Origin of the sequence: uncultured Shewanella sp. (assembly GCF_947491715.1) — a bacterium.
Classification (GTDB): Bacteria; Pseudomonadota; Gammaproteobacteria; order Enterobacterales; family Shewanellaceae; genus Shewanella.
The window spans coordinates 1-51,835 of record NZ_CANLKR010000034.1 but is presented as its reverse complement, the minus strand read 5'-3'; the positions used below and the strand labels follow the sequence as shown (position 1 = coordinate 51,835).

Below are 51,835 nucleotides of genomic sequence, written 5' to 3'. Positions count from 1 at the left end.
ATTGGGTCAGCCTAATTTTAAACACTGATTTTGAAACCCTTATGGCTATTCGAATAGCCGAAATCGCCTTATTTAAAGACTCAACCCCCGCCGAGATCATTGCAGCTACCTGTTGACGTCATTAAAGAGGAAGCTACTGACTATTGAGAAGCCGCATTGGGTCAGCCTAATTTTAAACACTGATTTTGAAACCCTTATGGCTATTCGAATAGCCGAAATCGCCTTATTTAAAAACTCAATGCCCCGCCGAGGTTATTACTGAAACCTAGGCTACTGCTACCTGCTGACGTCATTTATCAACGAGTCATGTCCCTTGTAGGGGTTACTTGCTATTAAGTGCATTAGCCACGTCGACATGAACAAATTGACTCACATCCCCGCCATGAAGCGCCACTTCTTTAACTAAGGTTGATGAAATGAAAGAGTTCTCCTCTGCAGGCGTTAAAAAAACACTTTCGAGTTCTGGGCTCAAACGACGATTCATATTGGCTAATTGAAATTCATACTCAAAATCTGACACCGCCCTTAAACCACGCAGTAGTACACTGGCATTTTGCTGTTTTGCGAAATCCACCAACAAACCACTAAAGCCAACCACCTCGACATTGTCTAAATGAGCGGTCACTAATTTTACTAAGTTAACCCGCTCTTCAAGGGTAAATCGAGGTTGTTTAGAAGGGTTCGACGCAATCGCAACAACAACATGTTGAAATAATTTTGCTGCACGTTCAATCAAATCTGTATGCCCATTAGTAATGGGATCGAAGGTGCCTGGATATATGGCTCGCTTATGCACGAAATGTTCCTTGTCACATTTAATATCGTTGCCGTTATCCTACCCTTGAATATCATTTTTGTGAATCATGGCACGTCGCTAAATACACTTATTTTCGCCTTGGCCAAGCTAATGATTCTGGGTTGCCAATATCCTGCAGCGCAGATTGCGTACTTGAACAAGTAAAGTAATGGCCTTGACTGGGCTCATCCTGAAAAAAATAATCATGGCCAGAATAGGTAAACGAGAGACAATAAGCATGTAAATAAGTGCGATCGGCGCCCTCTCCGCCATAAAGCTCATCACCTAAAATAGGCACACTCAAACTGGATAACGCCACCCTCAATTGATGGGTTTTACCACTATGAGGTTTCAGTAAATACAGCCTTAATCCATTATTCAAAGAATAAGAAAAAAACTGTGTGATAGCGGGGTTAAGCTGAGTCCGTAACAATTTATGCATACTTCTTCTCGCTTTGCCCATATCACCAATCACCCAACCTTGTTTTTTCTTAGGCTTACCTTTCGCAATAGCAAGATAATATTTTTGCACTTGATGAGTACTCAATAAGTGCGTAAATTCTGCGGCTGCTTTGGTGGTTTTAGCAAATAATAATAAGCCTGATGTGGGAGAATCCAAACGATGAACGGCATAAAGTTTAATGTTCAAATCCAATTCTAACTGCGCCATGATACCCGCAGTACCGGATTGACTATGAAAATGAACACCCATTGATTTTGAAACCACTATAAAGTCAATTTCATTTGCAATAACTCGATACATAAACCAAACATTCTCTAAAAAATAACAGTAACAACCAATCCTGGATGGTTGTCACTCAAAGTAATGCTGGCATTATGACGTGATAATATCGCTTTCACCATAGATAACCCCAATCCTGTGCCTTTAAAATGCCGGCTGGGGTCGAGTCTCACTAAACGCTCAAAAACACGCTCTTTTTCTTCATCTGGAATGCCTATTCCATCATCGGTGATGGTTAACGTATTAGCTTTTTGAATAATCTGGATTTTTGCGCCTTTAGGTGAATACTTAATGGCATTATCAACAAGATTAAACAAAGCTTGAAACAATAAGTACTTATCTCCAGTAATCACATGATCCTCTTCCATTTCTATCACAAGACTCTGCTCATTGTATTCAGTGATCGCTTCTGCCATTTCAAATAAATCACGACTAATAGCTTGCAAACTAAGCTCTTGCAGTTCAAGAGTTTGCTGACCTTCTTCAATACGCGTTAGGGATAACATGGCATCAAAAGTCGCCAAACAATGATCTAATTCTTCAGTGATAATCGCACAACTTTCAGGTAATTCCTCAGGAGACTTTTCTGGAAGCTGTTCAAGACCGATGCGTAAATGTGATAAAGGCGTTCTTAAATCATGGGCAATATTATCTGTGACACCACGCACGGCCGCAAGATTACCTTCTAGGGTATCTAAAACACTATTAAATTGCTGCGCTAACATGTCAAATTCATCTTTACGCCAGCTAATGGGAAGTCGTGTCGAATATTCCCCTTGCTCTATTTGTTCACTGAGTCGGTTGTATTGAACGAGGCGCCGCAAGAGAGTCTTAGAAAAAAGATAACCCAAAGCCAAGGTTAATACTATGGTTAGCATGAGAGCAGTAATGGCAGCATTACTGAATTTGTCAATCAAGGTGCCTAATTGATCGGTTCGTGTAGCTATAAGGACTGGACCATAGCGCGTCATCGCCAAACCACCGGTCAATATATGCAATTTATCCGAACCACCAGCAAAAACAGGAAATTCACGCTTTTTAGGCAGCATAGGCATATCATCAGGGATCATGCTGAGCGCCCCAATAAGATCCACTGAATTTCGCCAAACAATCAATGCCACTTTAGGATCGGCGGTTCTCACTTGCGTCGCAAAACTTCGACGGTCTAACGTTAATGCCATCTGTTGATAGCGTGCTTTTTCTGCCGCAAGCTGCTGATCGAGTTGCAGCTCTTGCTCACTCATTAGCTGCCGGTACATACCAAATAATAAAGTACCAATAATTAAAATAACCAATATTGAAAAAATAATGGTTATTCTCCATGCGCTACTTTGGTGAGGCTTAATGCCCTTGACGTAACCGATAACCTGCGCCTCTAACCGTTTCGATGAGTTCGCCATGACCCAAATCCTCGAGCTTTCTACGAAGTTTTGCAATATGTACATCGATTACATTTGTTCGAGGATCAAAATGATAATCCCAAACAGCTTCAAATAATAATGTTCGGCTAATCACTTGATCAGCATGCTCCATTAAGTATTTTAATAGCTGAAACTCTTTCGGTTGTAGCATAAGCTCATTATCATCGATCAATACTTTTCGAGTCAGTAACTCCATCGTCAACGGGCCAACAACCAAATCTGTTTTAGTCGGCTGCAACTCACCTCTTTGCATCAGCTTTTCGGCTCTCACTAGGAGTTCTGAAAAGGCAAAGGGCTTGGTCATATAGTCATCGCCTCCAGCCCGTAACCCTTTTACTCTTTCATCTACATGACTCAAGGCAGACAAAATTAAGACGGGCGTCTGACTGCCAGTTGCTCTTAAAGCGGCAAGAACTTTTAATCCATCCAATTGAGGTAGCATACGATCCAAAATAATCAGATCGTACTTCATACTCGTCGCAAGCAATAAACCTTGGTGCCCATCAGTCGCTGTTTCAATATTATAGCCTTGCTCTGCAAACCCTTTGACGACATAATCAATTGTTGTACTATCATCTTCTACTATCAATATTTTCATATGTTAATCCCATTTCAGCAAAGGTAATAAGCGTTGACTATTAATATTATATGCCAATTGGTGCTGACCTTCTTGCGTTAAAAATTCAAGTTCTAAATAGTTTATGCCCAAAGCATTATCTACGCTCGCTTTAATCAAATACCCTTTATTATTTTTACTCGCTTTTTGAACTAATTCAGAAAATGTCATATGGACACTTTTCAAAGCCAACATAGCGAGTACTTCACTTTTTTCCTTTTGATTAAAAAAAGAAGCCTCTTGTGATAATAGCTCCCCATCACTTGCACGATATGAATAATTCAATACTTCATTCGTCTTTGCATTAATAATTCGAAAAACATAAACCAATTCTCCTGCTTTATGTTCAACATCAAAACTGGATATATCACCTAAATGCGAATTTTCAAGCTTACGCATAACAAACATAGCAGGTTGATTATCTGCTTGATTGAGCAATAGGTATAAGTCTGGCTCTGCAACAACGTTCCCAGAAAAAAGTAATAAACCTATTAGCCATTGAGCCATGACTCCTCCATGATGAAAACCGCTGTGTATCATATAAACAATATCGATTGCTAAATTAGACGAGCACTATCAATTTCAATTTCAATTCCTTGCCAGCGATCTTCTTGTCGGCCAATCAACTTGACTTGACTGTTGCTTGATATTTCCATATCACGCCATAGCGTATCTTTAATTTCAACTTCAATATCACCCGCATTATCACGAAACAAATACGATTCATCATCTAAACTCTTAACCAGATAGCCAGAAAAAGCAACTGGAACGCAAGAAGCCATATTTTTATTGGTTGAGGATAGGCTCATTTCAGTTTGTTTATTTTCAGCATTTGCAGGTAAAGTTAATACACACGTTAATATAATGGAGCTCGCTAATGTTTTTGCCACTTTTTCGCTCCTAAACTAAATATGGCTAGGGTACAGAAGTATTAGTAATATTGAGGTGGCTGACAGATTAAACTTTGATCATCTGTTTATCACTCTTCAACATTTTATTTCAATCACTTGAAGAAAAAATATGAATACAGCTTAAATTTAACATGACCAGACTCTCTTTTCCTTCAGTTAACTCTAATTGCTTAACAATTTGTACTGGCAGCTCCAAATGTAACTTCTGTGCATTAGCATTCAAATTCAGTAATATTCGAGTCATTTCACCTATAGCCAGTAAAGAAACGATAGTTACCACAAAACAATTCGCCTCTTTCAGGAGAGATAAATCATTATGTAATTCAACACCTAAACTCGATATCATCCAGCGAACCTTCTGCCCTTGAACTAGAGAAGCTTGATAAGCAATATCCAGTTTTACCCCTTGCCAATCTAAACGGGAAACATGCTGTGATGACCTATCTTGAGTCACCACAGCATCAAACACATTTTTCTGACCCATCTGTTTGGCTACTATTTCTGATGCAGGTTGACTGAGCAACGTTCGAGGGCTGCCATGCTGCAACATATAACCGTTATCCATTAGCAACATATTGTCAGCCAATAATAATGCTTCTTTTAAATCATGGGTGACCATAATCACTGGAATATTTAAGCTTCTTTTTAAGGTAAATAACGACTCATATAAAAACTCACGAGTTTCCCAATCAACTGCTGAAAAAGGTTCATCCAATAACAAAAGCGTCGGTTCTCGGGCTAAGGCTCTTGCAAGTGCAATCCGTTGCTGCTGCCCACCGGATAAGGCGCTTGGACGTCGCTGAGCAACATGGGTTAAATTCATCTCATCTAGCCACTTCATTGCACGTGGTTTTCTCTCTGCTTTAGAAATATGATCTAAACCCGCAAGAATATTATCGACTGCTGTTAAATGAGGGAATAAACCAAAATGCTGAGGCACGTAGCCAACATGACGCTCTGCAGGTGAAAGATGTACATGCCGTTTAGAATCAAATAAGGTACGTCCATCATACTCAATATGGCCAGTTCGAGGTAAACTGAGTCCTGCAAGCATCCGCAATAATGTTGATTTCCCTCCACCTGATGGCCCCACGATGGCCAACAATTTTCCCACTTCACAGCTAAAATCAACCCATAATGGAATAGGTGTCGATTGCTCTATTTGACAAAACAGTGCGGTATCGCGGTTAATGATCATGCCTATTACCCGAGGTAAAATGACGCGATAAACTCGTCGTGAACGCGAGCACACTTATTGCAAAAACCAATAACACCAGTGACATTAATCCGGCACTCTCAAAATCAAAAGCTTGAACATTGTCATAGATAGCAATAGCAATAGTTTGTGTTTCTCCCACAATATTGCCCCCCATCATTAACACCACACCAAATTCACCTAACACATGAGAAAAACACAAAACTAATGCCATCAATATTCCAGGCCAAATCATAGGTAATTCAATTCTTAGCAATATTTTTACTCTACTCATACCACAACATTCAGCGGCATCACGCACCTCCGTGGGGATCGCTTCAAAAGCACGTTGGATGGGTTGAACAGCAAAAGGAACATTGACTAAAATAGACGCAACAACAAGACCAGAAAAATGAAACACGAGCTGCACGCCAAACCAGTCTTCTAGCTGTTGTCCTAACCAAGACTGCTGGCCCAGTCCCGATAACAAGTAATACCCAACAACCGTTGGTGGCAATACCAAAGGCACCATGACTAAAGCTTCAATCCAAGCTTTACCTTTAAACTGCGTATAAGCCAGTAGCCTGCTAAAAAAAATGGAAAATGGAATGAGAATGAATACTGTCACTGCACTTAATTTTACCGATAAATATAATGCTTGCCAATCCATCATATTGACTCAGCTTGAGCAAAACCATACTGCTGAAAAATAGACTGAGCCTTAGGTGATAATACATACTGATAAAATAACGTCGCCGTCCTATCCGCATTATTCAATAATGCCATGCTCTGCTTTAAGGGGGGATACAAGTTCATGGGAAGAACGACATAGTCCACTTTTTCTTGAAATTGAGGCCTAACAGTCAATGATAAAGCCACAATGCCGCCTTGTACCACTCCTGTTAATACAAACTGTGCGGCTTGAGACACATTCTCTCCAAGCACCAAATGGGGTTGAATACTCTCCCATAGCCCAAGGTGCTTCAGCAATGCTTGGGCCCTTTCTCCATAGGGGGCATGTTTTGGATTGGCAATAGCAAAACGATCTAACTCTCCTGAATTGACAAAAACTGCCAGCGCCTTTAATGAGCTATCTAATGGCAAAGAAGACGTTTTGGGGGCAACTAAAGCCAATTTACCTACCGCATAAATTTGTCCTTCACCTTTTATAAAACCTTTCTGCTTAAGCTCTGAAACATAAAACTCATCGGCAGATAAGAACAATTGAAAAGGTGCGCCATGGCGAATTTGGGACACTAAGTTTCCTGATGATCCATAAGAAACCTTGACGGTTAATCCAGTATCATTTGTAAATTGTTGTATGACGTCATCCAAAGCAAATTTGATACTGGAAGCCGCAGCAATCAATGGAATGTCGGTTTTTGATGCATGATCTGACGCAGCATGAACTGAAAAAACCATAAAACATAAACTGAGGCATAAAAAAAAGACGTTAAACATTCGTTTCACTAACATGACCTCCCCATTCGCCGCATAAACCTTATTTTGACTTCAAAGTTCACTCGCTCTGCCACTGCTTTGCAGCGAGATCATCAGAGATCTTAGCATCAATCCAGCGTTGATTGCTTTCATTGGCTTCGAGTTTCCAAAATGGCGCTTTAATTTTCAAAAAATCAATCAAAAATTCACACGCATCAAAAGCCGCTTTTCTGTGTTGACTGGTCACGCCAATAAAGACAATTTGCTCACCCAATGCCAGTGTACCCACTCTGTGTATGATGTTAACCCTATTAAGCGGCCAACGCTCTCGCGCTTCATCTTCTATTTGAGTTAATACCGTTTCAGTCATACCAGGATAATGCTCAAGCGTCAGCTGACTCACATCACTTCCATCATTAAAATCTCTCACTTTACCAACAAAAGTCACAATAGCTCCATCACAAGCATCTTGATTCAACTGTTGATATTCATCCGCTAAACTGAAATCTTCTGTTTGTACTCGAATCATTATTAATCACTTAACCACCGGTCACAGGAGGAAAAAAGGCGACTTCATCACCATCTTGTACACGAGCATCCCACTGACTGATCGTTTGATTGACGGCGACTAATAAACGCTCAGACTCTAATGCTTTCGCCCACCTATCCCCTTTTTGGGATAAATGCAATCGAAGCTCATCGGCTGTTTGAATCGCCTCATTTTTAGGAACCAACAAATGGCTTAACTGTAATTGCTCTCGTACTTGAGCAAAAAACAATACATTAATCATATTGAAACATTACCTCAATTTCGATGCCATATATCTGGGACCAATGGCTCTCTACCATCTTTGATGCAAGATAAATTGACAAAGCCCACCTCATTATCGCATAAAAGTAGGCATAATAAGCACAATGAAGTATCAACTAGACTCATTACAAGCTCAATTGACAAACATCACACTGAATAAAGTGTTACCCCTTCAAAAAAGACTTATTTTATATGGTAATCACCGGACTTGCCGCCCGTTTTTTCTAATAAGCATATTTGAGAAATAAGCATGTCTTTTTGAACAGCTTTACACATATCATAAATCGTCAATACTGCCACAGAAGCCGCTGTTAACGCCTCCATTTCAACACCCGTTTTTCCCGACAACTTACATAAACTCGTGACCTTCACTCTTTGATTATCAAGCTCAGCTTCAATATCGACTTCCACTTTGGTCAGCATTAAAGGATGACATAAGGGAATAAGATCTGACGTTTTTTTTGCCGCTTGAATACCCGCAATCCTCGCTGTCGCAAACACATCCCCCTTATGGTGCTCCCCTTGAATAATCATCTGCAATGTTTCTGGCGCCATTTCAATGAAAGCTTGCGCTCTCGCTTCTCGTTGAGTGTTACCTTTATCGGTAACATCAACCATATGAGCATGACCTTCGGCATTTATATGGGTAAAATTCTCTGTCATTATTTTGTAACCTAATTCAAGCTGCACATCAATTGGTACATAACTTTAAAACGCTAAAAATCAAGTATATCTGTTTACATCAATTTATCCGCCAATAGACGCTAAATGTTGAGTAACCCCTGTAACACCTTGATGCAAAAAGTGAGTTTGTTTTTTTGTTTCTAACTGTTCATGTAATCGTGTTATTAAGGCTTCTTGTTGAGAGTTCGACGTTAATAAATCTCTTAAATCAATTCCATTTTCAGTAAACAAGCATAAATGTAATTTTCCCTTCGCTGAAACACGCAAGCGATTACAACTCACACAAAAGTTTTTTTCATAAGGCATGATCAAGCCAATTCTGCCTAAATAATCAGGATGACTAAAATTCTGAGCGGGGCCATCGTCGACATGAATAGGATCTAATTGCCAATCCTGTTGCTGTAACCAGCTTTTAATCTCTCGACCCGCCACATGATATTGCTTAAAATAATCACGCCCAAGCCCTGTCTCCATCAATTCAATAAAACGAAGATCAATAGGAAGTTTTTTAATCCAGTTTAAAAACTGAGGTAAAGCGCGATCATTGATCCCTTTAAGCAATACGGCGTTCACTTTAACCCTGTCAAAACCTGCCTCTAATGCTGCATCGATGCCTTTCATCACTTGGTAAAATTTATTCTCACCCGTTATTTGATAAAATAAACGAGGATCAAGGCTATCCACCGACACGTTGATTTTTCTTAATCCCGCTTCATGCCAAGCCTTAGCCCGTTTAGCTAAACGATCACCATTAGTCGTTGTTGCCACAGTTTGTATTTTCTCATTATCAGCAACAAGTCGAATAATATCCGTAAAGTCACGACGTAAGGAAGGCTCACCACCGGTGATACGAATTTTTTTGGTGCCCACTTGGGCGAATGCATCCACCAAATGAGATATTTCATTTAAGGTTAAAAATGAAGGTTTGCCACTCGATTGATACCCATCTGGCAAACAATACCCACATTTAAAGTTACAAACATCAGTCACAGACAAACGTAAGTAATGAAATCTTCGACCAAACCTATCTTCTAATTGAGACATTCCACCCTTCCTACTGAGAGGTAAAAAGCCCCCTCCCAAACGCGACCACCATTATTTAACAATTAAACTTCCCAAAATTTACATTAAATACAAAAAAGAGAGATTTCATTATGCCGATTATAGGCTGAAATACCCTTGCAACCCTAGCGTTAAAAGGAAATTTATTATGCCATAATCAATATGCGTAGCGATTATTTGACACTTATCGCCAAATAGTCCTGTTCACGCTAGCAATCCAAATACAGAGATCACTGTGCCGAAGTTAAAAATTCAGGTAAGGTAAGCAATAAATTAAAACACCCGTTTATATCCAATATCTCTTAAGATATGAGTGATAGCCACCGGGGAAAAGTAAGGATGAGGTGAACTGATGGAACGTGAATCAATGGAATTCGACGTTATCATAGTTGGAGCTGGCCCCGCGGGATTAGCGACAGCATGTCGATTAATGCAAATATCTAAAGATTGCGGTCAAGACATTTCCATTTGTGTTGTCGAAAAAGGCTCGGAAGTAGGGGCACATATAGTATCAGGGGCCATTTTTGAACCCGATGTACTAGAAGAGTTATTTTCTAATTGGCACGAAATGAACGCGCCTTTGACTACAGCTGTTACCAGTGATGAAATTCACTTATTGAAATCAGCAAGCCAATCAACTCTTTTGCCCAATGCTATCGTCCCTAAAACCATGCATAACAAGGGTAACTATATTATCAGTTTGGGTAACTTATGTCGCTGGTTGGCTGAGCAAGCTGAAGCATTGGGTGTCGAGATATTCCCTGGATTTCCAGCAAGCCAATTATTATATAATGATGATGGCAGCGTTAAAGGGATCCTCATCGGTGATATGGGTATGGCGGCCAATGGGCAAGCCAAAGACAGTTTTGAACCGGGTATGGAACTTCACGCTAGATACACAGTATTAAGTGAAGGTTGCCGAGGACACCTAGGTAAAGAAGTCATTAATAAATATCAATTAGATAAAGATAAAACACCACAGCACTATGGGTTAGGTTTTAAAGAAATTTGGAAAATTCCAGCCGAGCAACACCAACAAGGGAAAGTCGTACACACCGCAGGTTGGCCATTAACAGAAGGCGCATCAGGTGGAGGGTTCCTTTATCATATAGAAGATAATCAAGTTGCTGTTGGCCTTATCATCGATCTCAATTATAAAAACCCACACTTGAGTCTATTTGATGAATTTCAGCGTTACAAAACACACCCAGTTATTGCGCAAACACTGAAAAATGCCGAACGTATCACTTATGGAGCACGTGCTATCACTAAAGGAGGGCTAAATTCATTACCTAAAATGAGCTTTCCGGGTGGACTGATCATCGGCTGCAATGCTGGAACCCTGAACTTTGCCAAAATTAAAGGCTCTCATACTGCCATGAAAAGTGGTATTTTGGCAGCAGAAACACTTGCCAGAGCTTTCATGGCAGGAGTTGAAGCCGGAAAAGATTTAAACAGTTACCAAGAGCGGTTTGAAGAAAGCTGGCTTAAGGATGAACTTTACCGTTCTCGTAACTTCGGTCCAGCTATGCATAAACTGGGGACCTTTTTTGGCGGCGCGTTTAACTACATTGATCAAAACTGGTTTGGTGGTCACTTTCCTATTACACTCAAAGATCAAACACCTGATTTTGCCCAAATGGCTCCCTCAAGTGCCTACGCTAAAATCGATTATCCTAAACCTGACGGGAAATTAAGTTTTGATAAGGCTTCTTCTGTCTATTTGTCAAATACCTACCACGAAGAAGACCAACCTTGTCATCTACAATTGGCCGATCCAAGCATTCCTTTAAACATCAATTTAGCAAAGTTTGACGAGCCCGCTCAACGCTACTGTCCAGCTGGTGTTTATGAAGTCGTTCAAGAACAAGGTGAAAACAAGTTTGTGATTAACAGCCAAAACTGTATTCACTGTAAAACCTGTGATATCAAAGATCCGAGTCAAAATATCACTTGGGTGACACCAGAGGGCGGTGGCGGTCCTAACTACCCCAATATGTAATCAATAACCTAGCATCGAAACGGCATGCATCCATGCCGTTCTATCTTTCTGCCTCAACTTCCATATAACCGTGTTTGCCAATCTTCAATCGTACCTGTCGCTAGGCGCTTTTCTAACTTATTTTTCCAATTTACAGCAAGCCCTGGACACTTAGCTAATACTTCATAGCCTTGTTCATTAAACACTTCAGAAAAATACCATTTAATTGCTGTGGCAACACTAATAGTCGATATTCTGTCTTGTAATACTAAGCTATCGGACACTTGTATTACACCAGGGGTTATGACGCGATACAGCCAACCGCAACGCTGAGTTCTTTGCATGATTAGTGAGAGAGTCTTGTCATCAAATTGAAAGTTGACTTTAAAACAGGGCGATCTCGGCTGAGACACTTGTAATACAGCCCCACCGATTTGAATAACATCACCTATGTTAAGATCATTTTCCGTCAGTCCTTGTGTACTCATATTCTCACCCATACGTGGCGCATCGTCAGATCCACTAAAATCATGCATCTGACGAAAATAAGCATAATGTTCAAGGGGATAATGATATACGACCCTATCTATACCACCATGAAAATGTTTATCGGCCTGAGAATCTCCCACAATCTTCTCAACCTCCACATTTAATGAACTAACCGCAATTTTCTGATCAATACTTGTCTCTACATTTAATAAAAACTGTGTATTTTCACCTCGATATAAACCCAAATGACTGACTTCTAATTGCTTTCCTTCCATTGGCGCTCCATTCATTTAGCTTGCAAGTACTCTTTAAGTTCAACACTGGGTATCGAGGTATTAGAGCCCACACTAAAAGCGGACCAAATAGCCGCTTCTTCCATCGCCCTTTCAATACCGTGTCCACCAAGAAATCCATGAATAAGCCCAGCAGCATAGGCATCTCCTGCACCAGTCGTATCCAATACATTGGCCTCTTTTGCATCGAGCCTTATCATGCCATTCGCAGTAAAGAGCGTCGCCCCTAAGTGTCCATTAGTGACGATAAAATAACGTAATTTATGACCCGCTATATCGAGTGCAAATTGCCAAGGCGATCCATGACAACGTCCCTTTAAATCACTTTCTGAAGTGAGTAAAATATGTGCATCACGTTTACGATTATCTTTCGCTAACTGAGTCACCACTAAACAATCCATCATCGCCGCAGCGGTCCAATTATCGAGTCCATCAGCCGATGAGTTCACGTATAAAACATCAATGCTTTCCCAACATGGCATATTAGGTAAACATAAAGGAGGCCGCACTGGACGTAAAATCGTTCGCTCGCCATCGGGAGTCATCATTAACATCATCTCACATGACAAGGCTTCTCTGCGCGCAACGAGTTGACAGTTGATGCCATAAGACATGGCCTTTTGTAACAACCAATCACCACTGCTATCAACACTCACTTGACTCACAAGCTGTACATTATGCTCAGCCCAAACTAAGCCTATTCCAGTATTGGCCCCACCACCACCAAGACGCCGACCTTTTTCACTGTAGTAAAATCGACCACCTGTCTGGAGTGTTGCAGGTAATTGCATTACGCGATCACAATTTAAATTAGCAACAAGCAAAATATTTGCCATGTGGGCACCCTGATTAATGCTTTATATCAATAAATGGTAAGGGATTTACATATAAGAACCAAGAAAAAACATCACAAAATATGGTCATTTCAACTTTAATATTCCACAATGAAATTCTCTTTCAAACATAGAGTGAAAATAACATGACGAGAAAAATCATTCTCGATACCGATCCAGGGATTGACGATGCAATGGCAATTTTGTTTGCACAGGCCAGCCCAATCCTTGAACTTAAAGCACTCACAACAGTATATGGCAATACAGACATTGAACATGGCACAAACAATGCACTTTTTTTAAAAAATAAATATCATCTCTGTGCCGATATTGTAAAAGGTGCCAGCCTTCCTCTTTCTGGTATTCCAAAAGCTCCTGTCGTTAAGGTCCATGGTCAAACAGGCTTCGGTCACATTAAAGTCAGCCCACAATCCCACACAAATTTGGATAAGCGATCCGCCGCGCAATATATCATTGATTCCGTTAACGCTGAGCCCAATGAAATCACCTTAATTGCCGTCGGCCCACTTACAAACTTAGCTCTGGCTTTACAACTTGAGCCCCAAATTTCCACGCTTGTAAAGGAAGTGATCATTATGGGAGGGGCTTTTGGACTGAATGATCATCGTGGCAATGTGACACCTTATGCAGAAGCCAATATTCATGCAGATCCTTTGGCTGCAGACATCGTTTTTGCCGCCAACTGGCCCATAACAGTCATTGGCCTTGATGTCACGAAAGAGACCCTTTTTACTGAAGAATACTTAAAAGATATAAAAAACAATACGGAAGAAGTAGGCCAATTTATTTGGGATATCAGCCAATATTACTTAGAATTTTACCGACAAATTACAGGTTCAAAATCTTGTCATGTACACGACCCATCTGCAATTGCTTATGCAATTTCACCTGAATTATTTTCATTCCGTGAAGGTCCTATTCATGTGATCACTTCAGGTCCCGCAAAGGGACATACATTGCAAAAATTCGACAACATCCCTTATATGAACGACCCTTGGTCAGAAAGACGCTCTCATCAAGTCGGCGCCAGCGTTAACAGTGATACCTTATTAACTCTGTATAAAAATACTCTCCTCGATTACGATAAAACGCTGTCTTCTCAAGACGAAAAATAACGCTGACAATAGACAATCTTTTTGCTAATAGATTGCCTATGCTTATACCAATCTAAGTCAATAAGTGTTCATTCAGCGGGAATGAAAAATACGATAGGCAAGGCTACTGTTTGAAGCTAATAGTTGCTCTATATCGAAAACAGTTAACGTAGCATAGCGTATTCTTAAACCCGCACAAGGTGAGCCACTCAGGCATTCCACTTCTGTGTTGCATTCATTTGAAAGGGATCACCATTACTGCATAAATGCACCTTTAATTGAAACGCCTGAGCGACTCTGAATGGACCATTTATTAACTTGAATTGGTATTAAACCCACGTTCAAGAAAACTCAGTAATAATGAGTTGATGACAACACGAGGAATCATTATGTTAAAAACACTCAGTATTAGCTCACTTCTTCTTTCATTAGCTTTCTTATCTGGCTGCTCTCCCGCTGAAAAAGCACCAGAGCAACAAAAAGAGAATTTAGGACAAAAAAATCCAGCTTCACAATACTGTATCTCACTTGGAGGCACCTTAGAGATCAAAACAGAACAAAATGGACAAGTGGGTTACTGCACCCTTCAAAATGGGGAAGTGATTGAAGAATGGGCTTTATTTAAACGAGATCATCCCGTGGATTAATATTTTAACGATAAAGTGCCATCAAATAAGGCACTTTATCGAAAATCATTTCTTTTAATGGATAAAAGAAATAAAACCTTGCAGTACGATCAAGTTCGCAATATCAATAAAGAAAGCCCCCACAATCGGCACCACTAAAAATGCCTGTGGAGAAGGACCATTTCGAGTAACCAGTGCCCCCATGTTCAATACAGCAGTAGGTGTTGCACCGAGACCAAAACCACAATGCCCCCCCGCCATCACAGCAGCATCATAGGTCCCTCCCATAAGTCTAAAGGTGACAAAGTAAGCAAACAAAGCCAATACCACTGTTTGTACCAAGAGAATAATTAATAAAGGAATAGCGAGATCTAAAATTGCCCATAATTTCAAACTCATCAAGGCCATTGCCAAGAAGAGTGAAAGGGTCACAGTACCAAGTACATCAACACATTCTTTATTTATGCGGTAACCTTTAATAAATTCACTGATATTGGTAATCGCCACCCCTAAAAATAGGGCATAAACAAAATCAGGAATTTGTAACCAACTAATATGAAAACTACTCACTAACTGGTCAACCCAATGAGCACCTGCAACACAAAAAAGAAGGATAAACAATGTTTCAGTGATGCTTTTTGCCGTGACTTTATCCTCTTCTAAGGGATCAAATGTCACCATATCAGGGTTATCAATATGGTGATCTGTCCCCTTTCCAAACGCAGATTTTAAGTTGTTTTTATCAATCAGACGTTGAGCCACAGGGCCACCAATAATCCCTCCCATCACTAAGCCAAATGTCGCTGCAGCCATGGCAAGCTCTAATGTGTTTAACCCATACTGCTCAGCAAACGTCTGTGACCAAGCGGCGCCGGTTCCAGCTCCACCAGATAAAGTTATCGATCCCGCAATGAGCCCTAATAGAGAATCTAGACCTAAGAATTTAGCTAAACTGACGCCAACCAGATTTTGAACCACAAGAAAAACAGAAGCTATGCCTAAAAAAAGCACAACTTTAAGCCCGCCTTTTAATAATAACTTATAGCTTGCTGCTAAACCTACCGTACTGAAAAACATCAACATTAATGTATTTTTCATGGGCAAGGAAAATTCTAAGTCGATATGATTAAAATGTAACAGGGTAATTAAAGCAGCGATAACTAACCCGCCAACAACAGGTTCGGGAATATTATACTTTCTAAAGCAACTGACATTGCGATTCACCGCATGTCCAATGAATAATACTAGAATTGCAATTAAGAATGATTCTAGTTCACCTATAAAATATACCGTATTCATGTTGCTCCTACTCTTAAAAATAGTGATGAATAATGATGCAAATACTTATCTCACTAAGTTAATAATGGTTAGTGTTTTCGATATAAAAATTCGATTAAAAATGAATGCTATGCTAATTATAATAAAGAATTGTAGATTCAATTGAAAATAACCCAATAGCAAAAAACAAAGCGAGCTTATGTAAGGCTGTCATCTACATGTCCAATCACTTTATCTGTTGCCACATCAATGGGCATCCGATCAGCTTTGGCAATGTAAGGTGGTTTACTGCGTCCATTAAGCTTAGCATTGGCTTTTCGAGTTTTACTCATAAATTTCTGAGTAATTTTTTTAGTGCGGTTCATAGTGATGCCCAAACAAAGCGTATTCTGATAAACGAGACATTATACGCAAATATTAATAAACTCTGGAATAGCGCGCAAAAATATCCACTGCCAAAAAACTTAGTCCCCCGATATAAACCAAAAACAAACACTAAAATCACTTTTTTAAAACACAAAGCAGAACAAAAAAAACAAAAATCACTATTGAAAAACACAATGTAAATATTAGTCATGTAAGCTGTCAGAAAAAGAAACACATGCAAGTAACAGCTAAACATAATATCATGTCTAAAAAAAAGACACTTGATACTGAATTAAAAAATAAATTTGCAAATAAATACCGCTTATTTAGATACAAACAATTTGATGGGTTAAAAGTAATAACAATATTCTCAATTCTGATTAAATAACCTCCTTCATAGACTAACCTTTTGTAAAAGAACAAGGTAAAATGTCGATATATCCTCAAATCAGTTAGAATGCCTTGTGCCACTTAAATGTACTGAATACTATTTAATGGGCCAATAATATACCCACTTGCCATTCAGCGTTTACAGAGAATCGAGAGTATTTGAATGAAAAAAATAGCCATTTTTTGCCCCAACTTACTTGCAAATGGCACTGTCAAAGTTGCCCTAAGTCAAGCTGAAGTCATACAAGGAACGGGGCATGAAGTTCATCTCTTTATTTTTAATAAGGGAGGAGACTTTACTCCTCCTGATAACGTCATCATTCATTATGTTTTTGATGATAAAAAGATGTCACTCAAAAACCAGCAAGCTAAATTACAACAAGTCGTAAGGGAACAAGAAAAACTGACAGGGAAATTTTCTTTATATTTAAGTAACTCAACAGACTGCGATATTATCGTCAGTGGCTGTGATTTTGATCCTTGTTACTACTTTTGTCACTGCGCCTTAAAGCAAGAGTTATTGATGGAGCTCAAACGGGGGCCCATACATTTTTTCAGACGCTGGAAAAAAGCCAAAGCACTCATTGGCAAAAATATTATCACCGTTTCTAATGGCATTACTCAAGAGCTTAAAAATACACCTTGGTTAAAGCCTAAAAGCGTTCGTACCATTTATAATCCTTTCAATATCGAAAATATACTTGAAAAAGCTAAACTTGATATAGCTGAAATTCCAACCGAACCTTACATCATCCATATTGGTCGGATCACACGACAAAAACGATTAGATATTTTATTTCAAGCGCTTAAGTTAATGCCAACAGCGCCAAAGCTTGTTCTATTAACCAATCGTCCAAAAAGAGCATTGAAACTCGCAACAAAATATGGCGTTGCCGATCGAATAATCACCCCAGGGTTTCAAGACAACCCCTATGCTTGGATTGCTCGCGCTCAGATGATGCTACTCAGTTCTGATTTTGAAGGATTTGGCATGGTGTTAGTGGAAGCTTTAATCTGTAATACGCCAGTCGTAAGCACAGACTGCCCTCATGGTCCCAATGAAATTCTAACAGGTGATCTGAATCAATATTTGGTTCCACCCAAAGATCCAGTAAAACTCGCTGAAAAAGCCCTCTACTGCTTACAGTCCTTACCCAATGTGGATAAAGCTGACATTATAGACAAAGTAAGAGGTGACTATATTGCTGAACAATATCTATCTCTGTGTGAGAAATAATTGTCGCTATCTGAAGGGCTGATCGTTCAAGATTATTTCTGACGTTGTTTATTTGAGACTCAAAAAAGGCCATGTTCTCTAGAATATGGCCTATTTTCCATCATCAATCTAAAAGCTATAACTTCCAATACCTTAATTTTTTCCTCATTTTAAAATGACGAATTAAATTTAAAGGTTTAGCTTTTAATGTACTAAGCCCTTGTTCAATTAATTCATCAGTCGCATTCAGTACCCTTTGACTCGATAACCCATCTCTTTCAGGGTGAATATGAGCACAATACGTCTCTATTTTACGCATCACTTCTTTCGGCCGTGACAAAGCATACTCAAGTGCTTCTTCGATATCTTCTTCATCCTTGATATGAATGAGATGATCACTCTGCGTACGATTATTAAACGCAACCACGGGTTTACCTTGCAATAAAAACATGATCAGCACAGATGAGGTATCGCACAACATCACGTCTGCCGCTTGCAATAACGGTAAAACATCATCCGTTTCAATAAAACGTAAATTATCACTTTCAATTGACTGATATTGAAGAATAATATCTTTACTCATTTTAGGGTGAAATTGAACTAGCCAACGATAATTCCCCTTCAAAGCAAGCGCCTTAATTTTTTCAAAGATCACTGGCGCGCAAGAGAGCCTTCTTGAAAAAGTGGAACACAATAAAATAGTTGGTCGTGTATCAGCTTTATTTTGATAAGGATTATCTTCTTGAGGCTGGAACATAGGATCTAAAGCAGGCCACCCCGTTTCAGTGACTTTAAACGTACCAAATTGATGTGCCAAATGGATAAAAGGTAACGTCGTAGCAGGCCCTTGAGTACAATATAAATCGAAACAAGAACGAATTTCAAAATGATCCTCGCGGCCATGATGATTCATTTTTCCCGCATTAAACCCGTGAAAAACACCCACTTTAATACCGGGAATAAAACTTGGCACAACATTGCCAGGTACAAAAACCGCATCGGGTTGCCAATGTTTCACATCATCAATGGTCATTAACCTGTGCTCTTGCACAGTTAAAAAAGCAGAGGTAACTTCATTTCCCTCTAAAAACCAACATACCTCATCGCCTCGCTTGAGAATAACATCTTGTAATGGCCTCAAAATAGCATATGAATAATTCTGTGCTATGTAGAACAAATACCGCTTTTTACTTCGTTCCAAAACAACCCCTTCATACTTTTCGAATCTTTTACTTATTCACAAATCAGCCTTTAACACTCCATTGTCTTCAGCACTCCACCTATTCACTCAGTCGTACTTAACTTGATAACTCTAGATATTGCTTTGCAATTCTATTTGCTTTCACCTTAGACAGAATATCAATACGACTCATATCAGGCGGGAAGGCTATCACTTCATCAAATTTTTCAGCCAGCAAACTGGGATCTCTTCGTGGTACTAGAAAATGTGATAACGCCCCAGTTAAAATTTCTTTGGGTCCATGAGGGCAATCTGTACTCACCACAGGAGTACCACAAATCAATGACTCAATTAATACTGTCGGGAGTCCCTCAAAATCTGAACTTAATATCAATGCCTTAGCATTTTTAATCCAGGGAAAAGGATTAATCTCAAATCCTTTAATAATGACCCTAGCTTCAACATTAAATTCACGCGCCAGCGCCTTGGCTTTATCAGGCTTGTGGCAAAACAACACCACTTTAATAGGGTGTTTCATCTTGGCAATCGCTGCAAATAATACATCATGCCTTTTTTGCTTCACAAACCGACCAATGTGAATAAGATAATCTTCTTTGGGTAATTCACTGGGTCGAGCTTGAGCAAGTTCTTGAATGGTGTCAAACTCAAAAGGATTATAAATTGTTTGCAAGGAAGCTGGGTGAAGGCGCTTTTTGGCGGTAATTTCATTCGCAATACCTTCAGATACCGTGACTAATCGTTGACCGTTTAACGCTTTTTTAGCCCTTAACTTCTTGAAATAGGCAAAGGGCCCCATTTTAGCATGACGACGTAACTCTTCTTCAACAGAGGCATGAACCACCACACATAATGAACGCACTTTGGTATTCACCATAAGGTAATTCGTTAAATCTAAATTGGATATAAATAAATCAAAATAACCAACATTTGACTCAATATCATCAATACGCGCTTTCAAATGCTTAACGGCACTTCCCAATCGCAAACGACGTAACAATTTAGCATCATTACCGACAAAGCAAGTATGCACTTTAATCGACTCAGGCACGATAAAATCAGCATTATCTTTCATGACTAAAAAATGCACTTCATGACCAATAGCAACAAACTCTTCTGCTAACGTCAACATCACTTTCTCTGCACCACCACCCACTAAATGATCAATGGCTATCGCAATACGCTTCATATTGTCCCCAACTTTTCACTCAATAAACGGTCTATTTCTTTTAAACCAATGTCGAGCCCGTTCACACATTCACATAAAGACAATGATTGATGTTGTTTGTTCAATCTATCGATTTCAATTAACCTTATCATCCCATCAACGATACTTGGTGCGTGACACTCACTCACAACGGCTAAGTCATGATCTTGACAAACATTTAATCGATAATGTTGATCTTTAGAAACGGCTACTGTCAATACCGGTTTTTTTAACGCAATCGCTTGTAATAACGTATCTCCACCACTTAATACAGCCGCTTTTGCCGCATTTAATAAATTAATAAAGTCGTCGTGACGCATACTCTTAATCGCAATAACCCCCTCGTAACAAGGTAAACTTTTAGGATAATTATCCCCAAAAACCATTAAACAAGGTAACTGCGTTTGCGCATGAATACGTTTGGCGGCCAAAGCAAGTTCATCGGCCGCGTAACCCTTATTAAGTTGATGCCCACCAGAGCCTGCATTAAAAATCAGGTATTCACCTTCTATGAGCTGATATTTTTCTAATAACGCTTTTTGTTTCATTGCATTAGGATTAACAAAAATCGGTCCTGTTACAATAGGTTCCATTCTATTAATCAGCTTCAACTTAAGTTTATCAAACCAATTAATAGGGCTTATCATAAAATTAGGCTGAACAACCCAGTGACTGTCTGTCATGATTGCTCGACGAATTTTCATGCCTCTACTGCGTTTACGCTTATGTTGACTCAAAAAAATGACTTTCGCCCCCAACTGCTGTGCATGCTCTAATTGAGAACGTCTTCCTGATGCATCAAACAGCACGACATCAGGTAGAAAATCTGACATCAACAAATTAACATCTTTTACACGCTTCGTCGGTGTTTCATCAATCAATTTAACCGGGTGATGGCAAGTGCTGGCATAAGGTGCATGTCGACTCAAAATGAAACAAATTTGGGCATCGGGTCTACGTTTTTTGACTTCGTCAGCAATGATTAAGGAACGCATATACTCCCCCATTCCCTCAGGAGAAGAAACAGGTATAAACAATAGCTTAGGAGCTAAAATATTCATGATAAAACTCTTGGTCCTTGAGTAGAATAAAAAGGGTAGAAGTCCGTCATAGAGCCAAATCGCTTATTAATCGGTCCATTGCCTCTTTCACTTCAGCTACAGAGATCATCTCCATTAAGTTTTCACCTTTGGCTCGAGTCCCCCATACATTAGGGTCTAATTGTTGCATATTTATTGCTTTATCATAAGCACTAATCACGTAATTAAGATAAAGATATGGACCTGTCCGCTTAGGGTTTGAATGGGCATACAAGCCAACAACAGGCGTACCTTGAGTCACCGCCATATGAGCAGGCCCAGTATCGGGCGCCAGTACCAGTGTTGCCTCCTTTAATAATCCTAATAATTGTGTCAATGATGTTTGCCCCACGAGATTATCAACACACACCTTAGATGCAGCCACTATGTCATGAGCCAACCTTTTTTCCTCTGCAGAAGGCCCGCCACAAAGACATACTTTAAATCCTTGACTAACAGCATAATCAGCAATGGCTGCATAACGATCCGCTAACCAGTTTCTTTCCACCTTACTGGCAGCAGGACAGATCACTAAGACTTTATCTCTTCCTATCCGCTGTGAAGCAAATATTTTATCCCGCTCAGAAATAGGAATATTCCATGACGGATTAAGATTTTCCACTCCAATAGCCTTAGCAAAACCCATAAATCCCTCTAAAACATGGGGCGACGCTTGCGCATCGATGCGATGATTAGTCACTAACCATTGAGCCTCTTTAGCCCGTACCCGATCAAATCCTAATCTGACTTTTGCTGAAATCGCTAACGATGCTATCGTGGCTCGTAAGGCCACTTGCATGTGGAGCAAGACATCGAATTTTCGATGTTTTAACTGGGCATATAATTGGAAGTAGCTGCGCCATCCTTGAGATTTATCAAAAATAATAAATTCAACTTGAGGCAAATGACGCAATAGTTGGTATTCGACTTTACCAATAACCCAAATGATAGATAACTGAGGGTATCGTCTCTGAATAGCTTGCACCATAGCCACGGCATGGCAAACATCACCAATAGCCGATAAACGTAACAAACATAAAGATTCAGCCTTATCTAAATTTAAACTCATAAAATTCGCAGGTTATTTAACGCAATGACGTGATCTTAATGTAGAATGCTCTCAGGTACCACGCTTTCGCTAATAATTATTCATATGCAACTAATAAAAACCGATATTGGCTACATTGCTTTTCATAACGATCTATTAGAAACTCCATCCCAAGCTTGGTTTAACGTAGAATTTTGGCGAAAAAAACAAGCCATTACAGGTTCATCTCAAGGTCGATATACCACTTGGTTTATGAAGTATATCGACAAAGAATGGGTGCTGAGACATTACTATCGTGGTGGGCTCATTGAAAAAATATCTCATGATAAGTACCTTTTCTGCGGCCTCAATAAAACACGTCCGATTACCGAATTCCAATTACTCGACACCCTTTACAATGAAGGCTTTGCCGTACCTAAACCCATCGCCGCCAATATCACCAAACACGGACCTTTTTATCGAGGCGATCTTATCATTGAACGGATCAAAGAGGCTCAGGATCTCTTAGCAAGACTCGAATCGAGCCCCATGACAGATCAAGAGTGGTACACATTAGGGAGCTGCATTGCACTTTTCCACAAACGAGGCGTTTTTCATGCCGACCTCAATGCAAAAAATATCTTACTGGCCAAGAGTCAATTCTATCTCATCGATTTTGACAGGGGCGCAATAAAAAAAGCCAACACAAGCTGGAAGCAAGCCAATCTTAAACGCTTACTTCGCTCCTTCAATAAAGAAAAAGGCAAGTCGCCGACATTAGCATTCACATTTGATAATTGGCAACAGCTATTAAAGGGCTATCAATCCGTCAAACAATAACATTTCATTATATTTTCCAATAATGTAATTTTTTGCGCATTTTTAGGTGACGAAGTAAATTGAGTGGCTTAGGTTTTAGGTCACCGACTCCTTTTTCGAGCAAATCATCCGCCGCCTGTAGTACCCTCTGGCTTGATAACCCATCCCTTTTAGGGTGGATCTGAGCACTGTAAGCTTCAATTTTACTCATCAGATCTTTCGGATAAGATAATGCATATTCAATTGCTTGCTCTATCTTTTCTTCGTCATTGACATGCACAAGATGCTCACTTTCTGTTTTATTATTAAAAGCCACAACAGGCTTGCCTTGCAATAAAAACATAATCAATACTGAAGATGTGTCACACAACATGACATCAGCAGCTTGAAGCACAGGCAAGACATTGTCCGTTTCAATAAAACGTAAGTGAACACTTTCAATGGACTTATACTGAGCTACAATCTGCGAGTCCATTTTAGGATGAAATTGAACGAGCCACCGATATTTTCCTTGCATCGATAACATTTTAATTCGTTCAAAAATCATTGATGCGCAAGATAGACGCCTTGAAAAAGTCGAACAAAATAAAACCGTTGGGCGAGGATCATTATCGTCTTTATAAGGATTTTCCTTTGAAGACGCAAACATAGGATCAAGCGTAGGCCACCCTGTTTCAACAACGTGAAATGTCTTAAACTTTTTTGATAACTCAATAAAAGGCAAAGTCGTTGCAGGGCCTTGGGTACAATATAAGTCAAAACAAGAACGAATTCTAAAGTGAGATATTTGACCATCATGATTAACCTTTCCAGCATTAAACCCATGAAAAACACCAATTTTCAATCCTGGAATAAAACGAGGAACCACATTACCAGGGACAAATACCACATCGGGTTGCCAATGCAGAACCTCATCCACTGTTTTCAAATGCTGCTCTGTAGCAGTCAAAAATACAGAACTCACCTCAGTCCCTTCTAAAAACCAAGATACAGCATCCCCACGCTTCACTATAATTTCTTGTAGTGGCCTCAAAATAGCATATGAATAGTTCTGCGCTATATAAAATAGATAGCGATTCTGTTTTTGCTCCAAACTCCCTCCTAGAATCCATGGATCATCATGCTTAATGCAATTGACTGTTAGTGCTTTCCACTAAACCCTATTTACCTATAACAATTGAAACGCTACGCACCAAAAATAAAGAAATTAGTGGTAAACACATCGCAATGAAACATCAATTAGGCGGCTCAATAAATGAATGAATTAAATTCAAATGATTAGTGAGTGAACCTCTATTTTCATCCACCACACCCAATGCGGCCATACAGGCTTTACGACAAGCCTCATTGTCTTGCAAATAGGTAATCAATGACTGTGATAAAGATTCAGCAGAATCAATAAACCGTAACCCGCCAGCCTCATAAAGTAAATCCGCAATTTCCGCAAAATCCCAATAATGCGGACCTAATAACACCGGTAGCCCCAAAGCGGCTGGCTCCAAAGGATTATGTCCACCATTTTCAATTAATGTGCCACCCACAAATGCTTGTTCTGCCGCACCATAAAATGAAAGTAATTCCCCCATAGTGTCCCCCAATAGCACTTGCGTAGCCAAATCGACTTCCACTTTATCACTACGGCGAACACTCGATAATTGATGCGCAGTTATCGCGACAGCTGCAGCATTAAATTGCTCAGGATGTCTCGGTACCAAAATCAAAAGTGCATTTGGCTGAACAGCTAATAATTGTTTATGCGCATTTAAAATATCATCAAACTCTCCAGGATGCGCACTACCCGCAACCCAAATAAAACGCTCTTTTAATTTTAAAATCTGCCTTAACTTAACTGCTTTATCTTGCTGATCTGAATCTATATTCAAGTCAAATTTTAGGCTACCACAAGCAAAGAGCTTTTTATCACTAACACCTAATGAGGTAAAGCGCTGACTAATTAATGGAGACTGCGTGGCAATAAGATCCACTTTATTGAGCATAGGTAAAGCTAATTTAAGATATTTCTGATATTGCCTCATAGATTGCTCAGATAACCTCGCATTCACTAACATGAGTTTAGTATCCATACCAGCAGCGAAATGAATAAGATTCGGCCACAACTCTGTTTCCATAATAATGAGATACTTAGGCTTAAGTTTTTTTAAAAATAAGTAGACACAAAGAGAAAAATCAAATGGTAAATAGCAATGCTGAACACTTTCTCCTAAACTTTTCACAACTTCAGCCGATCCAGTGGGACTCGTGGTAGTCACCGTAATACTTAGCTCTGGATAGGCACATTTTATTGCCCTAATCAGAGGCAATGCAGCCAGAGTTTCTCCCATAGAAACACTATGAATTAATAGGTCTGTTTGTGAAAGACGTTTTAACCCAAAACGCTCAAGCCAGCGGTGACGATAATCTTTACTTTTAACGGAGCGAAACACTAAGTACAGAACCACTAAAGGAGACAAACAATATAAAAGTAAGGAATACAAAAAGCGAGCCATAAGATAAATCACTCAAAAATGAAAAGGGCAATATGCCTTCAAATAATAACATAAGCACTTAACATAAAATAAGTACAGCCTTGAAATAATCATTTTTAACACTTTTTATTACATGAGCAGCATCATATTAAAGTAATGATATTAAACAATATTCATTAATAATTACAGACTCTGTTTCTATTCAATACTATGCTTAAAACCACAAAAGCAAGATAACAGACTATTATTTAACCAATCGTTAATTAGAAAAGCTAAAATGATTGAATATTACTGCAGATATTGGAGTAACCATGAAAACTCGAGAACGGATTATTCAAGCAAGCTGGGAATTATTCAATAAACATGGTGAACGCAACATCACCACAAACCACATTGCTGCCCACCTTAATATCAGCCCCGGCAACCTCTATTATCACTTTAGAAATAAAGAAGAAATTATTCGTTGTATTTTCAACTTATATGAACAACAGTTACAGGAACACTTCCAACCTTATATCGCTGAAACCGTTGATGCTGAACTTTTTATTAGCTATTTTGATGCATTATTTGACACATTATGGGATTATCGCTTCATGTACAATAATCTTGCCGATATTCTCAGCAGGGATGATAACCTTAAAACCAACTTCCAACTGTCTCAAAAGCAATGGGCACATCAATTAGCTCAAAATTATATCCAATTACAGCAAGACGGCATACTCAATATTGAAGAAGAAGACATTCCTCCCTTAGTCGACACTGTCATTATGGTAGCAAATTTTTGGATCAGCTATAAATTTACGCAATCCTCCTCTCCAATAGGTTCAATCAGTAAAGGGTCCTTATATGAAGGTATACTGCGAGTATTACTGCTCATGCAAAGATATGCCGCCCCTGGCACCGAGAAGATATTTGCTAAAACAGCTGAGTATTATCATTCTCAAGAAATGTCAAATAAGGTTAATGAAGAAACAAGAGGTATACTTGAATAAGTAAGCGTAAAAAATGAAATAATTAAATACCTTAATCACAATATATTATATGATTATACCAAACCAATATACTGTATAACACATCGTTTAATATTGTATTTTTGGTATGTTAATGTTCAATTTATTTAGGAATTTGCATGAAAACCCGTGATAAAATCGTTCAGGCAAGCTTAGAGTTATTTAACAAGCATGGCGAAAGAAATATCAGTACTAACCATATCGCAGCCCATTTGAATATGAGTCCAGGTAACCTTTACTACCATTTTCGAAATAAAGAAGACATTATTCGCTCCATATTCACACTATATGAATATGATATTATTAGAGATTTTAAACCTTATCTTGATCAAGAAGTCAATAGCGAATTATTACTTAACTATTTTGATACCTTATTTAATATTCTATGGAGTTACCGTTTTTTATATAATAATTTAGCGGATATCCTGAGCCGTGATGAAGTCCTAAAAGTACGCTATCGTCAAACTCAAGAACAAGTCTTGAGTCGCTCAAATTACATCATCGCTCAGCTCAAAGACGACGGTGTACTGATTATTGATGAAAATGACATTAGTCCACTCGCCGATACTCTGAAATTAATGACCAGCTTTTGGGTCAGTTATAAATTGACACAATCTAAGTCACCCATAGGATCGATTAGTAAAGCCTCTTTATATGAAGGTGTACTCAGGGTCTTACTTATCTTAAAAACCTACGCATCCCCCAATTCAATCACAACCTTTGATAAACTAAAAGCACATTATCAGAAGCAAGCCGACTCCTCTCTTCAGTCAGAGGAACAAATAAAAGAATGAATATTCTCTAGAGAGTACAATACAACAATAGACATAATGGGGAGGCAGCCTCTCTCCTATCACATTAGTTTAAGTAATCAAAGTGGCTCCCATTCCCTAAACTATGTAATTCTATGAAATAAAGCTGTAGAGCAAACCACTTTCCCGCTAAAATATCATCCTATTTCGATCTGCACTCATTCCCTCGATGGAGAAAAAGATGGCTAAAAATGCATTCTATAGTCAAATTAATCAGCAAATTGCCGATGTCAAAACGGAAGGTTTATACAAAAGTGAGCGAGTCATTGTTTCTCCTCAACAAGCGTCCATCGAAGTTAATGGTACTCAGGTTATTAATTTCTGTGCGAATAATTATCTTGGCTTAGCCAATCATCCCCAACTCATCGAAGCCGCTAAAAATGGGCTAAATGAACATGGTTTCGGTATGGCATCCGTCCGCTTTATTTGCGGAACACAAGACATTCATAAACAGCTTGAATCTAGTCTCAGTGATTTTCTCGGTATGGAAGATACCATTTTATATTCTTCATGTTTTGACGCTAATGCCGGTTTATTTGAAACCCTACTGAGCGCAGAAGACGCCATTATTTCTGATGCGTTAAACCATGCCTCTATCATTGATGGAGTTCGTTTATGTAAGGCTAAACGTTTTCGTTATGCCAATAACGATATGCAAGATTTAGAAGCCCAATTAATTGCTGCCAAAGAAGCTAATGTTCGCCACATCCTCATTGCGACTGATGGTGTTTTTTCTATGGATGGGGTTATCGCTAATCTACAAGGGATCTGTGATCTAGCCGATAAATATGGTGCTTTGGTCATGGTTGATGATTCTCATGCAGTAGGGTTTGTCGGTGAAAATGGCCGAGGTACTCATGAATTTTGCCAAGTCATGGATAGAATTGACATTATTACCGGTACTTTAGGTAAAGCATTAGGTGGCGCATCCGGTGGATTTACCTCAGCAAAAAAAGAAGTAATTGAATGGCTGCGTCAACGTTCTCGTCCTTATTTATTTTCTAATTCACTGGCTCCAGCAATTGTCAATGCCTCCATTCAAGTACTCGAGATGCTAAAAAATGGCCATGCATTACGAGAAGCCGTATGGGAAAATAGTCGATACTTTCGTGAAAAAATGTCCGCAGTAGGTTTCTCTCTCGGGGGGGCTGATCATGCTATTATTCCCATTATGATTGGCGACGCAAAAATAGCCAGTGACTTTGCTCAACGTTTACTTGCAGAGCACATTTATGTCATTGGGTTCTCCTTCCCTGTTGTGCCTAAAAACCAAGCAAGGATTAGAACTCAAATGTCTGCGGCCCATACTCGCGAGCAACTGGATCATGCCATTGAAGCCTTTACTCGAATTGGAAAAGAGATGGAAATAATCAAGTAGGAAGCGACAATGAAAGCACTCAGTAAATTAAAAGCGGAACCCGGCATTTGGATGATTGATGCGCCTAAGCCACAACTTGGCCCCAATGATCTTTTAATCAAAATCCGTAAAACAGCTATTTGTGGTACTGATGTTCATATCTATAAATGGGATGAATGGTCACAGAATACCATCCCAGTACCTATGATCATCGGCCACGAATATGTTGGCACTGTGATTGAAATTGGTCAAGAAGTTAAAGGTTACGCTGTTGGGGATCGCGTTTCAGGTGAAGGTCATATTACTTGTGGCTATTGCCGAAATTGTCGAGGAGGCCGTACCCACCTATGCAGAAATACTTCGGGTGTCGGTGTTAACCGTGATGGTGCCTTTGCTGAGTATTTAGTGATCCCAGCCTTTAATGCATTTAAAATACCAAGTGATATTTCTGACGATCTCGCCGCAGTATTCGATCCTTTTGGTAATGCCGTTCACACTGCATTATCCTTTGATTTAGTCGGAGAAGACGTGCTCATTACGGGCGCAGGCCCCATTGGCATTATGGCTGCTGCAGTCTGTCGCCATGTCGGCGCAAGACATGTAGTGATCACCGATGTGAATGAATACCGGCTGGCACTGGCTGAAAAAATGGGCGCGACAAAATCGGTCAATGTGGCGAAAGAAAATCTCACAGAGGTAATGACTGAGCTTGGCATGACTGAAGGCTTTGATGTGGGCTTAGAAATGTCTGGTGTTCCCAGCGCCTTTCATTCCATGCTAGAGACGATGAACCATGGCGGAAAAATTGCCATGCTTGGGATCCCTGGCGCGGAGATGCCCATAGATTGGAGTAAAGTCATCTTTAAAGGGCTAACCATAAAAGGAGTTTATGGAAGAGAAATGTTCGAAACTTGGTATAAAATGGCAAGCCTTATTCAATCAGGTCTAGATCTCTCTCCGATTATCACTCACCACTTCCCGATTGATGAGTTTCAAGCAGGCTTCGACGCCATGTGTTCAGGACAATCAGGAAAAGTCATTCTCAGCTGGGATTAACCCTATAAACCCATGGCAATAAAGAACCATTCACAAAACACACCCCACTGATTACAGTTGGGTGTGTTATTATGTGCTCATCAGTATTCGTTAGCATTAGAACACAGGTTTACCATGTCAGACTTCACACATTTAAGCGTTAATCAACTTATTCAAATGAAACAGACCACTTGTGACATACAAATCGTCGACATTCGAGATAATATAAGCTTTGAAAAAGGGCATATCCCCCAGTCTTCCAATTTGAATAATGAAAATCTCGCTCACTTCATTGGTGAAGCAGATATGGATCAACCATTAATTGTTGTATGTTATCACGGGATTAGTAGCCAAAATGCCGCTCAGTATTTACATCAACAAGGATTTGATCAAGTGTATAGCCTTGATGGCGGATTTGAAGCGTGGCAGCAAGCACACCTTTAACGCATAACCTAAAAACTGTTAAGGATATTCATTGATGATTGAAATAGGTAAACTGCCCAACGCAAGAGCCGCTCAAGCACTGGTTGATTATCTTAAAGGTAAACATATATTATGCGAAATTCACCCATCCGAAGAAGGGGTGACTTTAGTTCTCCTGCAAGACGAGCACGTATCACTTGTTCAGCGAGAATATAATGATTTCATTAATAACCCCTATCAAGATAAATATTTAGAGGCCTCTTGGAATAATGGCGATAGCCATACTCAAATAGATTATGGTTCACCCGGACTGCATTTAGTCAGTCAATTCATGACAGGAGCTGGTCCATTAACTCTCACGGTTATGATATTATGTGTTGTTATCTTTGCCGCAATGAACCTTGGATTATCGAATCCTATTTTTGAAAATTTATCTTTTTTTGGCGCAACGGCTAATGCTTCCCCTATCGAGTTTTGGCGACTATTTACGCCTAGTCTGCTTCACTTTTCTGCATTACACATTATCTTCAATTTAATATGGTGGTGGTATTTAGGCGGAAAAATTGAAACCAAAATCGGCTTTACTCCGTTATTTATATTATTGATTGTAGCAGGTACTCTCCCCAACATATTGCAGTATTTCATTGCAGGCCCTTATTTTGGGGGCTTATCAGGCGTCGTGTATGCACTACTTGGATATACTTGGTTAATGGGACTAAAAAAGCCACAAGCTGGAATTGGGATCCCTCCATCTTACATGATCTTCATGCTAATATGGTTAGCCTTAGGTTTTACTGATATTTTTGGTTTTTCTGTTGCCAATGGCGCTCATATTGGCGGGCTTATCATTGGCTTATTACAAGCCAGTATTGATAGCCGAAGAAAGACACTTTAACAGTCATTAACAATTGATTTGCGAATGACTGTTACCATAAAAAGCTTATACTATTCCAACACACATCTTTGAAACTTGCTTGATCAAGGCCTTAATGCTTGAATGCACCTGAGAAATGTTTTCAGCTAACATATAAGCAGGCGTACTAGCAATATTATTGACTTGATCAACAACGACCTCGTCAACAGAAGCATTTTCATGTACCCCGCCCATTTGATTAAAGGCTGATGCCGTTTCTACATCAGAGCCTATTGTCCCTATTGCTTTTTCTCCAAAAATTTTCGGGATCATCACAGGCGAAATACACATAAAACCAATCGGTTTTTTATTTGTGGCAAAATCATGAATAAAATCGTTAACTTGTGGATCGATTTCATGATCAGCTTCTTTAATAGCAAAGTCACACAAATTCTTGGCCGCACCAAAACCACCAGGGATCACCAAAGCATCAAACTCATCAATATTCAACTTATCGCAAGCGAGTATATTGCCTCGTGCTATTCTCGCCGACTCGACTAAAACCCGCCGCTTTTCATTAATATCAACCTCCCCTGTAACATGATCGACCACATGCAATTGCATGATATCAGGGGCAAAGCATTGATAATTCATACCCTGTCGCTCTAACTCCAACATGGTTAAAACCGACTCATGAATTTCACTGCCATCAAATACACCACAACCGCTTAAAAGAATCGCTATTTTTGTCATTAAAAATCTCTCCTATATACTATTTTGTTTTAAAAGAAGCAAAATAAAATGCTTGATCTGGTTATTTTTCATGCTAAATTAGATAACTTACCCTCTATTTGATGAATAAATAATCTAATAGTGACTTTAGCAACAAAAAATAATAAAAAAATCCACAAAGCTTGATTTTTTAATCTACACTATAATCTAGCTTCAAAATAAATCATTAAACTATTATTTTCATATACTTAATGTAATTGCAGTATTCGTTTTGTCTTTGGTCGTACGATTATTCCATTTTTAACTAACAGACTTATCCACAAGGGTAGTCTGAATTGATCATGGCTGAAACTAGCCTTATATGGCATGCTATCACTCTTTTCGCTCCCCAATTGATACTGACTATTATGCCCGATCTTACAGAAACCCCTTTAGTGCTTGTTGATGGCTCTTCTTACCTCTATAGAGCTTATTATGCACCGCCACACCTTACCAACTCAAAAGGCGAAGCCACTGGGGCTGTCTACGGCGTGATTAATATGCTTCGCAGTTTATTGAAACAATACCAACCTACACAAATGGCCGTCGTTTTTGATGCGAAAGGCAGCACCTTTAGAAACGAAATGTATGCCCAATACAAAGCACAACGTCCCCCCATGCCGGATGATTTACGTTCGCAGATTGAACCACTACATCGCATTATCAAAGCGCTTGGCCTTCCACTTATCAGTATTCCAGGAGTCGAAGCCGATGATGTGATTGGTACGCTTTCGACTCAGGCTAGTTTAGCTGGACGCTCAGTGCTGATCAGCACAGGGGATAAAGATATGGCACAGCTGGTCAATGACAAAGTCACCCTGATTAATACGATGACTGATACGACCATGGGTATCAGTGAAGTCACTGAAAAATTTGGTGTAGGACCAGAGCTCATTATTGACTTATTAGCCTTACAAGGCGATAAAGCAGACAATATTCCAGGCCTTCCCGGTGTTGGTGAAAAAACAGCGCTTGCCATGCTGCAAGGGATTGGTGGAATAGAAGATATAATCAAACAGGCTGAGAAGATCCCAGCATTAGGATTTCGCGGCGCGAAGACCATGCCAGCAAAACTGGCAGAGCATGCTGACATGCTCAAACTCTCCTATGAACTGGCGACCATCAAACTGGATGTTGAATTAGATCAAACTTGGCAACAACTCGACATTCAACCTGTCGATCAAGATGCACTTATCCAATGTTACAGTGAAATGGAATTTAAACGCTGGTTAGCAGAAGCATTAAATAAAGAAAGCGACTCAAGCAAAGCAACTCAAAGCGATAGCACAGAATCGACAACCAATATCCAAGTTGAATATGAAACCATTTTAACAGAGGAAGTACTCGACCACTGGCTCAAAAAACTCACTGAAGCTCAACTTATTGCCATTGATACTGAGACCACCAGTTTAAATTACATGGAGGCTAAATTAGTTGGTCTCTCCTTTTCAACTGAAGTCGGTAAAGCCGCCTATTTACCTTTACGCCACGACTATCTTGATGCGCCCGAGCAATTAGACTTTAAAGTCACACTACAAAAGCTCAAGCCTATTTTAGAAAATGCTGACATACGTAAAGTAGGTCAAAACCTCAAATATGATATGAGTGTATTGGCTAATCACGGTATAAAATTGTCCGGTATTCAGTTTGATACAATGTTAGAGTCTTATGTCTTTAACTCTGTTGTGTCTAAACATAACATGGACGACTTAGCCCTTAAATATTTAAGCCACAAAAATATAAAATTTGAAGATGTAGCAGGTAAAGGCGCAAAACAACTCACTTTTAATCAAATTCCCCTTGAAACGGCTGCGCCTTATGCGGCAGAAGATGCAGATATCACCCTTAGGCTACATCAAACCTTATGGTCGAAATTAAGCTCTGAAAAAGAACTGATCCCCGTCTTTAATGACATAGAGTTACCTTTAATCAGTATTCTTTCGCGCATAGAACGTCATGGTGTTCTCATTGATAGCATGCTACTTAGCCAACAAAGCACAGAACTTGCTCAAAAAATAGATGAGTTAGAACAAAAAGCCTATACCATTGCCGAAGAGCCCTTTAATTTAAGCTCCCCGAAACAGTTACAAACATTATTCTTTGAAAAACTGGGTTATCCTGTTATTAAAAAAACCCCTAAAGGTGCCCCCTCGACAGCAGAAGAAGTATTAGTCGAGTTATCCCTAGATTATCCCTTGCCTAAAATTATTTTAGAGCATCGTAGTCTTTCAAAGCTCAAAAGTACCTACACAGATAAACTGCCTTTGATGGTCAATCCCCAAACAGGCAGGGTTCACACTAGCTATCATCAGGCTAATGCAGCAACTGGCCGTTTATCATCTAGCGAGCCGAATCTACAAAATATTCCAATCAGAACCGAAGAAGGCCGTAAAATCCGTCATGCTTTCATCGCCCCCAAAGGTAAGAAAATCCTAGCAGCAGATTATTCTCAAATTGAACTGAGGATCATGGCTCACCTTTCCCAAGATAAAGGCTTGTTAACTGCATTTGCGGCAGGGAAAGATATTCACAAAGCAACTGCTGCAGAAGTCTTTGATGTTGATTTTGATGACGTCACATCCGATCAACGTCGCAGAGCCAAAGCGGTTAATTTTGGGCTCATTTACGGCATGTCAGCCTTTGGCTTAGCCAAACAACTTGATATTCCTAGAAATGAAGCTCAAATGTATATTGATACCTATTTTAAACGTTATCCTAGTGTCTTAACCTACATGGAAGAAACGCGTGCAATCGCTGCTGAACAAGGTTATGTCTCTACACTGTTCGGAAGAAGACTCTATTTACCAGCCATTAAAGATAGAAACGCCATGCGCCGCCAAGCGGCCGAAAGAGCTGCTATTAATGCACCTATGCAAGGGACTGCAGCAGATATCATTAAGAAAGCCATGATATCAGTGGATCAATGGATTACAGATGAAACACAAGGTGAAGTTGCGCTGATTATGCAGGTGCATGATGAACTCGTCTTTGAGGTTAATGCCGATAAAGCCGATATTTTTCAAGAAAAAATCTGTGATTTAATGGCCAAAGCAGCAAACTTAGATGTTGAACTGTTAGCTGAATCAGGCATTGGTGATAATTGGGAACAAGCTCATTAATCCCCTCTCTTTTTAATAAGGCATTATGTTGATTAAGATAGTGCCTTATCCTATACACTTTTCCTATACTGAAATTATGAAATAAATAAAAATTTATGAAATTTTTAGATCAAAAAAAGAATGTTTTTCACTCATTTATGCGATTGACTGGCTAATGATTGTATTTTTAAACGAAAAACAGTTTTTCATATTCAGTTTAATGAGGTAATATTACACTTGTAGGGTACAGAGGTTAAGATGTTCTATCTTTTAAACCTTTTTTATTCGCTAGTGATTCGAGCGAATGCCAAATTATGGCGCCCCAGTAATTTATTTACTGGGGCTTTTTTTCATCCAAAATCTTTTTTAGAGTAAATACTTTAATTCTAACAGAAATACCGTTATCATAGGCTTACTGAGAACTATCTACATCCATTGATAGCACTTAAGTCTTGTTGAATTTAGCTTCTCCCCAAAAGAGCTAATATTTGAGCCGATGGTCATTCCATCGGCTATTTTTTTGCTTAATTTGTTCTGTGAACACTGAGAGAGATAAATAGATTACTGACTATTGATAATTTAACGAGTGTGTAACACACTATTCATCGGTTGCTTCTAATGCATCCATTAGCCATTGCGGTTTGCACCATCCATCTAAAATCCCCAGAACCTTGGCTTTTCCTATACCTTTAAGTGAAGAAAAAGGCTCAACTTTTACAGCATCATCAAAATCTGCTAACGCCTTTCTGACCTCATTGACTGTTTTCATACGCGCACTTTGAGCTAACTTATCCGCTTTTGTTAGCAAAGCCAGCACAGGAATATTGCTTTCTACTGCCCAAACAATCATCTGCATATCTAAGTCTTTTAGTGGATGCCTAATATCCATCAACACAACCACACCGCTCAAACAACTCCGTTCCTGTAAATATTGCCCTAACGCTTGTTGCCACTTTTTCTTTAATGTTAATGGTACTTGGGCAAAACCATAGCCGGGTAAGTCCACTAAACGACGATGTTCGTCTAATTGAAAGACATTAATAAGCTGCGTTCTACCAGGAGTTTTACTGGTTCTAGCAAGCCCTTTTTGTTCCGTTAACAGATTAAGAGCACTCGACTTTCCCGCATTTGAACGACCAGCGAAAGCAATTTCCACACCAACATCACCCGGCAAGTGTTCATCAAGGTGCGCAATATCAGGGGCGCTAATTAAAAACTTCGCTTTTCTAAAATCAATACGAGATCCTGACACAATTTACTCCAAAAAATTTTTCAAATTACTGTTTAAATATCGAAGAATTGCTTACATTTTTACATTTTCGTGTAAAATATTACCCCGATTACATAAAGACTATTTTATCATGCTTACGGGTCATCCCAGTAAGCTCAGGACAAATATTTTAATAAGAAGTTGGAACGCCATGAAAAAGTTAGCAATTGTGCTGTCTGCATTAGCCACTATCTCTTCTCCTGCTATAGCTGAAGGTAATGCCGAAGCCGGAAAAACGAAAGCCATTGTTTGTTCTGCTTGCCACGGTGTTGACGGCAATAGCATGATAGACATGTACCCAAAAATTGCAGGGCAACACGCCTCCTATTTAGAAAAACAATTAACTGATTTTCGAAGTGCAATGAAAACAGGCGGTAAAGAAGGTCGCGTCGACCCTATTATGGGCGGCATGAGCTTTGCCTTAAGCGATCAAGATATCGAAGATTTATCAGCCTTCTATGCAAGCCAAGTTCAACAACCTATCGACGTGAATAATATACCGGAACTCGGAGAAACCTTATATAAAGTGGGTGACGCAACGCGTGGGATCACGGCGTGTATTGCCTGTCACGGTCCAAGTGGTAAAGGTATGGGGCTTGCAGGGTTCCCAATGATTGGCGGCCAGCACGCCAATTATATCAAAATTCAATTAAATAAATTCAAAGATACAAATCGTAACAATGATCTAAATGGTATGATGCAAGCAACGTCGAAGAAGCTGAACGATACCGATATTGAAGCGTTATCTCAATATATTTCAGACCTTAAGTAAATTTAACAATAACAAGTTAAATTTAACAAAAGGCAGCCTAGCTGCCTTTTCCACTCTAAATATCTTACCTTAACGTAAACTGATTTAGATTATTTATTGACATGAATATTAGATTTAGGTTTAATACTCTACATACCGAGACAAACCCAACTGTTAGTAAAAAAATAGTTAAGAATAACTTTCAGATGTCGGTATGTTACATTTAAGATATAAGAATAAGAAACTCAATAATAATAATAATATATTTAGGCCATTCATCTTAAGATGAAATAACTTTACTTTGGAGTTCTGGTCAAACCATTACGGTGAAGAACTAGGTAGGATACCTATTGGCACTTTAGCATTTAACTTTACCTAACAGTCTAGCATAAACCATAGCCTGCACCCTTTGAGTTGTAAGGATAATAAAAATGGTAACTTGTTGTTCTGATTTAAATTTTACTGATATGGATGGTTACTTAGGCGTCATAGATAGGCGATAAAGGATACTGATTGAGCACGAAGCTCTTCTACGGAAGCGATAATCAGGATGATAATGGAAAAGTAATAAATGTCAGTGATGACTAATAACAATAAAAATGCAAGGAAAGCAGGCTCAAAAAAGAAGGATACCGACCGGGAAGTTGCATAGCAAGCAAGGATACTTGGAATCAAAATTAAGTGTCAATTGACACTCTTTTATAAGGCGACAGCACTTCTGTCGCCTTTTTTTATTACTTTATATTAAAAATAGCTTTAGTCAAAAAAGCATTTTTAAGCTATTATTTGCAGCAAACGCTCACATTGTGATGCAAAAAACATCAAGATCTGGTATAAAGCGCGATCTAACTTGGATTATAGCGCACTTCAATACGCCAATCTAAAACCCAGTCTTTTCAGTTATCGAGATAAAGCTATGTCCCGCAGTAAAAAAACACGTAAAAACAATCAAAATCCTCCGCAATTAAAAACAAGAACCAAAAAACAAGAACGTGTTCTTTCGGGCAAGAAGCAAGACTCAGGTAATAAATCCGGTAGCCGGCACAATGAAAGCATGATCCAAACGCATGCCAGCGGTAATCAACAAAAAAATATGGATCCCCGTCATGGTAGTAAAAAACCGATACAACTCGAATTGAAGACGGAAAAACCAACCCCTAAAAAAGTCAAATCACCTAAGCTTAGTGATGAAGATGCATTGTTAAAACTAGAAGAAGATCCTAGGTTGAATAGCTTATTGGATATGCTAGAAGAAGGGAAAAATTTAACCGCTGACGATCAAAAGTGGCTTAATCAGCAACTGACCAAAGTTGAACAACTCATGGACAAACTCGGCATTACTGATGAAGAAGAAATGCCAGCACCTAAAGTCAAATCGACCGATGACGATTTATTTGACCAATTTGAATCGGGTGCCGATTTACTTAAAGAATATCAGCAAAAAGATTAATCTTTAGCTCATTGTATTTATATATAATGCCAACATACCGTATGTCGGCATTATGAGTAGAAGGCCCCAATCGATGCCCATACTTTACACTGAGTGAGGACATTCAATGTACACCATTTTTATTATCTTAGGTTTACTCATTATCACGGCATTATCTGCCTATGCCATTTACTTGTTACTCAAAGTTAAACAACAAAAGCAACAGGCTATACAAGCCAAAAAAGAGCAAGAAAAAACAGTAAAAGAACGGCTAGATAAATTACTCGACAATATTCGTTATATTGCGCAAGCTATGCTTGAAGATCGCTGTGAAGTATCAGAAGGTGTCATCAGAATCGCCAAACTATTCGATATTTTAGGCCTCACAGATCAAGTCATAGCTGACTACCCTTCACTCTTTGAACATTACAAGGTTATTAAAGAGCATCCCATTAAAGAGCAAAGAAAATCTTTGCATAAGCAACAACGCATGCAATTAGATTATCTGCGTATGCGATCAGAATCGAAATTAACAGTGGCGATTTTAGACGAAGCTAAACGCTTAAGTCAGTATCAAGGCTAACTCGATATTCTACTGCCTATTAAAACATTAAATGCCACTTTCATAATCTAGATCAAGATCCGCTTTACCGTCTACTGGCATACTCTTTACACATTTATTAACGTTAAGAGTATGCTTTTATGCGCTGGGATCAATCCATGATCGAAAAATACAACCACAGTGGACCTCGTTATACTTCCTACCCGACAGCGCTGGAATTCAATGAAACATTCAATGAATCACATTTACTCGATGCAATAGCCAAAAGCAGCAGTAACACTTTATCCTTATATATTCATATTCCTTTTTGCGCCAAACTTTGCTACTACTGCGGCTGCAACAAAATAATTACGCGTCATCAACATAAAGCCGATCAATATTTAGCTTACCTAAAAAATGAGATCATCAAACGCGCCCCGTTATTTTCAAGCTATCAAGTCACACAAATACATTTAGGCGGTGGCACCCCCACATTTTTAACCCCAAACCAAATCGAAACTTTATTTACCTTACTCAATGCGCACTTTAAAATTGCCAAAGAAGGCGAGTTTTCAATTGAAGTCGATCCACGAGAAATTGAGCTATCAATTTTACATACCTTAAAAAAAGTGGGCTTTAATCGGTTATCGATTGGTGTTCAAGATTTTAATCAAAAAGTGCAACGAGCCGTCAACCGTGAACAAGATGAAAGCTTTATCTTCGATCTGATTAACACAGCAAAGAAAATGGGCTTTAGCTCAACCAATGTCGATCTCATTTATGGACTACCTCATCAAACTGCAGACAGTTTCTCCAAAACGATAAAAAAAATTATCGAACTAAACCCAGATAGATTATCTGTATTCAACTACGCCCATTTACCTTCACGGTTTGCAGCACAGCGTAAAATATACGATAAAGATTTACCAAACGCCGTTCAAAAACTCACTATATTGAAGCAAACCATCGAACAATTAACGCAAGCAGGCTATCAATACATCGGCATGGATCATTTCGCCAAGCCTTCTGATACACTGGCTAAGTTACAAGACCAAGGAAAATTACATCGAAATTTTCAAGGTTACACAACCCAAGCGGAATGTGACTTACTAGGATTAGGGGTGTCTTCTATTAGCCAAATTGGGCAATGTTATGCGCAGAATCAAAAAGACATCAAACACTATTATGATGCTATTGACTCCCAAGGACATGCATTATGGAAAGGATGTGAGTTAAACCAAGATGACATTATTCGACGCCAAGTGATTAAACAGCTCATTTGTCATTTTTCACTTAATATTCAAGCGATAGAAAATGAATTCAATATCAATTTTAAAGAGTATTTCAAAATAGACTTGACCTTATTACAACCTTTTATTGATGATAAGCTCATTCAAATATCGACAGAAGCGATCACAGTATTACCGACCGGGCGTTTATTAATCCGTAATATTTGCATGTGTTTTGATATCTATATGCGCCAACATGCTAAACAACAGCAATTTTCAAGAGTCATTTAGCCCAATGCTTCTTAAAAAAACAAAAAACCGGCTTTAGCCGGTTTTCTTCTGTCATCAAAAACTGAAATTTTTACTTAATTTTTGATTGATATAAGGCTTGACGCTCACTATCTGATAAGAAAGCCATTTCAACACCATTGCGTTGTAATTGCGCTAACTCTGCTGCGCTAAAGCCCATTTCTTTGTGAACAGCTTGATATTCATGTTTAATATCAATCGCACTCACGCCAGGATCATCCGTATTTAATCCAATTAACACACCCGCTTCCATGAATTTGCGTAATGGATGAACTTGGTAATTCGCCACAGTCGAAGTATGTAAATTACTGGTCGGGCAAGATTCAATGCCTATTTTATTCTTCGCTAAATAATCCATAAGCTTAGCATCTTCAATGGCATTAACACCGTGACCAATACGCGTAGCGCCTAAAGACTCTATCGCTTGCCAAATACTCTGAGCGCCCGCAGCTTCACCCGCATGAGCCGTAATAGCTAAACCCGCATCACGTGCTTTTTTAAAATGCGTTGTGAATAAATCGCCAGGGAAACCTAATTCATCACCTGCAATATCCATCGCCACTAAATGCTGCTTCTGTGTCAATAATGCATCTAATTCTTGCTGGCAAGCTTCTTGGCCATATGAACGTGACATAATACCGATTAAATTCACTTTCACTTGATGATCTTTTACGCCCGATCTCACACCATCAATCAATGCTTCTACAACACCTTCCAGCGGTAATTTATGACTTAACGCCATATAATAAGGGCTAAAACGCAGTTCCGTATAATCCAAACCGGACAATGCTGCATCGGCAACATTTTCATAGGCAACACGCTTTACAGCGTCCAAATCGGCTAATACTGCAACCATCCAATCTAACTTTCTTAAAAAAGCGACTAAATCGTTTTCTTTACCTTGTATTTGTACAAATGGTGCTAGTTCGTCCAATGAATTCGCCGGTAAGGCGATATTATGCTGGTGTCCCAAATCCCAGATTGTCTCCACCCTAACATTACCGTCTAGGTGTCGGTGGAGATCCACCAGTGGAATAGATGTATCGATCATTTTTAACCCCTATGTCTACCACTCAACCAAGCATCTTTTAAATTGGTATTGAGCTGAGCGCAATGATATCACGGCTTACACCTGTGTTTCTGGCTTTCTCGAGATCTTTTTAACCAATTAACATTAAAAATTAAATAAGCGAATATTATTTACATTTAACATCGCGCATAATAGCCACACAATAGAAATAAATCTGAGCGATTAAAATGCATCGATTGCTACTGACTCCCTTCTTTATTTTCAGTTTAAGTGCTTGTCAATTAAACTCATTACATACAAATAATATTATAGAAATAGAAGAGAAAATGGCTTCAAATTTAGCACTCTCTAATATTGTAGAACAAGCATGGCAATTAACACTACAAAGCGATCCCGATCTCGCCTATCGATTAGATAACACCGCCACAGTAAAACTGCCCGATCTTTCTCCCCAGTTACTGTTAACACGTAATCAACAGCAACAAAAATTACTCGATCAACTGACTCAGATCCCCGATACTGCGTTATCACGATCGCAACAAATCAACAAACAGATCCTTGCCAGTCAACTGCAAGATGCTATCGATCGTTATCACTTTAAAATGCATTACCTTCCTTTAACCGCAGAAGGAGGATTTCATAGCGACATAGCCCGTATTAGCCATCGACGCTTTATCAACGAACAAGACTATAAAAGTTATCTTCATCAACTCAAAATGCTCCCTCGCTACTTTCAGCAGCAAACCTTTTGGTTACAACAAGGAGTAAAAGAAGGCATAACCTTACCCAAAATTACGCTCAACGGATTTGAAGACAGTATCAGTGCCTTTATTGTTCCGGTAAATGACAGCGGCTATTTCACGCCATTTAATACTTTTCCTCAGCATTTTACTGAGAAACAAAAAATCGCCTTCAAACAAGAAGGAAAACAACTTATCCAGCAAAGTGTTATTCCTGCATATCAAGCTTTTTATCACTTCATGACGCAAGATTATATTCCCAAAGCCCGTATCAATCTTGCCGCCTCAGCGCTACCCAATGGCAAGGCATTTTATGAAAATAGAGTCCGCTACTATACAACACGTGATATCAGCGCCGATGAAGTACACACCTTAGGATTAAACGAAGTCAAACGTATTCGTGCAGAAATGCAAACCGTTATTGAAGATCTTGCCTTTAAAGGCAATTTTGCCGATTTTTTACATTTCTTACGTAACGATCCACAGTTTTATGCCACCAGCTCGAAAGCATTATTAAAAGAAGCGGCTTTCATTGCCAAAAAAGCCGATGCAATACTGCCACAATATTTCACCCAATTACCCTCGACTCCTTACGGTATAGCAGCTGTTCCTGCAGAAATCGCCCCCAAATACACCACAGGTCGATATTTAGGCAGCAATAGTGACGATGAACCCGGTTATTATTGGATCAATACCTATGCCCTCAATAAACGCCCACTCTATGAACTGGAAGCCTTAACATTACATGAAGCTGTGCCCGGTCATCATCTACAAATCTCCCTCAATCAATCATTAACTCAGCTCCCTAACTTTCGCCGCTATAGTTACATTTCTGCATTTGGAGAAGGCTGGGGGCTATACGCCGAATACTTAGGATTAGAAGCCGGTTTTTACCAAGATCCTTATAGTAATTTTGGCAGGCTCACTTATGAAATGTGGCGAGCCGCACGCCTGGTTGTTGACACTGGCATACATGCAAAGAATTGGAGTCGAAAGCAAGCCATCGATTTTATGGCAAGCAATACCGCCTTGTCATTACACAATGTCACCACAGAAATAGACCGCTATATTACTTGGCCAGGCCAGGCGCTTTCTTACAAAATAGGCGAACTCACCATTAAAAAACTGCGTCAACAAGCTGAAATCGCATTGGGAGCTCACTTTAATTTACGGCGTTTTCATGATGCTATTCTAGCCAATGGTTCAGTGCCTATGACAATATTAGAGCAAAACATACAAGACTTTATTCAAGCGGAACAACAAATACAATCACTCTAACGTATCGTGTCCCAGTCCTCTTTCCAGATAGACTGGGACACATTTGTATTGCCACAAAATACGTTAGCCATTTCACAGTTTAGGCATGATGATACCTTAATTTGAGTGAATTTAATGAATACAAGTCATCCTGATCTTTGTTACACTGCGCTAAGCATACTCAATTACGTTATCCATCATGCCCAGAATTGCTCCTCGCGACCCCAAAGCTGAGCCCAGTGCTGACCATGTGAGAACATTTTCTTCAGCAGCCCAAATTAATCGCCAAGAATTACAAGTATTTTGGCAGCAAGTGACTCAGTCAAGCTTACTGACAACCAATAAATTGCATATCGCTTACTGTTTTATCAAGCACCCTGATACTACACGCGCTATCGTGATCAGTAATGGCAGAATCGAATCCTATTTGAAATATAAGGAATTAATATTTGATTTATATCAGCAAGGATATAGTGTTTATGCCATCGATCATCGGGGTCAAGGACTATCCAGCCGCCTAACCTTGAATCCTCATCAAGGACATATTGATAAATTTTCGACTTATATTAATGACTTCAGCCTCTTTATTGATCAAGTTATATTACCCCAACAGCACAATACATTGTTTCTTCTTGGCCACTCGATGGGCAGTACCATTGGGACACTGTATATGCAGCAAAAACCCAATACTTTCAATGCAGCAGCCTTTGTCGCCCCCATGTATGGTATAAAATTACCTATCAGTCGCCCATTTATTCGTTGGTTAGCCGAAAAATTGGATAATCGCTGTAAGCGGCGAGAGCCAAACTATATTTTAGGTGGTAAAAATTATGAAGCAGGTTCATTTAATAAAAACCAACTCACGCACTGCCTAGAACGTTATGAAGCCACTTTACAGTGTTATCAAGCCATGCCACAAATACAACTCGGCTCTCCAACTAACCATTGGTTAATTGAAGCAATTGATGCCGCAGAAGAAGCCGTTTTGGCAGCACAAACACCTCCAGCTCCTTTATTAATTGTTCAAGCAGGAAGAGACACAATCGTTGATAACCGCTCTCAAAACCGAGCTGCCGGCATATTATCAAAGGTCTGTAGGAGCTCTGCACATCAACAAAGCCAACTCATTTCCATTCCCGATGCAAGGCATGAGGTGTTAATGGAAAAAGATACGCCAAGAAACTTAGCCCTCAATAGTATCCTTGATTTTTTCGAACAACATACTCCATTATCTTAAGATTAGCCTATTACAGGACTTTCTTTTCTAAAGCAGCAAATGCTTGCTGCTCTTTCATTTCATTCAATAACTGCACAAAGCCTTTTTCTTCATGTATAAACTGAAAGCTAGGATGATTTAGCGTCAAAGTATAAAATAGCCAACCTTGGTTTATCGCCTGAATGAGATAACGATAACAGTTTGAACTGTCTTTTTGTTCCGCATAAATCACTGCTAAATGAAAACTGTCCTCGGCTCTGTCTGAGCCTCGCTCTAACCTGTGTTTAATACGCGCAATCAGTGCTTGATTATGACCAACCTCTTGCTGATTTTCAGCCAGAAGAACCAATAATTGCACCTTATCTTGTATTTGGGTATTTTCTGGAATGTTCAAAGGCTTAATGACTCCCTGAATAGCAGAAAACTGGTTTAAATAAACATAACTTTGGGCTAAACCTAAACGAAATTGCCACTGCTGAGGCAAAAGCGAGAGCTGTTTTAAATAATGCATTTTAGCCGCTTCAAATTGACCTTGTTGTAAATACCACAGCCCTAAAGCATCATTAGCAAAAACAGAATCAGGCTGTAATAACAAAGACTTATCTAACCAGCGCTTAGACTCAACAAATTGACTTAATGCCATAAAGTTCAAGGCTTGGTGTACCATACTCACACTGTTATTAGGCTCAATTTCAAGGGCTTTCCCCGTCCAATGAAAAGCCTGTGCAAGTAAACCCATTTCGCGATAAATAAACCCCAAATTAGACATAGCTTCATTAAAATTCCCTTCCTTACGCAGGGCTTTTAAATTCGCCATAACCGCTTTGGCAAGCCAGCCTTTATTATAATAAGCCAAGCCTAACGCTTTATAACCTGCGGCTAAATCAGGATCCAGTGCAATCGCCTTATAAGCCGCTTCTACCGCTTTCTTTTGCCACTGTACAGGACCATTGAACTGAAATACCCCTTGGCTATAAGCATCTGACAATCCAGCATAGGCGGGGGCCAAGTCCTCATCTAACTCGATCGCAGAATGAAATAAATCGATGGCATGACGGTTATCTTCTTCTCGATATCGATGATAATAAATAAGGGCTTTTTGGTATAATTGATCAGAAAAACGGACTTCTTTCTTCTTCACTGCAGGAGCAGGCTTTAAAGGTTCCACAAATGCCTGAATATCAGCATTATCATTGCGCTCAACAATGTACCAAACAAATAAACCCACTAAGGGTAAGAGACTCATGCTGAGCACCAATAACATCATTCGCCAATAAGCCAATACGCTGGCCGTAGCAGAAAGCTGTTCATCATCTTTGTTAAGCCTTTTTACGGGTCTATTGTCCTTTGGTAATATTTGCCGTTTATCAAGATGATTTTCGACATCAATAATTTGAGCCACAACTTCAGGTAAAATTCGATAACCTCGACCTCGAACAACTTCAATATAGATAGGTGAACTGGCACTGTCATTTAACGATTTTCTCAGCAATTTAACTCGCTGTTTTAACGTTTCATCACTGACAATAATATTTGGCCATACGCACTTCATTAACGTATCTTGACTCACAATAGCGGGCGCAGCATCACATAACACACACAGTAATTGATAACTCAATTTAGGTAACAGAATTTCACCCTGATCTTCTCGAACCAAGGTGCCCAATTGTGTGTTAAGTACTAAGTCACCAAATGTATATTGAGTATCAATAAGCCTATTCCTTTACCTTATGCATTACTTATACTTTACCTTTTTTACTTAGTAAAACAATCTGTTTCACTTATTTTCACCTTATCTTCCCCCTATTTTCACGCAAACTTCAAGTGCAAATTATTAAACAGGTTAATGTTAAACACACCCTAAAAAACACAAAAAGCATTATGATCAATAACAGCATTACTATTGCCACACATTCCGATACAACACATTCCATAGTCCGACATCCTAGAGGTTTATATGTCTGCTTTTTCACTGAAATGTGGGAACGATTTAGCTTTTATGGATTAAAAGCATTACTCATTTTCTATTTAACTGAACACTTCCTCTTTAGTGATAAAGAAGCCACTCAGATCTTTGGTAATTTTTTTGCCCTTGTTTACGCTCTACCATTACTCGGTGGACTCATTGCCGATAGGTATTTAGGCTATAAAAAAGCCGTCATTTTTGGTGGAGTCCTGTTATGTTTTGGCCATTTAGGCATGGCCTTTGAAGGCACTCTAGCCTATATCAATGACGCAGGCATAAAAGTTGAGAGTACAGGATTAACAGCCTTTTATGTCTCCTTGTCATTTATTATTGTCGGTATTGGTTTTTTAAAACCGAATATTTCCACTATTGTGGGCCAACTCTACTCAACCAATGATCCAAGAAAAGATGCAGGCTTCACGCTATTTTATATGGGCATCAATCTTGGCGCCGCACTTGCCGCAATTATTTGTGGTTATGTGGGTCGCCAATATGGCTGGCATTATGGCTTTGGACTCGCGGGTATTGGTATGCTCATCGGGCTATGTATTTTCATCCTTAATCAGCGCCATCTCACCAAGGCTTCTGAAAATAAAACAACGCCCAAAAAAATAAAACCGCAACGCCTAGGTAAGGTAAAAGTCACTCATCTCGTTTACCTTGCAGCATTCGCTCTCATCACCTTCATTTCACTTTGTGTCAGCAATCATCAAATAGTGGGTTCTTTATTAGGTTTCACATTGATTATTGCCAGTTTAGGACTCATCATTTACTGCCTATACGAAAAATCACAATCGGTAAAAAGGCACCTCTACGCCGCTTTGAGTCTTATCATGATGTCAACCGTGTTCTTCTTATGTTTTTTGCAATCCGGCAGTTCAATGAACTTATTTGCCGAAAGGATCACCGATAGAACATTACTGGGAATAGACATCCCTTCTCCCATGTTTCAATCCTTAAATGCCATTTTTATCATATTAATGGCGCCCGTATTTTCTAAACTTTGGCTGACTCTCAATGAGCACAATAAAGCGCCCAGTACCCCAGCCAAGTTCGCCATTGGGCTTTTCTTAGTTGGCCTTGGATTCGCCGCACTCCTTTTAGGCCTGTATTTTTCTCATCAACACGATCCCGTCGCAATGATTTGGTTAATCATTGCCTATTTCCTCCATACTCTCGGTGAACTGTGTATTTCTCCCATTGGTTTATCCATGATCACCAAATTATCCACGCCCAAAATGGCAGGACTCATGATGGGACTGTGGTTTTTAGGATCCGCTATCGCCGAGTACATTGCCGCCTTTTTAGCCGGCAGTGCTGGCGACATCGCAACACAAACAACAAGGTTAGTCGAAGGGACAACTGCAACATTGACTCAACATCAAATGTTCACCTCACTCTATACCGATATTATGTGGATTGCTTTTATCGGCGCAGCTGTCACCTTACTGCTCACGCCATTGATTAAACATTGGATGGGGGATATTGATTAACTCAAAGCAGCAATGAAAAAACATGACGATTCGCTATGTCACTTCTTAATAAGTGCGTAGCGAATACAGAACTACTTATCAATTAGTTATCTCATCGACTCCTTCGTTATTTTTACTGTTAAAACAGCTTTACACTTTCATTGACTTGTCTATACCTGTGCTTCATACAACATAAAAAAGGTAACAAACAAGACAACAACTAAAGTAACATTATAGCTACAGTATTTAACATTCATGTCGCTTTAGTCTATCGCAGGTATGGTCAAATACAGGCGAACATCAAAGACAAGTCATTAATATCAATAACGCCATCATTGCCTAATTTCTATGACAACAGGGATGGCACCCAGAGATATATCAAAGCATAAATTAGGGATCGCGAATGCAGGATGAATTTTACCTACCTTTTAATGTCAATGAACTCATTATCATTTCATCTTGTATGACGAGTATTATCGTAAGCTTGGGGCTTCTTTTTCTTTATCACGCCTCTTTGAACAATAAATTGAACACACGAGTCCAGCTCATTATAACCAAGTGCCTGAATAATCGCGCCAGCATCAGCGCCTATCAACAACATCAACAGCTGCATGACATTTACCTTGACTCAATGAATATTCGGACGTTAACAAGAAATATTGATTATATTCATGTCATCAAGATCTACGCTCAATATCAACACATCTATAAACAAGCCTCTCCATTTATGAAAAATGATGACAAACTGCGTATCCAAGAAAAACAACACCAAGGGACCAAATACCTTGCTTTATTAGCCTATCGGCACTCAAACGGGTTAGTCATCACCCAAGAACACGTTAACAAGATAAAAAAATTAAAAATAATGTTTATTCAAGAAACGCAATACGCTATCGCCAAAAGCTTAGATTTACTGGCTGTCTATTCAAAGACACATCAATCTAACTCATTATCTCAATTTCGTCTAAAATAATAACTAACAAAGCCTTTAATACTCGCCCTCCACAAAAAATAGAGTCTCAAAAAGGCACTCAATCATGGTTTAACGCTCAAGGATGATGCCCATGCCAATTTGCCACCACTGCCAAAAACATTTTCACTCCTCATTAAGTCTCTGTCCTCACTGTCTTTCTCCAAGAACTCAACAAACACTTCAAACAACTCGCCCTAATAAGACAATGACACCCGCACTGGCCTTAGCTATTTTTCTATTACCCCTTATTTTTGCTTGGTTCACACTTCAAAAAGGCTATAGCGACTTAAGTAAAACACTCGCCATTAGTTGGTTAGGCGTCTTTGTTTTCTCATTCTTATTAAACCTGTCCAGTGTCAATGCAGCCATCAAACCTATCAGTTCAGCCATCAAACAGCATCACTTCCACTCACAGCAGTTTGACCAACCAACAAATGATGAACCTTCAATACAGAAGTGACCCAATAGCTTATTGTTTCTTTCCAAGCTTTTTCAAATTAGCTTTACAGAAGAGAAAAACAACTGATGGCTGATAGACTCACAGGGCAACCTTTTACCACACGATCTGAAGTGATTGCCCAACACGGCATAGCTGCCACATCTCAGCCTTTAGCGACACAAGTCGCAGTCGATATTCTTAAACAAGGGGGAAATGCCATCGATGCGGCGATTGCCGCCAATGCATTACTTGGACTCGTTGAACCCACTGGCAGTGGAATAGGCGGAGACTTATTTGCCATTATTTGGGAGGCGAAATCACAACAACTTTTTGGTCTCAATGGTTCAGGCCGCTCACCCATATCATTACCCCTTAACTATTTTATAGATCAGAAGTTAACCGCCATCCCCCCTTTTGGCCCCTTATCTGTTTCCACGCCAGGCACTGTTGACGCTTGGTATGAAATGCATACAAAATTTGGCTCAATGCCGATGAGCACATTATTACAGCCAACAATTGATTATGCAGAACACGGTTTTCCAATGACTGAAACCATCAGCATTGAAATGACACAAAGCGCCAAGCATTTAAAAGGATTTCCAAATTTTGCCCAAATTTATATGCCTAATGGTTCTCCCCCTGAGAAAGGGACACTTTTTAAAAATCCGCACTTAGCGGACACACTCAAACACATCGCAAAGCATGGCAGAAATGGCTTCTATCGTGGTGATATAGCCAATATTATTGCCCGTTACATGAAAGACTATGGTGGCTTTTTAAATGAAGAGGATCTCTATCAACACAGCTCAGAATGGGTAACCCCCATTTCCACGCAATATCGCGGTTTTGATGTGTGGCAGCTCCCTCCAAACGGGCAAGGAATAGCCGTACTGCAAATACTCAACATGCTTGAACAACATGATATCGCACACATGGGTTTTGGCAGCGAAACATTAATACACACAGTCATTGAAACCATAAAGCTCGTCTATGAAGACAGAGCGAAATTCTATTGCGATCCTGATTTTAATCACATTCCCATTAAAACACTGCTTTCAAAAGATTATGCTCAAAAACGCAATACACTCATTCATCATAGAGCTAACCAACAAGTCGAGTCAGGCCTTAACCTTAGCGCATTAAATCATGGTGACACTGTCTATCTCACTACCGCCGACAATCAAGGCAATATGGTCTCCTTAATTCAAAGTAACTATCGTGGTATGGGCTCTGGCATGACCCCCACCAATTTAGGATTTGTGCTACAAAATAGAGGACAGCTTTTTAGCTTAAACCCACAAGATTATAATGTATACCAACCCAATAAACGGCCATTTAATACCATCATCCCCGCCTTTGTAACTCACCACAACAAACCTTGGCTAAGCTTTGGTGTGATGGGCGGCCCAGTTCAACCACAAATGCAAGTTCAAATACTACTCAATCTCATCGATTTTAAAATGAACTTTCAAGAAGCCGGTGATGCTCCCCGTTTCTTACATGCTGGCACCAGCCAACCTACTGGCAAAAAAATGACGCAAGGAGGCTGTATAAGTTTAGAAAGCGGATTCAGTGCCAGTGTACTACAAGGCTTAATTGACCGAGGTCATGATATACAAGATTTGAGCGGTGAGTATGGGGGTTATCAAGCCATTGCATGGGATGATAACAAACAAGTCTATTTTGGCGCCTCTGAAAGCCGCAAAGACGGACAAGCATCAGGATATTAAATTCAACAAGGGGATTTATGAATTATTTATCATTAGCAAAACA

The 51,835-nt window shown here is 39.4% G+C and carries 49 protein-coding genes; 22 read left to right on the top strand and 27 right to left on the bottom strand.

The window, feature by feature from the left end:
• Nucleotides 1–322: 322 nt before the first annotated feature.
• The 13 genes from coaD to moaA all read right to left on the bottom strand — a co-directional run bounded on the left by coaD (nucleotide 323) and on the right by moaA (nucleotide 9,660).
• Nucleotides 323–796, bottom strand: coding sequence for a pantetheine-phosphate adenylyltransferase (coaD, locus tag Q0779_RS18790; RefSeq protein WP_298774996.1), 474 nt, complete (start codon nucleotides 794–796; stop codon nucleotides 323–325).
• A gap of 88 nt (nucleotides 797–884) precedes the next feature.
• Complete coding sequence (locus Q0779_RS18785) at nucleotides 885–1,559, bottom strand: TIGR01621 family pseudouridine synthase (protein ID WP_298774995.1); 675 nt, start codon at nucleotides 1,557–1,559, stop codon at nucleotides 885–887.
• Between the two features lie 14 nt (nucleotides 1,560–1,573).
• Nucleotides 1,574–2,797, bottom strand: coding sequence for a HAMP domain-containing sensor histidine kinase (locus tag Q0779_RS18780; RefSeq protein WP_298775001.1), 1,224 nt, complete (start codon nucleotides 2,795–2,797; stop codon nucleotides 1,574–1,576).
• Nucleotides 2,798–2,879: 82 nt separating this feature from the next.
• Nucleotides 2,880–3,557 carry a response regulator transcription factor gene (locus Q0779_RS18775; protein WP_298774993.1) on the bottom strand — a complete coding sequence of 226 codons (678 nt, stop codon included), beginning with the start codon at nucleotides 3,555–3,557 and terminating at the stop codon, nucleotides 2,880–2,882.
• 3 nt (nucleotides 3,558–3,560) lie between these two features.
• A complete protein-coding gene (locus Q0779_RS18770; RefSeq protein WP_298774991.1) occupies nucleotides 3,561–4,082 on the bottom strand; it encodes a hypothetical protein in 522 nt (173 codons plus the stop codon).
• A 50-nt stretch (nucleotides 4,083–4,132) separates the two neighbouring features.
• Nucleotides 4,133–4,465 (bottom strand): YgiW/YdeI family stress tolerance OB fold protein, encoded by a 333-nt coding sequence (locus tag Q0779_RS18765; RefSeq protein ID WP_298774990.1) that lies wholly within the window; start codon nucleotides 4,463–4,465, stop codon nucleotides 4,133–4,135.
• Between the two features lie 109 nt (nucleotides 4,466–4,574).
• Complete coding sequence (locus Q0779_RS18760) at nucleotides 4,575–5,684, bottom strand: ABC transporter ATP-binding protein (protein ID WP_298774989.1); 1,110 nt, start codon at nucleotides 5,682–5,684, stop codon at nucleotides 4,575–4,577.
• Complete coding sequence (gene modB / locus Q0779_RS18755) at nucleotides 5,674–6,351, bottom strand: molybdate ABC transporter permease subunit (protein WP_298774999.1); 678 nt, start codon at nucleotides 6,349–6,351, stop codon at nucleotides 5,674–5,676. Before modB ends, Q0779_RS18760 begins: the two co-directional genes overlap by 11 nt.
• Entirely contained in the window at nucleotides 6,351–7,157 is an 807-nt protein-coding gene (gene modA / locus Q0779_RS18750) for a molybdate ABC transporter substrate-binding protein (protein ID WP_298774987.1), read from the bottom strand. The genes modB and modA overlap by 1 nt, the downstream gene beginning before the upstream one ends.
• 43 nt (nucleotides 7,158–7,200) lie before the next feature.
• Nucleotides 7,201–7,650 (bottom strand): molybdopterin synthase catalytic subunit MoaE, encoded by a 450-nt coding sequence (gene moaE, locus Q0779_RS18745; RefSeq protein WP_298774985.1) that lies wholly within the window; start codon nucleotides 7,648–7,650, stop codon nucleotides 7,201–7,203.
• A gap of 10 nt (nucleotides 7,651–7,660) precedes the next feature.
• Nucleotides 7,661–7,912 (bottom strand): molybdopterin synthase sulfur carrier subunit, encoded by a 252-nt coding sequence (moaD, locus tag Q0779_RS18740; RefSeq protein ID WP_298774983.1) that lies wholly within the window; start codon nucleotides 7,910–7,912, stop codon nucleotides 7,661–7,663.
• A 203-nt stretch (nucleotides 7,913–8,115) separates the two neighbouring features.
• Nucleotides 8,116–8,595, bottom strand: coding sequence for a cyclic pyranopterin monophosphate synthase MoaC (moaC, locus tag Q0779_RS18735; protein WP_298774981.1), 480 nt, complete (start codon nucleotides 8,593–8,595; stop codon nucleotides 8,116–8,118).
• Between the two features lie 84 nt (nucleotides 8,596–8,679).
• Nucleotides 8,680–9,660 carry a GTP 3',8-cyclase MoaA gene (moaA, locus tag Q0779_RS18730; RefSeq protein ID WP_298774980.1) on the bottom strand — a complete coding sequence of 327 codons (981 nt, stop codon included), beginning with the start codon at nucleotides 9,658–9,660 and terminating at the stop codon, nucleotides 8,680–8,682.
• Nucleotides 9,661–10,030: 370 nt separating this feature from the next.
• Between moaA and Q0779_RS18725 the strand changes: the two genes are divergently transcribed.
• On the top strand, nucleotides 10,031–11,680 hold the full coding sequence (locus Q0779_RS18725; RefSeq protein WP_298774979.1) for an electron transfer flavoprotein-ubiquinone oxidoreductase: 1,650 nt from the start codon (nucleotides 10,031–10,033) through the stop codon (nucleotides 11,678–11,680).
• 53 nt (nucleotides 11,681–11,733) lie between these two features.
• Here the strand turns inward: Q0779_RS18725 and Q0779_RS18720 are convergent, their stop codons facing one another.
• Both Q0779_RS18720 and Q0779_RS18715 read right to left on the bottom strand, forming a co-directional pair.
• Nucleotides 11,734–12,423, bottom strand: coding sequence for an MOSC domain-containing protein (locus Q0779_RS18720; protein WP_298774978.1), 690 nt, complete (start codon nucleotides 12,421–12,423; stop codon nucleotides 11,734–11,736).
• 11 nt (nucleotides 12,424–12,434) lie between these two features.
• Complete coding sequence (locus Q0779_RS18715; RefSeq protein WP_298774976.1) at nucleotides 12,435–13,277, bottom strand: PfkB family carbohydrate kinase; 843 nt, start codon at nucleotides 13,275–13,277, stop codon at nucleotides 12,435–12,437.
• Nucleotides 13,278–13,420: 143 nt separating this feature from the next.
• Between Q0779_RS18715 and Q0779_RS18710 the strand changes: the two genes are divergently transcribed.
• Nucleotides 13,421–14,410: a nucleoside hydrolase gene (locus Q0779_RS18710; protein ID WP_298774975.1), complete on the top strand. Its 990-nt coding sequence runs from the start codon at nucleotides 13,421–13,423 to the stop codon at nucleotides 14,408–14,410.
• Nucleotides 14,411–14,778: 368 nt separating this feature from the next.
• Complete coding sequence (locus Q0779_RS18705) at nucleotides 14,779–15,036, top strand: DUF333 domain-containing protein (RefSeq protein ID WP_298774974.1); 258 nt, start codon at nucleotides 14,779–14,781, stop codon at nucleotides 15,034–15,036.
• Between the two features lie 54 nt (nucleotides 15,037–15,090).
• On the opposite strand, the gene gltS is transcribed toward Q0779_RS18705, so the two are convergent.
• On the bottom strand, nucleotides 15,091–16,314 hold the full coding sequence (gene gltS / locus Q0779_RS18700) for a sodium/glutamate symporter (protein WP_298774973.1): 1,224 nt from the start codon (nucleotides 16,312–16,314) through the stop codon (nucleotides 15,091–15,093).
• Nucleotides 16,315–16,490: 176 nt separating this feature from the next.
• Nucleotides 16,491–16,658 carry a DUF2986 domain-containing protein gene (locus Q0779_RS18695; protein WP_298774971.1) on the bottom strand — a complete coding sequence of 56 codons (168 nt, stop codon included), beginning with the start codon at nucleotides 16,656–16,658 and terminating at the stop codon, nucleotides 16,491–16,493.
• A gap of 554 nt (nucleotides 16,659–17,212) precedes the next feature.
• On the opposite strand from Q0779_RS18695, the gene Q0779_RS18690 reads away from it, so the two are divergent.
• Complete coding sequence (locus Q0779_RS18690; protein ID WP_298774969.1) at nucleotides 17,213–18,286, top strand: glycosyltransferase; 1,074 nt, start codon at nucleotides 17,213–17,215, stop codon at nucleotides 18,284–18,286.
• Between the two features lie 115 nt (nucleotides 18,287–18,401).
• On the opposite strand, the gene Q0779_RS18685 is transcribed toward Q0779_RS18690, so the two are convergent.
• From Q0779_RS18685 to Q0779_RS18670, 4 genes are all read right to left on the bottom strand, one after another.
• Nucleotides 18,402–19,466 carry a CDP-glycerol glycerophosphotransferase family protein gene (locus tag Q0779_RS18685; RefSeq protein WP_298774967.1) on the bottom strand — a complete coding sequence of 355 codons (1,065 nt, stop codon included), beginning with the start codon at nucleotides 19,464–19,466 and terminating at the stop codon, nucleotides 18,402–18,404.
• A gap of 97 nt (nucleotides 19,467–19,563) precedes the next feature.
• Nucleotides 19,564–20,652: a glycosyltransferase gene (locus tag Q0779_RS18680; RefSeq protein WP_298774965.1), complete on the bottom strand. Its 1,089-nt coding sequence runs from the start codon at nucleotides 20,650–20,652 to the stop codon at nucleotides 19,564–19,566.
• Complete coding sequence (locus tag Q0779_RS18675) at nucleotides 20,649–21,731, bottom strand: hypothetical protein (protein ID WP_298774963.1); 1,083 nt, start codon at nucleotides 21,729–21,731, stop codon at nucleotides 20,649–20,651. The genes Q0779_RS18680 and Q0779_RS18675 overlap by 4 nt, the downstream gene beginning before the upstream one ends.
• Nucleotides 21,732–21,777: 46 nt before the next feature.
• Nucleotides 21,778–22,818: a glycosyltransferase family 9 protein gene (locus tag Q0779_RS18670; protein WP_298774961.1), complete on the bottom strand. Its 1,041-nt coding sequence runs from the start codon at nucleotides 22,816–22,818 to the stop codon at nucleotides 21,778–21,780.
• A gap of 84 nt (nucleotides 22,819–22,902) precedes the next feature.
• Between Q0779_RS18670 and Q0779_RS18665 the strand changes: the two genes are divergently transcribed.
• Nucleotides 22,903–23,616, top strand: a complete 714-nt coding sequence (locus Q0779_RS18665; RefSeq protein ID WP_298774959.1) for a 3-deoxy-D-manno-octulosonic acid kinase — start codon at nucleotides 22,903–22,905, stop codon at nucleotides 23,614–23,616.
• A 7-nt stretch (nucleotides 23,617–23,623) separates the two neighbouring features.
• Here the strand turns inward: Q0779_RS18665 and Q0779_RS18660 are convergent, their stop codons facing one another.
• Nucleotides 23,624–24,688 (bottom strand): CDP-glycerol glycerophosphotransferase family protein, encoded by a 1,065-nt coding sequence (locus Q0779_RS18660; protein ID WP_298774957.1) that lies wholly within the window; start codon nucleotides 24,686–24,688, stop codon nucleotides 23,624–23,626.
• 142 nt (nucleotides 24,689–24,830) lie between these two features.
• The gene (gene waaA / locus Q0779_RS18655; RefSeq protein ID WP_298774955.1) at nucleotides 24,831–26,102 is read right to left on the bottom strand and encodes a lipid IV(A) 3-deoxy-D-manno-octulosonic acid transferase; all 1,272 of its coding nucleotides are present in this window, start codon (nucleotides 26,100–26,102) and stop codon (nucleotides 24,831–24,833) included.
• A gap of 290 nt (nucleotides 26,103–26,392) precedes the next feature.
• On the opposite strand from waaA, the gene Q0779_RS18650 reads away from it, so the two are divergent.
• From Q0779_RS18650 to glpG, 6 genes are all read left to right on the top strand, one after another.
• Nucleotides 26,393–27,073: a TetR/AcrR family transcriptional regulator gene (locus tag Q0779_RS18650; protein WP_298774954.1), complete on the top strand. Its 681-nt coding sequence runs from the start codon at nucleotides 26,393–26,395 to the stop codon at nucleotides 27,071–27,073.
• 137 nt (nucleotides 27,074–27,210) lie between these two features.
• Nucleotides 27,211–27,885, top strand: a complete 675-nt coding sequence (locus Q0779_RS18645; RefSeq protein WP_298774953.1) for a TetR/AcrR family transcriptional regulator — start codon at nucleotides 27,211–27,213, stop codon at nucleotides 27,883–27,885.
• Nucleotides 27,886–28,084: 199 nt separating this feature from the next.
• Entirely contained in the window at nucleotides 28,085–29,281 is a 1,197-nt protein-coding gene (locus tag Q0779_RS18640; RefSeq protein ID WP_298774952.1) for a glycine C-acetyltransferase, read from the top strand.
• Between the two features lie 9 nt (nucleotides 29,282–29,290).
• Nucleotides 29,291–30,316 (top strand): L-threonine 3-dehydrogenase, encoded by a 1,026-nt coding sequence (tdh, locus tag Q0779_RS18635; RefSeq protein ID WP_298774951.1) that lies wholly within the window; start codon nucleotides 29,291–29,293, stop codon nucleotides 30,314–30,316.
• Between the two features lie 114 nt (nucleotides 30,317–30,430).
• Nucleotides 30,431–30,739: a thiosulfate sulfurtransferase GlpE gene (gene glpE / locus Q0779_RS18630; protein ID WP_298774949.1), complete on the top strand. Its 309-nt coding sequence runs from the start codon at nucleotides 30,431–30,433 to the stop codon at nucleotides 30,737–30,739.
• 34 nt (nucleotides 30,740–30,773) lie between these two features.
• A complete protein-coding gene (gene glpG / locus Q0779_RS18625) occupies nucleotides 30,774–31,613 on the top strand; it encodes a rhomboid family intramembrane serine protease GlpG (protein ID WP_298774947.1) in 840 nt (279 codons plus the stop codon).
• 45 nt (nucleotides 31,614–31,658) lie between these two features.
• Here glpG and elbB read toward each other — a convergent pair whose 3' ends face one another.
• Nucleotides 31,659–32,324, bottom strand: coding sequence for an isoprenoid biosynthesis glyoxalase ElbB (gene elbB, locus Q0779_RS18620; protein ID WP_298774945.1), 666 nt, complete (start codon nucleotides 32,322–32,324; stop codon nucleotides 31,659–31,661).
• A gap of 386 nt (nucleotides 32,325–32,710) precedes the next feature.
• On the opposite strand from elbB, the gene polA reads away from it, so the two are divergent.
• Nucleotides 32,711–35,461 carry a DNA polymerase I gene (gene polA, locus Q0779_RS18615; protein ID WP_298774943.1) on the top strand — a complete coding sequence of 917 codons (2,751 nt, stop codon included), beginning with the start codon at nucleotides 32,711–32,713 and terminating at the stop codon, nucleotides 35,459–35,461.
• A 577-nt stretch (nucleotides 35,462–36,038) separates the two neighbouring features.
• Here polA and yihA read toward each other — a convergent pair.
• Entirely contained in the window at nucleotides 36,039–36,692 is a 654-nt protein-coding gene (gene yihA, locus Q0779_RS18610) for a ribosome biogenesis GTP-binding protein YihA/YsxC (RefSeq protein ID WP_298774941.1), read from the bottom strand.
• Nucleotides 36,693–36,861: 169 nt separating this feature from the next.
• Between yihA and Q0779_RS18605 the strand changes: the two genes are divergently transcribed.
• The 4 genes from Q0779_RS18605 to hemN all read left to right on the top strand — a co-directional run bounded on the left by Q0779_RS18605 (nucleotide 36,862) and on the right by hemN (nucleotide 40,951).
• Complete coding sequence (locus tag Q0779_RS18605; RefSeq protein ID WP_298774940.1) at nucleotides 36,862–37,482, top strand: c-type cytochrome; 621 nt, start codon at nucleotides 36,862–36,864, stop codon at nucleotides 37,480–37,482.
• Between the two features lie 895 nt (nucleotides 37,483–38,377).
• On the top strand, nucleotides 38,378–38,911 hold the full coding sequence (yihI, locus tag Q0779_RS18600; RefSeq protein ID WP_298774998.1) for a Der GTPase-activating protein YihI: 534 nt from the start codon (nucleotides 38,378–38,380) through the stop codon (nucleotides 38,909–38,911).
• A gap of 106 nt (nucleotides 38,912–39,017) precedes the next feature.
• Nucleotides 39,018–39,473 carry a DUF2489 domain-containing protein gene (locus Q0779_RS18595; RefSeq protein ID WP_298774937.1) on the top strand — a complete coding sequence of 152 codons (456 nt, stop codon included), beginning with the start codon at nucleotides 39,018–39,020 and terminating at the stop codon, nucleotides 39,471–39,473.
• Between the two features lie 119 nt (nucleotides 39,474–39,592).
• Complete coding sequence (gene hemN, locus Q0779_RS18590; protein ID WP_298774935.1) at nucleotides 39,593–40,951, top strand: oxygen-independent coproporphyrinogen III oxidase; 1,359 nt, start codon at nucleotides 39,593–39,595, stop codon at nucleotides 40,949–40,951.
• A 70-nt stretch (nucleotides 40,952–41,021) separates the two neighbouring features.
• Here hemN and add read toward each other — a convergent pair whose 3' ends face one another.
• Nucleotides 41,022–42,020 carry an adenosine deaminase gene (gene add / locus Q0779_RS18585; RefSeq protein WP_298774933.1) on the bottom strand — a complete coding sequence of 333 codons (999 nt, stop codon included), beginning with the start codon at nucleotides 42,018–42,020 and terminating at the stop codon, nucleotides 41,022–41,024.
• Between the two features lie 206 nt (nucleotides 42,021–42,226).
• Between add and Q0779_RS18580 the strand changes: the two genes are divergently transcribed.
• Together Q0779_RS18580 and Q0779_RS18575 are read left to right on the top strand one after the other, a co-directional pair.
• Entirely contained in the window at nucleotides 42,227–44,017 is a 1,791-nt protein-coding gene (locus tag Q0779_RS18580; protein ID WP_298774931.1) for a DUF885 family protein, read from the top strand.
• 178 nt (nucleotides 44,018–44,195) lie between these two features.
• The gene (locus Q0779_RS18575; protein WP_298774930.1) at nucleotides 44,196–45,233 is read left to right on the top strand and encodes an alpha/beta fold hydrolase; all 1,038 of its coding nucleotides are present in this window, start codon (nucleotides 44,196–44,198) and stop codon (nucleotides 45,231–45,233) included.
• Between the two features lie 10 nt (nucleotides 45,234–45,243).
• Here the strand turns inward: Q0779_RS18575 and Q0779_RS18570 are convergent, their stop codons facing one another.
• Complete coding sequence (locus Q0779_RS18570) at nucleotides 45,244–46,869, bottom strand: winged helix-turn-helix domain-containing protein (protein ID WP_298774929.1); 1,626 nt, start codon at nucleotides 46,867–46,869, stop codon at nucleotides 45,244–45,246.
• A 224-nt stretch (nucleotides 46,870–47,093) separates the two neighbouring features.
• On the opposite strand from Q0779_RS18570, the gene Q0779_RS18565 reads away from it, so the two are divergent.
• From Q0779_RS18565 to ggt, 4 genes are all read left to right on the top strand, one after another.
• Nucleotides 47,094–48,671 carry a peptide MFS transporter gene (locus Q0779_RS18565; RefSeq protein WP_298774927.1) on the top strand — a complete coding sequence of 526 codons (1,578 nt, stop codon included), beginning with the start codon at nucleotides 47,094–47,096 and terminating at the stop codon, nucleotides 48,669–48,671.
• A gap of 382 nt (nucleotides 48,672–49,053) precedes the next feature.
• A complete protein-coding gene (locus Q0779_RS18560; RefSeq protein WP_298774926.1) occupies nucleotides 49,054–49,623 on the top strand; it encodes a hypothetical protein in 570 nt (189 codons plus the stop codon).
• A 91-nt stretch (nucleotides 49,624–49,714) separates the two neighbouring features.
• On the top strand, nucleotides 49,715–50,083 hold the full coding sequence (locus tag Q0779_RS18555; RefSeq protein ID WP_298774925.1) for a hypothetical protein: 369 nt from the start codon (nucleotides 49,715–49,717) through the stop codon (nucleotides 50,081–50,083).
• Between the two features lie 65 nt (nucleotides 50,084–50,148).
• Nucleotides 50,149–51,792 carry a gamma-glutamyltransferase gene (gene ggt / locus Q0779_RS18550; protein ID WP_298774923.1) on the top strand — a complete coding sequence of 548 codons (1,644 nt, stop codon included), beginning with the start codon at nucleotides 50,149–50,151 and terminating at the stop codon, nucleotides 51,790–51,792.
• The last annotated feature ends 43 nt before the right edge of the window (nucleotides 51,793–51,835 follow it).

Coding starts and splice junctions, on each gene's coding strand:
- Q0779_RS18785 (WP_298774995.1), bottom strand. CDS start 1,559: ATGTATCGAGTTATTGCAAATGAAATTGACTTTATAGTGGTTTCAAAA.
- Q0779_RS18780 (WP_298775001.1), bottom strand. CDS start 2,797: ATGTACCGGCAGCTAATGAGTGAGCAAGAGCTGCAACTCGATCAGCAG.
- Q0779_RS18775 (WP_298774993.1), bottom strand. CDS start 3,557: ATGAAAATATTGATAGTAGAAGATGATAGTACAACAATTGATTATGTC.
- Q0779_RS18770 (WP_298774991.1), bottom strand. CDS start 4,082: ATGGCTCAATGGCTAATAGGTTTATTACTTTTTTCTGGGAACGTTGTT.
- Q0779_RS18760 (WP_298774989.1), bottom strand. CDS start 5,684: ATGATCATTAACCGCGATACCGCACTGTTTTGTCAAATAGAGCAATCG.
- modB (WP_298774999.1), bottom strand. CDS start 6,351: ATGGATTGGCAAGCATTATATTTATCGGTAAAATTAAGTGCAGTGACA.
- modA (WP_298774987.1), bottom strand. CDS start 7,157: ATGTTAGTGAAACGAATGTTTAACGTCTTTTTTTTATGCCTCAGTTTA.
- moaE (WP_298774985.1), bottom strand. CDS start 7,650: ATGATTCGAGTACAAACAGAAGATTTCAGTTTAGCGGATGAATATCAA.
- moaD (WP_298774983.1), bottom strand. CDS start 7,912: ATGATTAATGTATTGTTTTTTGCTCAAGTACGAGAGCAATTACAGTTA.
- moaC (WP_298774981.1), bottom strand. CDS start 8,595: ATGACAGAGAATTTTACCCATATAAATGCCGAAGGTCATGCTCATATG.
- moaA (WP_298774980.1), bottom strand. CDS start 9,660: ATGTCTCAATTAGAAGATAGGTTTGGTCGAAGATTTCATTACTTACGT.
- Q0779_RS18725 (WP_298774979.1), top strand. CDS start 10,031: ATGGAACGTGAATCAATGGAATTCGACGTTATCATAGTTGGAGCTGGC.
- Q0779_RS18720 (WP_298774978.1), bottom strand. CDS start 12,423: ATGGAAGGAAAGCAATTAGAAGTCAGTCATTTGGGTTTATATCGAGGT.
- Q0779_RS18715 (WP_298774976.1), bottom strand. CDS start 13,277: ATGGCAAATATTTTGCTTGTTGCTAATTTAAATTGTGATCGCGTAATG.
- Q0779_RS18710 (WP_298774975.1), top strand. CDS start 13,421: ATGACGAGAAAAATCATTCTCGATACCGATCCAGGGATTGACGATGCA.
- Q0779_RS18705 (WP_298774974.1), top strand. CDS start 14,779: ATGTTAAAAACACTCAGTATTAGCTCACTTCTTCTTTCATTAGCTTTC.
- gltS (WP_298774973.1), bottom strand. CDS start 16,314: ATGAATACGGTATATTTTATAGGTGAACTAGAATCATTCTTAATTGCA.
- Q0779_RS18695 (WP_298774971.1), bottom strand. CDS start 16,658: ATGAACCGCACTAAAAAAATTACTCAGAAATTTATGAGTAAAACTCGA.
- Q0779_RS18690 (WP_298774969.1), top strand. CDS start 17,213: ATGAAAAAAATAGCCATTTTTTGCCCCAACTTACTTGCAAATGGCACT.
- Q0779_RS18680 (WP_298774965.1), bottom strand. CDS start 20,652: ATGAAGCGTATTGCGATAGCCATTGATCATTTAGTGGGTGGTGGTGCA.
- Q0779_RS18675 (WP_298774963.1), bottom strand. CDS start 21,731: ATGAATATTTTAGCTCCTAAGCTATTGTTTATACCTGTTTCTTCTCCT.
- Q0779_RS18670 (WP_298774961.1), bottom strand. CDS start 22,818: ATGAGTTTAAATTTAGATAAGGCTGAATCTTTATGTTTGTTACGTTTA.
- Q0779_RS18665 (WP_298774959.1), top strand. CDS start 22,903: ATGCAACTAATAAAAACCGATATTGGCTACATTGCTTTTCATAACGAT.
- waaA (WP_298774955.1), bottom strand. CDS start 26,102: ATGGCTCGCTTTTTGTATTCCTTACTTTTATATTGTTTGTCTCCTTTA.
- Q0779_RS18650 (WP_298774954.1), top strand. CDS start 26,393: ATGAAAACTCGAGAACGGATTATTCAAGCAAGCTGGGAATTATTCAAT.
- Q0779_RS18645 (WP_298774953.1), top strand. CDS start 27,211: ATGAAAACCCGTGATAAAATCGTTCAGGCAAGCTTAGAGTTATTTAAC.
- Q0779_RS18640 (WP_298774952.1), top strand. CDS start 28,085: ATGGCTAAAAATGCATTCTATAGTCAAATTAATCAGCAAATTGCCGAT.
- tdh (WP_298774951.1), top strand. CDS start 29,291: ATGAAAGCACTCAGTAAATTAAAAGCGGAACCCGGCATTTGGATGATT.
- glpE (WP_298774949.1), top strand. CDS start 30,431: ATGTCAGACTTCACACATTTAAGCGTTAATCAACTTATTCAAATGAAA.
- glpG (WP_298774947.1), top strand. CDS start 30,774: ATGATTGAAATAGGTAAACTGCCCAACGCAAGAGCCGCTCAAGCACTG.
- elbB (WP_298774945.1), bottom strand. CDS start 32,324: ATGACAAAAATAGCGATTCTTTTAAGCGGTTGTGGTGTATTTGATGGC.
- polA (WP_298774943.1), top strand. CDS start 32,711: ATGCCCGATCTTACAGAAACCCCTTTAGTGCTTGTTGATGGCTCTTCT.
- Q0779_RS18605 (WP_298774940.1), top strand. CDS start 36,862: ATGAAAAAGTTAGCAATTGTGCTGTCTGCATTAGCCACTATCTCTTCT.
- yihI (WP_298774998.1), top strand. CDS start 38,378: ATGTCCCGCAGTAAAAAAACACGTAAAAACAATCAAAATCCTCCGCAA.
- Q0779_RS18595 (WP_298774937.1), top strand. CDS start 39,018: ATGTACACCATTTTTATTATCTTAGGTTTACTCATTATCACGGCATTA.
- hemN (WP_298774935.1), top strand. CDS start 39,593: ATGCGCTGGGATCAATCCATGATCGAAAAATACAACCACAGTGGACCT.
- add (WP_298774933.1), bottom strand. CDS start 42,020: ATGATCGATACATCTATTCCACTGGTGGATCTCCACCGACACCTAGAC.
- Q0779_RS18580 (WP_298774931.1), top strand. CDS start 42,227: ATGCATCGATTGCTACTGACTCCCTTCTTTATTTTCAGTTTAAGTGCT.
- Q0779_RS18575 (WP_298774930.1), top strand. CDS start 44,196: ATGCCCAGAATTGCTCCTCGCGACCCCAAAGCTGAGCCCAGTGCTGAC.
- Q0779_RS18565 (WP_298774927.1), top strand. CDS start 47,094: ATGATCAATAACAGCATTACTATTGCCACACATTCCGATACAACACAT.
- Q0779_RS18560 (WP_298774926.1), top strand. CDS start 49,054: ATGCAGGATGAATTTTACCTACCTTTTAATGTCAATGAACTCATTATC.
- Q0779_RS18555 (WP_298774925.1), top strand. CDS start 49,715: ATGCCAATTTGCCACCACTGCCAAAAACATTTTCACTCCTCATTAAGT.
- ggt (WP_298774923.1), top strand. CDS start 50,149: ATGGCTGATAGACTCACAGGGCAACCTTTTACCACACGATCTGAAGTG.